Annotated in this window: 42 protein-coding genes; 22 read left to right on the forward strand and 20 right to left on the reverse strand. The window is 64.6% G+C overall.

Annotation, left to right across the window (positions count from 1 at the left end):
- Both ACREE8_RS11635 and ACREE8_RS11640 read left to right on the forward strand, forming a co-directional pair.
- Window positions 1-719: RHO alpha subunit C-terminal catalytic domain-containing protein (locus ACREE8_RS11635; protein WP_431573162.1), on the forward strand; the 719-nt coding region annotated here is incomplete at its 5' end.
- 123 nt (window positions 720-842) lie between these two features.
- Window positions 843-1,043 (forward strand): hypothetical protein, encoded by a 201-nt coding sequence (locus tag ACREE8_RS11640; protein WP_431573163.1) that lies wholly within the window; start codon window positions 843-845, stop codon window positions 1,041-1,043.
- Between the two features lie 33 nt (window positions 1,044-1,076).
- On the opposite strand, the gene ACREE8_RS11645 is transcribed toward ACREE8_RS11640, so the two are convergent.
- Window positions 1,077-2,846 (reverse strand): ATP-binding protein, encoded by a 1,770-nt coding sequence (locus ACREE8_RS11645; protein ID WP_431573164.1) that lies wholly within the window; start codon window positions 2,844-2,846, stop codon window positions 1,077-1,079.
- A gap of 419 nt (window positions 2,847-3,265) precedes the next feature.
- Between ACREE8_RS11645 and ACREE8_RS11650 the strand changes: the two genes are divergently transcribed.
- Complete coding sequence (locus ACREE8_RS11650; protein ID WP_431573165.1) at window positions 3,266-5,113, forward strand: chloride channel protein; 1,848 nt, start codon at window positions 3,266-3,268, stop codon at window positions 5,111-5,113.
- A 3-nt stretch (window positions 5,114-5,116) separates the two neighbouring features.
- Here ACREE8_RS11650 and ACREE8_RS11655 read toward each other — a convergent pair whose 3' ends face one another.
- A complete protein-coding gene (locus tag ACREE8_RS11655) occupies window positions 5,117-5,866 on the reverse strand; it encodes an SDR family oxidoreductase (protein ID WP_431573166.1) in 750 nt (249 codons plus the stop codon).
- A 137-nt stretch (window positions 5,867-6,003) separates the two neighbouring features.
- On the opposite strand from ACREE8_RS11655, the gene ACREE8_RS11660 reads away from it, so the two are divergent.
- The 3 genes from ACREE8_RS11660 (at window position 6,004) to ACREE8_RS11670 (ending at window position 8,894) form a co-directional block, all read left to right on the forward strand.
- Entirely contained in the window at window positions 6,004-6,762 is a 759-nt protein-coding gene (locus tag ACREE8_RS11660) for an SDR family NAD(P)-dependent oxidoreductase (RefSeq protein WP_431573167.1), read from the forward strand.
- Between the two features lie 55 nt (window positions 6,763-6,817).
- A complete protein-coding gene (locus ACREE8_RS11665; RefSeq protein WP_431573168.1) occupies window positions 6,818-7,984 on the forward strand; it encodes a mandelate racemase/muconate lactonizing enzyme family protein in 1,167 nt (388 codons plus the stop codon).
- 61 nt (window positions 7,985-8,045) lie between these two features.
- On the forward strand, window positions 8,046-8,894 hold the full coding sequence (locus ACREE8_RS11670) for a fumarylacetoacetate hydrolase family protein (RefSeq protein WP_431573169.1): 849 nt from the start codon (window positions 8,046-8,048) through the stop codon (window positions 8,892-8,894).
- 75 nt (window positions 8,895-8,969) lie between these two features.
- On the opposite strand, the gene ACREE8_RS11675 is transcribed toward ACREE8_RS11670, so the two are convergent.
- The gene (locus ACREE8_RS11675; RefSeq protein ID WP_431573170.1) at window positions 8,970-10,100 is read right to left on the reverse strand and encodes a mandelate racemase/muconate lactonizing enzyme family protein; all 1,131 of its coding nucleotides are present in this window, start codon (window positions 10,098-10,100) and stop codon (window positions 8,970-8,972) included.
- A 150-nt stretch (window positions 10,101-10,250) separates the two neighbouring features.
- On the opposite strand from ACREE8_RS11675, the gene ACREE8_RS11680 reads away from it, so the two are divergent.
- A complete protein-coding gene (locus tag ACREE8_RS11680; protein WP_431573171.1) occupies window positions 10,251-11,057 on the forward strand; it encodes an IclR family transcriptional regulator in 807 nt (268 codons plus the stop codon).
- A 10-nt stretch (window positions 11,058-11,067) separates the two neighbouring features.
- Here ACREE8_RS11680 and ACREE8_RS11685 read toward each other — a convergent pair whose 3' ends face one another.
- Both ACREE8_RS11685 and ACREE8_RS11690 read right to left on the reverse strand, forming a co-directional pair.
- Entirely contained in the window at window positions 11,068-12,222 is a 1,155-nt protein-coding gene (locus ACREE8_RS11685; RefSeq protein WP_431573172.1) for an ABC transporter substrate-binding protein, read from the reverse strand.
- A 112-nt stretch (window positions 12,223-12,334) separates the two neighbouring features.
- Complete coding sequence (locus tag ACREE8_RS11690) at window positions 12,335-13,120, reverse strand: IclR family transcriptional regulator (protein WP_431573173.1); 786 nt, start codon at window positions 13,118-13,120, stop codon at window positions 12,335-12,337.
- Between the two features lie 143 nt (window positions 13,121-13,263).
- Here ACREE8_RS11690 and ACREE8_RS11695 point away from each other — a divergent pair, with 143 nt between their 5' ends.
- The 6 genes from ACREE8_RS11695 (at window position 13,264) to ACREE8_RS11720 (ending at window position 21,059) form a co-directional block, all read left to right on the forward strand.
- Window positions 13,264-14,082 (forward strand): SDR family NAD(P)-dependent oxidoreductase, encoded by an 819-nt coding sequence (locus ACREE8_RS11695; RefSeq protein WP_431573174.1) that lies wholly within the window; start codon window positions 13,264-13,266, stop codon window positions 14,080-14,082.
- A gap of 250 nt (window positions 14,083-14,332) precedes the next feature.
- Window positions 14,333-15,859, forward strand: a complete 1,527-nt coding sequence (locus ACREE8_RS11700) for an ABC transporter substrate-binding protein (protein WP_431573175.1) — start codon at window positions 14,333-14,335, stop codon at window positions 15,857-15,859.
- 88 nt (window positions 15,860-15,947) lie between these two features.
- Window positions 15,948-16,898: an ABC transporter permease gene (locus tag ACREE8_RS11705; RefSeq protein WP_431573176.1), complete on the forward strand. Its 951-nt coding sequence runs from the start codon at window positions 15,948-15,950 to the stop codon at window positions 16,896-16,898.
- Window positions 16,899-16,902: 4 nt separating this feature from the next.
- Window positions 16,903-17,796, forward strand: a complete 894-nt coding sequence (locus ACREE8_RS11710) for an ABC transporter permease (protein WP_431573177.1) — start codon at window positions 16,903-16,905, stop codon at window positions 17,794-17,796.
- Window positions 17,793-19,880, forward strand: a complete 2,088-nt coding sequence (locus ACREE8_RS11715; protein ID WP_431573178.1) for a dipeptide ABC transporter ATP-binding protein — start codon at window positions 17,793-17,795, stop codon at window positions 19,878-19,880. Before ACREE8_RS11710 ends, ACREE8_RS11715 begins: the two co-directional genes overlap by 4 nt.
- A gap of 9 nt (window positions 19,881-19,889) precedes the next feature.
- A complete protein-coding gene (locus tag ACREE8_RS11720; protein WP_431573179.1) occupies window positions 19,890-21,059 on the forward strand; it encodes a mandelate racemase/muconate lactonizing enzyme family protein in 1,170 nt (389 codons plus the stop codon).
- A 118-nt stretch (window positions 21,060-21,177) separates the two neighbouring features.
- Here the strand turns inward: ACREE8_RS11720 and ACREE8_RS11725 are convergent, their stop codons facing one another.
- The 7 genes from ACREE8_RS11725 to ACREE8_RS11755 all read right to left on the reverse strand — a co-directional run bounded on the left by ACREE8_RS11725 (window position 21,178) and on the right by ACREE8_RS11755 (window position 30,082).
- Window positions 21,178-22,680, reverse strand: coding sequence for a sugar ABC transporter ATP-binding protein (locus ACREE8_RS11725; protein WP_431573180.1), 1,503 nt, complete (start codon window positions 22,678-22,680; stop codon window positions 21,178-21,180).
- Window positions 22,677-23,816, reverse strand: coding sequence for a hypothetical protein (locus tag ACREE8_RS11730; protein ID WP_431573181.1), 1,140 nt, complete (start codon window positions 23,814-23,816; stop codon window positions 22,677-22,679). The genes ACREE8_RS11725 and ACREE8_RS11730 overlap by 4 nt, the downstream gene beginning before the upstream one ends.
- Window positions 23,813-25,927, reverse strand: coding sequence for an ABC transporter permease (locus ACREE8_RS11735; RefSeq protein ID WP_431573182.1), 2,115 nt, complete (start codon window positions 25,925-25,927; stop codon window positions 23,813-23,815). The genes ACREE8_RS11730 and ACREE8_RS11735 overlap by 4 nt, the downstream gene beginning before the upstream one ends.
- Window positions 25,928-26,002: 75 nt before the next feature.
- The gene (locus ACREE8_RS11740) at window positions 26,003-27,007 is read right to left on the reverse strand and encodes a sugar ABC transporter substrate-binding protein (protein ID WP_431573183.1); all 1,005 of its coding nucleotides are present in this window, start codon (window positions 27,005-27,007) and stop codon (window positions 26,003-26,005) included.
- A 36-nt stretch (window positions 27,008-27,043) separates the two neighbouring features.
- A complete protein-coding gene (locus ACREE8_RS11745; protein ID WP_431573184.1) occupies window positions 27,044-28,069 on the reverse strand; it encodes an ABC transporter permease in 1,026 nt (341 codons plus the stop codon).
- The gene (locus tag ACREE8_RS11750) at window positions 28,066-28,839 is read right to left on the reverse strand and encodes an enoyl-CoA hydratase/isomerase family protein (protein WP_431573185.1); all 774 of its coding nucleotides are present in this window, start codon (window positions 28,837-28,839) and stop codon (window positions 28,066-28,068) included. Before ACREE8_RS11750 ends, ACREE8_RS11745 begins: the two co-directional genes overlap by 4 nt.
- 1 nt (window position 28,840) lies before the next feature.
- Complete coding sequence (locus tag ACREE8_RS11755) at window positions 28,841-30,082, reverse strand: CaiB/BaiF CoA transferase family protein (RefSeq protein ID WP_431573186.1); 1,242 nt, start codon at window positions 30,080-30,082, stop codon at window positions 28,841-28,843.
- A 706-nt stretch (window positions 30,083-30,788) separates the two neighbouring features.
- On the opposite strand from ACREE8_RS11755, the gene ACREE8_RS11760 reads away from it, so the two are divergent.
- Together ACREE8_RS11760 and ACREE8_RS11765 are read left to right on the forward strand one after the other, a co-directional pair.
- A complete protein-coding gene (locus ACREE8_RS11760) occupies window positions 30,789-32,741 on the forward strand; it encodes a helix-turn-helix domain-containing protein (RefSeq protein ID WP_431573187.1) in 1,953 nt (650 codons plus the stop codon).
- A 132-nt stretch (window positions 32,742-32,873) separates the two neighbouring features.
- The gene (locus tag ACREE8_RS11765) at window positions 32,874-34,148 is read left to right on the forward strand and encodes a hydroxymethylglutaryl-CoA reductase, degradative (RefSeq protein WP_431573188.1); all 1,275 of its coding nucleotides are present in this window, start codon (window positions 32,874-32,876) and stop codon (window positions 34,146-34,148) included.
- Window positions 34,149-34,296: 148 nt separating this feature from the next.
- On the opposite strand, the gene ACREE8_RS11770 is transcribed toward ACREE8_RS11765, so the two are convergent.
- On the reverse strand, window positions 34,297-34,725 hold the full coding sequence (locus ACREE8_RS11770) for a response regulator (protein WP_431573189.1): 429 nt from the start codon (window positions 34,723-34,725) through the stop codon (window positions 34,297-34,299).
- Between the two features lie 245 nt (window positions 34,726-34,970).
- Window positions 34,971-35,624, reverse strand: coding sequence for a response regulator (locus ACREE8_RS11775; protein ID WP_431573190.1), 654 nt, complete (start codon window positions 35,622-35,624; stop codon window positions 34,971-34,973).
- 126 nt (window positions 35,625-35,750) lie between these two features.
- Here ACREE8_RS11775 and ACREE8_RS11780 point away from each other — a divergent pair, with 126 nt between their 5' ends.
- Window positions 35,751-38,837, forward strand: a complete 3,087-nt coding sequence (locus ACREE8_RS11780; protein ID WP_431573191.1) for a PAS domain-containing hybrid sensor histidine kinase/response regulator — start codon at window positions 35,751-35,753, stop codon at window positions 38,835-38,837.
- 4 nt (window positions 38,838-38,841) lie between these two features.
- Here ACREE8_RS11780 and ACREE8_RS11785 read toward each other — a convergent pair whose 3' ends face one another.
- Window positions 38,842-40,011, reverse strand: coding sequence for an aminotransferase class V-fold PLP-dependent enzyme (locus ACREE8_RS11785; RefSeq protein WP_431573192.1), 1,170 nt, complete (start codon window positions 40,009-40,011; stop codon window positions 38,842-38,844).
- A gap of 221 nt (window positions 40,012-40,232) precedes the next feature.
- Between ACREE8_RS11785 and ACREE8_RS11790 the strand changes: the two genes are divergently transcribed.
- Both ACREE8_RS11790 and ACREE8_RS11795 read left to right on the forward strand, forming a co-directional pair.
- Window positions 40,233-41,222 carry a dihydrodipicolinate synthase family protein gene (locus ACREE8_RS11790; RefSeq protein WP_431573193.1) on the forward strand — a complete coding sequence of 330 codons (990 nt, stop codon included), beginning with the start codon at window positions 40,233-40,235 and terminating at the stop codon, window positions 41,220-41,222.
- Complete coding sequence (locus ACREE8_RS11795; RefSeq protein WP_431573194.1) at window positions 41,219-41,614, forward strand: RidA family protein; 396 nt, start codon at window positions 41,219-41,221, stop codon at window positions 41,612-41,614. The genes ACREE8_RS11790 and ACREE8_RS11795 overlap by 4 nt, the downstream gene beginning before the upstream one ends.
- Before the next feature lie 3 nt (window positions 41,615-41,617).
- Here the strand turns inward: ACREE8_RS11795 and ACREE8_RS11800 are convergent, their stop codons facing one another.
- Entirely contained in the window at window positions 41,618-42,547 is a 930-nt protein-coding gene (locus tag ACREE8_RS11800; protein WP_431573195.1) for a LysR family transcriptional regulator, read from the reverse strand.
- Between the two features lie 137 nt (window positions 42,548-42,684).
- Between ACREE8_RS11800 and ACREE8_RS11805 the strand changes: the two genes are divergently transcribed.
- The 4 genes from ACREE8_RS11805 (at window position 42,685) to ACREE8_RS11820 (ending at window position 46,268) form a co-directional block, all read left to right on the forward strand.
- Entirely contained in the window at window positions 42,685-43,719 is a 1,035-nt protein-coding gene (locus tag ACREE8_RS11805) for a hypothetical protein (protein WP_431573196.1), read from the forward strand.
- A gap of 166 nt (window positions 43,720-43,885) precedes the next feature.
- Window positions 43,886-44,680 carry a transporter substrate-binding domain-containing protein gene (locus tag ACREE8_RS11810; protein ID WP_431573197.1) on the forward strand — a complete coding sequence of 265 codons (795 nt, stop codon included), beginning with the start codon at window positions 43,886-43,888 and terminating at the stop codon, window positions 44,678-44,680.
- A 128-nt stretch (window positions 44,681-44,808) separates the two neighbouring features.
- Window positions 44,809-45,525, forward strand: coding sequence for an ABC transporter permease (locus ACREE8_RS11815; protein WP_431573198.1), 717 nt, complete (start codon window positions 44,809-44,811; stop codon window positions 45,523-45,525).
- Window positions 45,525-46,268 carry an ABC transporter permease gene (locus ACREE8_RS11820; protein WP_431573199.1) on the forward strand — a complete coding sequence of 248 codons (744 nt, stop codon included), beginning with the start codon at window positions 45,525-45,527 and terminating at the stop codon, window positions 46,266-46,268. Before ACREE8_RS11815 ends, ACREE8_RS11820 begins: the two co-directional genes overlap by 1 nt.
- A 19-nt stretch (window positions 46,269-46,287) precedes the next feature.
- On the opposite strand, the gene ACREE8_RS11825 is transcribed toward ACREE8_RS11820, so the two are convergent.
- The 4 genes from ACREE8_RS11825 to ACREE8_RS11840 all read right to left on the reverse strand — a co-directional run.
- A complete protein-coding gene (locus ACREE8_RS11825) occupies window positions 46,288-47,037 on the reverse strand; it encodes an amino acid ABC transporter ATP-binding protein (protein WP_431573200.1) in 750 nt (249 codons plus the stop codon).
- A 97-nt stretch (window positions 47,038-47,134) separates the two neighbouring features.
- On the reverse strand, window positions 47,135-48,580 hold the full coding sequence (locus ACREE8_RS11830; RefSeq protein WP_431573201.1) for an amidase: 1,446 nt from the start codon (window positions 48,578-48,580) through the stop codon (window positions 47,135-47,137).
- A 30-nt stretch (window positions 48,581-48,610) separates the two neighbouring features.
- Window positions 48,611-49,984 carry a malonyl-CoA decarboxylase gene (locus ACREE8_RS11835; RefSeq protein ID WP_431573202.1) on the reverse strand — a complete coding sequence of 458 codons (1,374 nt, stop codon included), beginning with the start codon at window positions 49,982-49,984 and terminating at the stop codon, window positions 48,611-48,613.
- A 117-nt stretch (window positions 49,985-50,101) separates the two neighbouring features.
- On the reverse strand, window positions 50,102-50,395 hold a 294-nt coding region (locus ACREE8_RS11840), incomplete at its 5' end, for an AMP-binding enzyme (RefSeq protein ID WP_431573203.1).

The following is a 50,395-nucleotide window of genomic DNA, read 5'->3' on the forward strand; positions in this document are numbered from 1 at the left end:
TCTGCCTCAAGGAAGTCCGGGTCGAGACCTTCCTCGGTTTCCTCTTCATCAATCTGGATTCCACGGCCGCACCGCTCGCGATCCAGTCGGGCGATCTCGCCAACGAGATTCGCCGCTATGTGCCCGAGGTCGAGAAGCTCACCTTCTCGCGCCGATTGACCTATGAGGTGAAGGCCAACTGGAAGAACGTGGTCGACAATTATCTCGAATGCTACCACTGCCCGCCGGCCCATCCGGCCTTCGTCGACCTGATCGAGATCAAGAAATATCACTCGGTCACGCACGGCATCTACTCGACCCATATCGCGCCCATGACCGGGGGCGACAACAAGGCCTACAAGTTCGATGCGACGCAGCCGGGCGCCAGCAAGCACTTCTCCGGCTGGTATCTCTGGCCCAACATCACGCTCAACACCTTCCCGGGTTGCCAGAATCTGAGCGTGCTGCAGATCATGCCGACCGGCCCCGAGACCTGCCGCGAATATTGGGATTTCTATTTCGCCGCCAAGGAACCGACCGCCGAGGAACAGTCCTCGGTCGATTATGTCGATGCGGTGCTGCAGCCGGAGGATATCGGCCTGGTCGAGAGCGTGCAGCGCGGCCTGCGCTCGCGCGGATATCATCAGGGCCGCTACATCGTCGATGCCGAGCGCAGCGACATCAGCGAGCATTCGGTGCATCATTTCCACAGCCTGGTCCTGAACGCGCTGGGAGACTGAGCGGGGCGGCCGGTAACAGCCCGCACCGCGGCCGAGCGCCTCACTGGCGATGGCGGGCGATAGGGGCTAGACTCCCCTCCGACGCGGGCGAAAGCCCCCGAACAGGAATGTGGAGGACGCCTTATGGCCTTCGAAGCCATCAAGTCGCAGATCGAGACGCTGCTCGAGCGGATGGAAAATCAGCCCGAGGACAAGCATGAGCTCTATCTGCAGCTCCATGAGAAGCTGAACGAATGGCGTGCCACCGGCCAGCCCGTGCCGGAGGATCTGCTGGAGCTCGAGCAGGCGCTGGAAGCCGAGTTCGCCGAGGAAGAGAAGGCCTGACGCGTTCGGAGCTGAGGCTTCGACGCTCCCGCTTCAGGCGCTGTTGCGCCGGGTGCGGTTGGCGATGTTGAGGCTGGTCCGGATCGCGTCGGCGAGCGCATTGGCCCGGTAGGGCTTCGCCAGGATCGAGAATCCCTCTTCCGACACTTCCGCCGCCGCATCGCTGTAGCCGGTCGCGAGCAGGACCGGTTGCGCCGGGAAATAGCGGCGGATGCGGCGCGCCAGATCGAGCCCCGTCATGCTGCCGGGCATGATGATATCCGAGAACACCAGGTCGAAGCGCTGGCCGCCGAGGAGCAGCGCCAGTGCCGTTCCCGCATCCTGCACCCAGTGCGAGCGATAGCCGATGAGATCGAGCATGCGCATCGCGGTCTCGGCCACGCCGTCATTGTCCTCCACCAGCAGCACGAGGCCGATGCCCCGCGACAGGCTCTGGCGGTCGTCGCCGGACTTGGCCGGGCTCGCGGCAAAGCTCCGTGGCAACAGCAGGGTCACGGTCGTGCCCTGGTCGACCTCGCTCTCGATCGTCGCCAGCCCGCCTGCCTGCTGCGCGAAGCCATGGACCTGGCTCAGCCCCAGCCCGCTGCCCTTGCCGACGACCTTGGTGGTGAAGAAGGGCTCGAACACATGGGCCAGCACATCGGGCTCGATGCCGGTCCCGTTGTCGGCCACGCTGAGCGCCACGAAGTCGCCGCTGAAGGCGGCCCCTGGATACTCGCCGCCGCGAAGCGTGACGTTGCGCCCGTCGATCCGCACCAGCCCGCCGCTCGGCATGGCATCGCGCGCATTGACGCAGAGATTGATCAGCGCCAGCTCCATCTCGCCTAGATCGCATTCGACCGGCCAGAGATCCTTGGGGAAGGTCACGACGATCCGGATATTGCCGCCGAGGGAGCGCGCCAAAAATTCGGTCATGCCTTCCGACCGGCTGGCGAGGTCGATGATTTCGGGGCGCAGGGCCTGGCGGCGGGTAAAGGTGAGGAGCTGCCGGGTCAGCCGCGTGCCCTGGAGCGCCGCATGCTCGATCGCCTCGACCAGACGGGCCGCCGCCGGCGGCATCTGATCGCGAACCAGATCGACGCTGCCCAGCACGATGGTCAGGAGATTGTTGAAATCATGGGCGACGCCGCCGGCGAGCCGTCCGACCGCCTCGAGCTTCTGCGCTTCCCGCAGGGCGGTCTCGGTCCGTTCCCGTTCCTCGATCTCATCCTCGAGCTGGAGGGTGCGCTCCGTCACGCGTTCCTCCAGCGTGTCGTTGAGCTGCTGCAGCCGGATCTCGCTCTCGCGCAGCGCCTTGTTGGCCTCCTGGAGCGCCTGGGCGCGGCGGAAGATCTCCGATTCCATGCGCTCGTTCTTTTCCAGCAGCACCTTCGCCACCTGGTCCTTCTCGCGCTCGAGCGACCGGCTGCGCATATAGTCGGTCACGTCCTCGACCCGATGGATCAGCAGCGTGACATTGCCGGCGGAATCGAGGACTGGCGAATTGACCGGGCTCCAATAACGCTCCTCGAAAGCGCCGCCTGCCGCGGCCGGACGGCGCACATCGTATTTCTGCACCGCCATCGCGTCGGGCGCCTTGTTGCGGAGCGCGCGCAGCAGCGAGGCGCGAAGATTGCTCACGCCGGTGGCGTTGGGCGTATCGGGGTTGTCGGGAAAGACGTCGAAAATGTTGCGGCCGAGGATCTCCTCCCGCCGCGTCATCGTTGCCGAAAGATAAGCGTCGGTGACGGCGACGATCGTCAAATCGGGTTGGAGAATCAGGTAAAGGCCGGGCAGGGCCTGGAACAGGGCTTTGTAATCCACGCCGGATGCCTGTAAATCCGCGCCGGCCATTACGCCCTCCGCAATCCAATCGGGGCCCCGCTCCCCGCCGGCATCGAGCCCATGACCTCAACGCCCTGTCATTCCTCAGATAAAAGTGACATGGCTGTTGTCCGGATTGCAATCTAACCGGGTGGCTAATTTTTTATGGCAGCGAGGTGTCACCGCGCTGCTGCTTGGGGATATTGATTGTGCAATCAATTATCCACCGAGTGGCCGGCGCCACGCCGATTATCGTAGGACATGACGAAAAGGTAATGGCTTCAGGCCCCTGAATGGCGTCGAGGTGAAAGCCGGGGACGCGCGCGCGACAGCGGACTAGGGTTCGGCAGGTAATCTGACCGGACTTGCGGCGGCGATCCTTCGATCGAGGCCACGAGCGAAGAGCGGATTCGATTTTTATGGCGCCGATCATCACGCGCAGCCGGCGCCTCCGCTGGCCCTTCAAATCGAGACTCCTGACCCGCATCAAGATCGCCTTGCTCCGCGGGTTGGCGCAGCGGGTGCGCGACAGCGCGGCCGCACCGGTGACCCTCGCGGTGATGATCGGTGTCGCCGTCGGTGCCGCGACCTGCCTGTTGCAGCGGCTTCTCAGCCTCATTCATTTTCTCCTCTTCGACACGCCGCTCACCGGGCATCTGAGCGCCGGCGATACCGATGGTCCGATCCGGGTGATCGCCGTGACTGTGCTGGGCTGCTTTTTCTATGGCGTGGTCGCCGCTGCGGAGCGGCGCTGGCGCGGCCGCGATGTGGTCGATCCGATCGAGGCCAATGCGCTCTATGGCGGCCGCATGTCGCTGCGGGACAGCCTGTCACTGACAGCGATGACGCTGTTCTCGACCGGCGTCGGGGCCTCGGTCGGCATGGAGGCGGCCTACACGCAAAGTGGCGGCGGATTCGCGTCCCAGCTCGGGCAACTGTTCCGCATGCGGCGCAGCGATCTGCGCATCCTGGTCGGCTGTGGTACCGCCGCGGCGATTGCCGCGGCCTTCAACGCGCCGCTCGCGGGCGCCTTCTATGCCTTCGAGCTGGTGATCGGGAACTACTCGCTGGCCGCCCTGGCGCCGGTGGGTCTTGCCAGCGTCTCGGCGGCCCTGGTTGGACGGTCGGTCTTCGGCAATTACTCGATCTTCCTGGTGCCGCTGCAACTGCCGCCGACCAATATCGGTTTCGTCTATTTCGTCATCATCGGTTTCGCTGGTGCCGGCGTGGGCATCGCCGCCATGCGTTCCGTCACCGGCATCGAACGCATCCTGCAGGACTTCAAGATCCCGCGCGGCCTGCGGCCGCTGCTGGCGGGATTGGGTCTGGCGGCGATGGCCCTGATCTATCCGCAGGTGCTCGGCGCCGGCCATGGCGCGATCCAGCTCACGGTCGACGGCGTCTTCACCACCAGCGCTCTCTTCGGGATCCTGCTGGCCAAGATCGCGGCCTCCGCCTTGTCGGTCGGCACCGGCATGCGTGGCGGCATGTTCAGCTCCTCCTTGTTTCTGGGCTGCCTCATGGGTGCGCTGATCGGGCAGGGCGCGGCCCTGCTGTCGCCCAGCCTGGCCAATTACGAGATCACCTTCACCCTTGCCGGCATGGGTGCGGTCGGTGCGTCCATCATCGGCGCGCCGGTGACGATGATCCTGCTCGTGCTCGAAACCACCGGCAGCTATGACATCACGATCGGCGTGATCGTCTCGGTCGTGCTGGCTTCCTTCGCCTCGCGCCATTGGTTCGGCTATTCCTTCTCGACCTGGCGCTTCCACCAGCGAGGCCTGCGGCTCAGCGGCGCCTATGACATCGGCTGGCTGGCCGACCTGACGGCGCGCCAGCTGATGCGGCGCGATCCCGTCTTCATCTCGGTCAACGAGACGCTGGAGACGGCGCGGCAGAGCTTTCCCGTCGGCGCGGTGAAGCGGCTCTTCGTGCTCGAGGAGACGGGCGCCTTTCGCGGCGTCGTCGATACCGCGGCGCTGCATCTGGCGCCCCCGCCCGCCGAAGGCGAAGTGAAGCGCGTGGGCGACCTCCTGCCGGCGCCCCAGGAGCCGATCCTGCCCTCGACGCCGATCCGTTCCATCCTGAAGCAGTTCGAGCAGCAGGAGGTCGAGACCCTGGCGGTGGTGAGCGACATGACCACGCGCCGGGTCGCGGGCTTCGTCACCGAAGCCTATATGCTCAAGCGCTATAACCAGGAATTGGAGCGCCGGCGCAGCGAGGAGCTGGGCGACAGCGAGCTGTTCGGCCCGTCGAGCGAGACCTGACGCTCAGGTCGTCATGCCGCCATCGATGATCTGGGTGGTGCCGGTCACGAAGGCGGATTCGTCCGAGGCCAGATAGACGCAGAGCGCCGCGATCTCCTCGGGCGTGCCGAGGCGGCCCATCGGCTGGCGCGCGATGAAGTCGCGCCGCGCCGCCGCCGGATCGGCATAGGCCTGCAGCCGGTCCTGGAGCGAGGGCGTCTCGACCGTGCCCGGACAGAGCGCGTTGCAGCGGATGCCCTTGGTCACATACTCGGCGGCGACGGATTTGGTGAGGCCGATGACCGCGGCCTTCGAGGCGCCATAGGCGGCGCGGTTGGGCACGCCCTTCAGCGACGAGACCACCGAGGCGGTGTTGATGATGACGCCATGGCCCTGTGCCAGCATGCCGGGCAGGAAGGCCTGGATGGTGCGGTACATGCTGTGGACATTGATGTCGAAGGCCCGCATCCAGTCGGCCTTCTTGGTATCGAGGATCGAGCCTGCCGGCACCCAGCCCGCGCAATTGAAGAGGATGTCGATATCGCCGACTTCCTTCGCGATCGCGGCCACGGCCGCGTCGTCGGTGACGTCGAGCTTGCGGGTGAGGATCGCGTCCTTGTGGTCGAACCCGGTGAGCTTGTCGGTCGCGATGTCGGTGGCCCAGACCCGGGCGCCTTCGGCAGCGAAGGCTTCCGCGGTCGCGCGGCCGATGCCTTGCGCGGCGGCGGTGATGAAGGCGGTCTTGCCGGCGAGGCGTCCCGGTGCGCTGCTCATGAGGAATGATCCCGCGAGGCTGAAGAAGGCGCCGGCCGACGCGGCGTCGTTTGCGGCCGGCATCCTAGTCGTATAAAGTTTGGGTCCGCAATTTCATAATCTTGTCCAGAATACCGGAAATCACGAAGGATGCGTCGATGAGTTATTTTCCCAGCCGCCCTTACAATGTGGCCGTGATCGGGGCGGCAAGCGGCATCGGCGAGGCGGCTGCGCGCTTCATGGCGGCCGAGGGCGCGCGCGTCGCCTGTCTCGATGCCAATGAGGCTGGAGCGGCCGCTGTCGCGAAGTCGCTGCCGGCCAAGGGCGGCGAGAGCGTCTCCGCCAAGGCCGACGTGACCGATGCCGCTTCGATCGAGAGCGCCATCGCCGGGACCGCAAAGGCCTTCGGCCAGATCCATGCGCTGGTCAATTGCGCCGGCATCACCGGCAAGACCAACATCAAGGCCCATGAGGTCGAGCTCGCCGATTTCGACCGCGTCCATGCGATCAATCTCCGTGGCGCCCTCATCGTGAGCCAGGCGATCCTGCGCCATATGCTACCCCACAATTACGGGCGGCTGCTGCATGTGGCCTCGATCGCCGGCAAGGACGGCAACGCCGGCATGACCGCCTATTCCGCGACCAAGGCCGGCCTGATCGGCATGGTGAAGTCGATGGGCAAGGACTATGCCGAGACCGGCGTCACCGTGAACGCGCTGGCGCCGGCCGTGATCCGCACGCCGCTGGTGGCGGCCCTGCCCGACGAGACCGTCAAATACATGACCGATAAGATCCCGATGCGCCGCTGCGGCGAACTCGAGGAATGTGCGGCGATGATCGCCTTCATCCTGTCGCCTGCCTGCAGCTTCACCACCGGCTTCACCTTCGATCTGACCGGCGGCCGCGCCACTTACTGAGCGCCCGCTTCCAGGCGGGATTTTCGCGTCTCGACGCCTTCAGGGGAATTGCGCCATGGCGAAGATCGCCAAGATCGAGGTGATCCCGGTCCGGGCACCAGGCCAGGCCGTCGACGATCTCGACGGCACCGTCGATACGGTGATCGTCCGCGTCACCGACGAGAACGGCATCTTCGGCATCGGCGAGACCGACGCGCCGCCCGAGGTGGTGAAATCCTTCCTGGAGATGCCGTCCGCCCACAATTGGAGCCGAAACCCGATCGATCTCCTGATCGGCGAGGATCCGCTCGGGATCCAGGGCCTCTGGCAGAAGATGTATGAAGGCACCTTCTGGCCGGGACGCCGCGGCCTCGGCATCCATGCGATCTCCGCCATCGACATCGCACTCTATGACCTGGTTGGCAAGCAGCTGGGCGTGCCGGCCTATCAGCTGATGGGCGGCGCGCGGCGCGAGAAGCTGACACCCTATTGCACGATCTATCCGGGCCTCGCCCATGGCCGCTCGATCCGCGACCTGATGGCCGAGATCCAGCGCCAGTTCCGCACCGCGCTCGATATCGGCTTTCGCGCCGTGAAGATGGAGGTGCTGTTCTACGACCTGGTGAGCGACCGCGAGCTGGTCGCTCTCATCCATGAGGGCCGCTCCATGCTGGGGCCCGACATCCTGATGGCGGTCGATTTCGGCTATCGCTGGCGGAATTGGTATGACGCCAAATGGGTGCTCGACCGGCTGGGAGATTGCGACATCTTCTTCGCCGAGGCGACGCTGCAGCATGACGATCTGGCCGGCCATGCCAAGCTCTCGGCCAACAGCCCGATCCGCATCGGCGGTGCCGAAGCCGCGGCCACGCGCTGGGAGATCCTGGAATGGCTGGAGCGCGGCAAGGTCGCGGTGGTCCAGCCCAATATCGCGCGCGGCGGCGGGCTCACCGAGATCAAGCGCATCGCCGAGCTGGCCGAGCTCCATGGCGCCCAGGTGGTGCCCCATGGCTGGAAGACCGGCATCACCTCCGCCGTCGGGCGTCATTTCCAGGCGGCCTGTCCCGCCGCCCCCGTCTTCGAATATATTTCGCCGCAGGTCTTCGACAGCGTGCTGCGCCGCGAGCTGGTCTCGCCCGAGCCCAAGGTCGTCGACGGCTTCATGGAGTTGCCAACGGCCCCCGGGCTGGGTATCGAGCTCAACGAGGATCTGGTCGCGCGCTGGCGCGTCGACCGGCGCTGATTTCAGGCGCCCAACAGCCCGGCGTCTCACGAGGCGCCCAACAGACAGAAGGTATCAAACGATGAAATTGGTTCGGTATGGCGAAACAGACCGCGAGAAGCCGGGTCTCGTGGACGCGGGCGGAAAGCTGCGCGACCTCAGCGCTGCGATCGACGATCTGGGCGGCAACGCCCTGCGCCCCGATGGGCTGGCGAAGCTGAAGGCGCTCGATCCGGCGAAGCTGCCGCTGGTCTCAGGCAGCCCGCGGCTCGGCGTGCCGGTCACCGGCATCGGCAAGATCGTCGCCATCGGACTCAATTATTCGGATCATGCGGCGGAATCGAACCTGCCGGTGCCGAAGGAGCCGATCATCTTCTTCAAGACGACCTCATCGCTGACGGGACCCAACGATGCGGTCACGATCCCGAAGGGTTCGGAGAAGTCCGACTGGGAGGTCGAGCTCGCGGTCGTGATCGGCAAGCCGGCCTCCTATGTCAGCGAGGCCGACGCGCTCTCGCATGTCGCGGGCTATCTCATCTGCAACGACGTCTCCGAGCGCGCCTATCAGATCGAGCGCGGCGGTACCTGGGACAAGGGCAAGGGTTGCGATACCTTCTGCCCGCTCGGGCCCTGGCTGGTGACCGGCGACGAGATCAAGGACCCGCAGGCGCTTGACATGTGGCTCGACGTCAATGGCGAGAAGGCGCAGCGCGGCAACACCCGCACCATGGTGTTCGGCGTCGCCCATATCGTCAGCTATGTGAGCCAGTTCATGTCGCTCCAGACCGGCGACGTCATCACCACCGGCACGCCCCCCGGCGTCGGCATGGGCATGAAGCCGCCGCGCTATTTGAAGCCCGGCGACGTGATGACGCTGGGCATCCAGGGATTGGGCGAGCAGCGCCAGGCATGCGTGGCTTGGAAGCGGTGAGGACGTTTGACGTAAGGGCGAGATGATAATTTTTCTCGCCCCCTCCCCTTGCGGGAGGGGGCTGAAAAAATCTCGTCACCGCGCCCTAAACCGCTCCACCACCTTGGGATCGAGGCTCACGCCCAGTCCCGGGCCGGTCGGCACGGCGACCTTGCCGTCCTTGTCGATCGGGAAGCGTTCCTTCGTCAGCTCCCAGCGCAGCGCGGATTCGCTGGTGGAATATTCCAGCACCTCGTCGGCCCAATGCTGCGCCAGGAAAGCGAGGTTGGCGGCGATGGTGATGTTGGATTTGTAGCCATGGGTGACGACGCGCTTGCCACGTTTCTTCGCGATGGCGCTCAAGCGCAACAGCTCGGTCAGGCCGCCCACCATGGTGACGTCGGGCTGGGCGATGTCGATCTTGCCGACATCGAACATCTGCTCGTATTCGTAATGGGTGGTGAGGCCGAGATCGCCGCCGCCGATCGGCACGCCGAAGCCCTGGAACTTCGCATGGCCTTCCATGTCGTCGAGCGGCAGGGGTGCCTCGACCCAGTAGAAATTGAAATCGCGGAAGATCGGCATCAGAGGCAGGCCTTCCTCGGCCTTGCTCCAGGCGGTGGCGGCATCGACCATCAGGCGGATATCCGGCCCGACATGCTCGCGCGCGGTGCGGATGAGCGAGGTCGTCTTGGCGAGGTCCTCGCGCCAGAAGGGATCGGCCACGATCTTGATGCAGCGCAGGCCCAGCTTCAGACCGCGATCGATCGTGCGGCGCACCTCGTCGGGCGTCTCGCCCAGGGGATAGACGGTGCCGTAAGCCAGGATCCGGTCGCGCTGCTTCTTGCCGAGAATCTCCGAGAGCGGCTTGTTCTGGACCTTGCCGCGCAGATCCCAGAGCGCGATATCGACCGCGCTGATCGCATGGATCACGGCGCCGCGCCGGCCGTAATAGCTGGTGAGGTCATACATCTCGTCCCACAGCGCTTCGACATGGCTGGGGTCTTTGCCGACCAGGATCGCCTTCAGCCCCATCGCATGGGTATGGGAACGCGGCGCATCGACGATGGCGCGGATCACCGACGGCACGGAATCGACCTCGGCAAGGCCGGAAATCCCCTGGTCGGTATGGACCAGCACCACGCAATTGTCGTAGGACCCGTCGAAGGTCATGCCGGTCCAGCCCGGCGTGCGCAGCTCGATCACCTCGATATCGGTAATCTTCATCGCTCTCTCCCTTGCGGCTCCGTTTCGTTTTCGGCGGTTCGCCCCGGCTTGCGGTGCCAGGTTCGTCGGCGGTTCGGCCCGGCAGCTTAATGGTGCAGAATACTGAACGATAGTGCAGAATGCCGGAATTCAGGCATTGAGGTGACGGCGATGGCGACCAGGGTCAGGGCAAGGGCAACGATCGGGGGCGAGGACGATGGCGCCTCGGGCTCGCGCAGCGTTCGGCGCGCGCTCGAGATCTTCGAGCTGATGCTGGCGCGGGGTGAGGCCTTGGCCGTGGTCGAGATCGTGTCGGCGCTGAAGATCCCGAAATCGACCGCCTATGAGCTGGTGCGCACCCTGACCGAGGCCGGCTATCTCGAGCGGATGGGCAAGGAGGGGCGTCTCTTCCTCGGCCGCAAGCTGTTCGAGCTCGGCATGATGTATCGCAGCCAGATCGATCTGCTCAAGGAAGGCAGCCAGGTGGTCGAGTCCTTACGCGACGCGACCGGCGAGACGGTGCAGTTCTCGGTGCTCGAGAACGAGATGATGCTGGTGCTGATCAAGGAAGAAGGCAGCCATCCGATCCGCATCATCAGCCGGGTCGGTTCGCGCGTGCCGATCAATTGGGCGGCCGCCGCGCGTCTCCTGGTCTCGGACCTCGACGACGCCACGCTGCAGGAGATGCTGAAGCGCACCATCGTGCAGTCGCCCTCAGGCAAGGCGGTCATGGAGGTCGACAAGCTGATCCAGCAGATCCGCAAGTTCCGCAAACAGGGCTATGCGGTCGAGATCAACGAGGCCAACGATCATGCGGGTTGCGTCGCCGCCCCCGTGATCGATGCCACGGGGCGCTGCATCGCCGCCATCAGCGTGGTGGCGCCCGAGCAGCGCCTCGGCAAGGCCAGCCGCGACAAGCTGATCGAGGCGGTGCGCGCCGCCGCCGAGGGTCTCTCGCATCGTCTGGGCGCGCCCTGACGACGGCCTTCTAAGCGCGCGGTTTCGCGCTGCTGCGGTGAAGTGCCGACAGCCGCTCGAACAGCGCGTCGAATCCCACCTCGCCGCGCAGATGCTGCTCGACGAGTGTTCCGCCCGCGGCCTGGAAAGCGAGATATCCCGCATAGCGCGGCCGGATCCAGCAGGCTTCCATGGTCGCGCGGGTGTCGGGATAGCAGCCGCCGAAGCGCGCCGCGATCGCCGGATCTTCCCAGCTGTCGATGCGCGCCGGCTGGCCGTGATGGGCGGCGAAGGCCTTCTGCGTGGCCGATTCCGTCAGATAGCGCGCATAGGCGAAGGCCGCGTCGCGGTCCTTGACATGGGCCGAGATGCCGAAGCCGGTCCCGCCGATGGTCGAGCCGCGCGGGTTGGAATCGATCAGCCCCGGCAGGTTCGAGAACCGCAAGGGCCTGGCGATATCGGCCTCGGCATAGGTCGCGTAGCAATAGACGGCGGGGCAGAAGACCAGATCCTCGCGCGCGACCATCGCGTCATGAAGCTCGATGCTGTTCCAGTCCAGTGCCTCCGGCGGGCAGAAGGCGAGGAGGGCCTTGATCGCGTCGATCGCCTGTTTCGCGGTGTCGCGGTCGATCAGCGGCTGCGTCGGATCGGTCGCGCAAGGACGGCCGAGATTGGCGCAAGCCGTGAAGAAGGTCATGAGGCTGTGGACGCCGCGCAATCCGATCGCGAGCTTCTGTCCCTGGCGCCGCGCGGCCTCGCCCACTTGCAGCATGTCGGGCCAGCTCGCGGGCGCGGGACGATCAAGTTTCGCCAGCAGATCGGGCCGCGCCACGGCGACCTGGCAGGCCGCATCGACCGGCAGCGCCCAGATCCGGTTCTCATAGCGATAGGTGGCGAGCGACGGCCCGACGAAGGCCTGCTCGAGGGAAGGCGTCACCAGCTCGTCGAGCGGCAGCAGCGCGCCGGTGCGGGCAATGTCGCCGCAGAAGGGATGATCCAGGATGATGAAGTCGTAGCGCTGCGCCAGCTCCTCGACCGGCGTGAATTCGAAGCCGTGCAAGGGCCGCGAGTCCCAGGTGACCGCGATGTCGGGATGGCGGCGCTGGAACGCCGGCAAGGTCGCGATCAGGGGATCGATCGCGCGCCGATGTCCCCAGGTCATGCCGCGCAATTGTCTCTCGCCCATCCCCGATCCTCCGAAGCACCCTTCAAGCGGGCGGGGACGCTAACACGGAGAAATCGCACAATTCAAACCCGCGCATCACGCTCCGACATTCCGGAATCGTTGCCCGCGCCGCTCAGCCGGCGCGCACCGCGCGGCGCATGATCTTCAGATAGCCGACGAGCTTGGCCTCGAACTGGGCCGCGGGCGCCGAGATGCCGATGGCGAAGGTCGCGGGGCCGCTGCCGACCGGCACCGCGAGGCAGCAGAGGCCGAGGGCGAATTCTTCGCGGTCCGTCGAATAGCCGCTCTCGAGAATGCGTTCGAACTCCCGTTCGAGTGCCTTGCGGCTGGTCAGCGTGTTGGCGGTGCGGCGGTCCAGGCGATGGGTCGCCAGATAGCGCTCGCGGATCTCCTTCGTCGTATGGGCCAGCAGGAGCTTGCCGGTCGCCCGCGCATGAGCATGACGGTGATAGCCCTGCGGCACGGTCATGGCATGGATGGCATTACTCCCGGCTGCCGCCACGAGATTGACGATCTCGCCCTCGCGCCAGGCGACCGCATAGGCGGTCTCACCCGTCTCCTGGGCGATGCGGCGGACCAGCGGCGCCAGATGCTCCGGTGCCGCCAGCTGGCGCACGAAGGCATCGGCCAATGTCGCCATCTGCAGACCCAGCACATGGAGCCCTTGCGGGTTGCGGGCGAGCATGCCGCAGCCGATCAGCGTGTGCAGCAGGTGATAGGTCGTCTGCCGGCCGAGCCCGAGCGCCTTGGCGATCTCCATCGCGCGCAGCCCATGCGGGCTCTCCGCGACGGCGACGAGAATCGCCATGGCACGCGCGGCCGATTGCACGCGCGGCGCCCGGTCGCTCGCCGCCGAGGCCTGCCGCGCGCCGCTTCGCGTCTTCAGTTTCTTCTCCATGCCCATCGCCGCTCCCGCATCCCGCGCTCCGCTCCGGAGCGCGTTCCCGGTGTATCAAATAGTGATACAGATATCAAATATTGACACAACCCACCGGCCTCTCCTAGCGTCGGCGAAAGGCCGTTCATCGCGGAGCATCGACCATGAGTGACGTTGCCACCCCTCCGTCATCGACCGTTCCCGCCGGCCAGCCGGTGCTGGAGCGCTTCGTCCTCACGGGCCGCGTGGCGCTGGTGACGGGAGCGGCGCAAGGTCTGGGGGCGGCCATGGCGGAGGCGCTGGCCGAGGCCGGCGCCCATGTGGTCCTCAACGACATCAATCCGGCCGCACTCGAGAAGCGCTGCGCCGAACTGACAGGGCTGGGCCATTCGGTCGAGGGGCTGCCCTTCGACGTGACCGATGCCGAGGCGGTGGCGGCGTCGCTGGGCCGGCTTGGCGATCGCCGCGGCCGGCTCGACATCCTGGTCAACAATGCCGGGATCGCCGTCTATCAGGGAATCGCGGATCACGATCTCGGCGACTGGCACCGGGTCATGAACGTCAATCTGAACGCGCTCTTCGTGGTCGGCCGCGAGGCCGCCAAGCTGATGGCCAAGGGCGGCTATGGGCGGATCATCAATATCAGCTCGGTGCTGGGCCTGGTCTCGCGGCCCGGCATTCCCTCCTATGTCGTCTCGAAGCATGGCGTGGTGGGCTTGACCCACGCGATGGCGTCGGATCTCGGCGGCCAGGGCATCACCTGCAACGCCCTCGCGCCCGGCTATTTCCAGACCGCGATGAGCGACACGCTCACGGCCAACACGGATTTCTATCGGATGATCGCCAACCGCACGCCGCTGAAGCGCTGGGCCGATCCGCATGAGCTCAAGGGCCCGGTCGTGTTTCTGGCGTCGCCGGCCTCCTCCTTCGTCAACGGTCTGGTCATGACCGTCGATGGCGGCATCACCGCGAGCCTGTTCTGACCGACCTTGTCGCCGGACAAGATTCAATTCCGGCATTTCGCACTGAGCCTTGTGCCACCGCACTTTCTTGACTTGAGAAAACCAACACCGTTACTGTGGCAGTCTAGATAACCGCACCTAATTCCGGTATTTCGGAATCGGGAAAGCGATAAAGCAATCGGGCGAGGCCGCCAGACCGGCCGACCCCGACCTTAGCTGCCGGCGGAAGATCGGCAGCGGGGCAACGCCTCATGGGGAGGAGGGTGGAACGATGACATTTCGCAATTGCCTGATCGTGGCCGCGATGGCCGGTGCTGGATTCGTCATGACCGGGGGCGGCGCATGGGCCGCGGCGGGCGACGAATGCGTGAAGGTGCTGGGTTATGAGTGGAGCGGCGAGAAGCAGTCCATGGATCCCGCGGACATGCATTCCGGCGACGACGCCTACCACACCTTCGCGGTCTATAACCGCCTCGTCGATGTCGATGACAATTTCAAGGTGCTCCCGGAGCTCGCGACCGAATGGTCGTCCTCGGCGGACGGGCTGACCTGGACCTTCAAGCTGCGCGAAGGCGTCAAGTTCCACAGCGGCAAGGATTTCACCTCGGCCGACGTGGTCTACAGCTTCAAGCGATTGCTGGATCCCGCCTTGGGCTCGGGCGCGCAAGCCGTGCTCGCCTTCCTCGACGCCAACGGCATCAAGGCGGTAGACAAATACACCGTCAGCTTCACCACGCCGGCCCCAGTCGCCGAGCTGCCGGTGCTGATCACCAACAAATTCACCAACATCGTGCCGGACGGCGCCAAGCATGACGATCTGCGTTTGCATGAGGACGGCACCGGCCCCTTCATGCAGGAGCAGTTCACACCGAACGCGCCCGTGCGCATCTTCAAGAAGAATCCGAATTACTGGCAGGCGGGCCTGCCCAAGGCCGATTGCATCCGCGTGACGGTGGCGCAGGAGCCGGTGGCGGCCGTCTCGGCGATCAAGGCCGGCCAGGTCGATCTCGTGCTGAACGTCGATCCATCGGTGATCCCGGCGCTGAAAGATGATCCTAGCGTCACGCTGCTCGAGACCGGCGCCTCCAACTCGATGACGATCTCGATGTGGATCGACACCAAGCCCTTCGACAATCCGAAGGTGCGCGAGGCGATGAAGATGGTGGTCGATCGCCAGGCGATGATCGACACCGTGCTGCTGGGCTATGGCGAGCCGGGTGCCGACAATCCGGTTCCGATTCCTAATCCGGCTTCCTACGTGAAGGAACCGCCGAAGCAGGATATCGCGGGCGCCAAGAAGCTTCTGGCAGAAGCCGGCTACCCGGACGGTCTCAGCTTCGATCTCTACACCGCCGAAGGCGTGCCCGGCATGGTGCGCATGGCCCAGGTCTATGCCGAGATGGCGAAGCCCGCGGGCTTCAACATCAACGTCATCGTGACCCCGGCCGAGAGCTTCTGGGACGATGTGTGGCTCAAGAAGTCGATCGTGACCTCGGCCTGGTCGATGCGTCCGCCCGGAGAGGGGCTGGCCGTGGCCTATACCCAGACCGCGAAATGGCCGGAAACCCATTGGGTCCGTCCGGACTATGACGCGCTGCTGCTCAAGGCCAACACCACGGTCGATCCGACCGAACGCCTGAAGCTCTATCAGGACGCCGGCAAGATGCTGGCGACGGAAGGCGGCCTGATCCTGCCGATGTTCGTCCATCAGGTGGTGGCGCTGCGCAAGGGTTGCGACGGTTACAAGCCGCTGGCGCAGAACTTCAACCTGAACTTCGAGAATCTCAGCTGCAAATAGGCTGAGGCCGGCCCCGGGCGCTCAGGCGCCCGGGGCCTTTTTCTTTTCGCGCGCGACCGACAGCCCGGGGAGAGGGGACGCGACGCCGATGGTCATGCTGCGCCTCGTGACCGGCCGCATCCTGTTGACGGTCGTCACGCTTCTGATCGTTTCCTTCATCGTCTTCGGCGTGCTCGAGATCCTGCCGGGCGACGTCGCCTCGCGCATTCTCGGCCGCGACGCCACGCCCGAGGCGCTGGCGGTGCTGCGCGCCAAGCTTTCCCTCGATCAGCCCGCGATCTGGCGCTACCTCCATTGGCTGGGTGGTGTCCTGACCGGCGATCTGGGGAAGTCCCTCGTCAGCGGCCGGCGCGTGATCGATATCCTGGGCCCGCGCATCTACAACACCGTCCTGCTCTCGATCTACGCCTTCATCCTCTATATCCCGCTGACGGTGATCCCGGCCCTGATCCAGGCGGTGAAGCGCGACCGGCTGGTCGATCATGGCTTTTCGGCGCTCACGCTGGTGCTGCTGTCGATGCCGGATTTCCTGCTGGCGACGATCCTCATGATCGTCTTCGTCATCACGATCCCGATCCTGCCGGCCATGTCGATCGTCGATCAAAGCTCGGGCTGGCATGAATATCTCGAGGCCACGACCCTGCCGGCCGTGACGCTCGCCATCGTCATGGCGGTCTATGCGGTGCGGATGCTGCGCGACAATCTCATCGAGGTGCTCGATTCCGATTATGTGCGCATGGCCGAGCTCAAGGGCCTGCCGCCGGCGCGCGTGCTGATCCGCCATGCGCTGCCCAACGCGCTGGTGCCGACGCTGAACGTGACTGCGATCAATCTGGGCTATCTGGTCGGCGGCGTGGTGGTGGTCGAGAAGGTGTTCGGTTATCCGGGCTTCGGCAGCCTGCTGGTGGACTCTCTCCAGCTGCGCGACCTGCCCGTGATCGAGGCGACGGTGATGCTGGCCTCGACCGTCTATATCGCCGCCAATCTCCTGGCCGATATCGGCGCCATCCTCCTCAACCCGCGGCTCAAGGGACGCTGATTCCATGGCCGCCGTTACCGTCGAGCCCGCTCCCCGCCGCCACACCCATCGCCTGCGCGCCTTCTGGCGCCGGACGCCGACGAGCTTCCGGATCGGCGCCTTCATCCTGTTCGTCCATCTGGTGGTGGCCGTGACAGGTCCGTTCTGGGCGCCTTATGGCTATTCGCAGATGGGCGCGGGCATTCCGCTCTCGGGCATGAGCTGGGCCCATCCCTTCGGCATCGACCAGCTGAGCCGCGATATCCTGAGCCGTGTCGTCTATGGCTCGCATATCGTGATCCTGCTGTCGCTGTCGGGCACGGCGCTGGGGCTCGTCGTCGGCGCCATCGTCGGCTTGCTCTCGGGCTATATCGGCGGCTGGTTCGACGACATCCTGCAGCGCTTCATCGAAGCGCTCATCAGCATCCCCTTCCTGGTGCTGGCCTTGCTTGCCATGGCGGCGGCAGGGCCCGAAGTCGCGGGCAATCCGGTCCTGGTGGTGCTGGTGGTGGCGCTGGTCTATGCGCCGCGCATCGCGCGCATGGCGCGCGCGGCCGCGATCGACATCGCCACCCGCGACTATGTCACGGTGGCACGGTTGCGCGGCGAGAGCCCCTGGTCGGTGATGCGCCGCGAGCTCCTGCCCAACGCCACCAGCGTGCTGCTGGTCGAGTTCGCGCTGCGCGCCGGCTATGCGCCGGTGCTGATCGGCTCGCTGGGCTTCCTGGGCTTCGGCCTGCGCCCGCCGATGCCGGAATGGGGTCTGATGATCAGCGAGAATCGCGCCCTGCTGATGGTCTCGCCGATCACGGTGCTGGGACCGGGCCTGACGCTGGCCTCGCTCGTGGTCGGGCTCAATCTCTTCACCGAGGGTCTGGCGCGCATCCTTGGGCGCAGCGTGCGGCTGGGCGACCGATGAGCGGTGCCGATATCCTGCTGCGCGCGGTCGATCTGCAGATTTCCTATCGGCAGCAGGAAGGCTGGCTGCCGGTGCTCCATCGCGTCAATTTCGCGATCGAGCGTGGCGAGACCTTCGGCCTTGTCGGCGAATCCGGCTGCGGCAAATCCACGGTCGCTCTTCAGCTTTTGGGTTACCGCCATCCCAGCAGCCGGGTCGATGGCGGCCGCATCGAGTTCGGCGGGCGCGATCTTCTCAAGTTGAAGCGCCATGAGCTCGACCAGGTTCGCGGCAACCGCATCAGCTTCGTGCCGCAGAACCCGACCACGGCGCTCAATCCCGGCATGCGGGTCGGCGACCAGGTCACCGAGATCCTGCTGCTGCATAAGCGGGCGGCCGACCGGACCCAGGCTTTCAAGCGCGTGGTCGAGCTGTTCGGCCTGGTCGGCCTGCCCACACCCAAGGCGCTGGTCGAGCGCTATCCGCATCAGCTTTCGGGCGGTCAGCAGCAGCGCGTCTGCATCGCCATGGCGCTGGCCTGCGACCCGGACCTGGTGGTGCTGGACGAGCCCACCACCGGGCTCGACGTCACCACGCAGGAGCAGATCGTCGAGCTGCTGATCGATCTGCGCCAGCGCATCAAGCTCTCGATGCTCTATGTGACGCATGATCTGGGGCTGCTGTCGCAGATCGCCGACCGCGTCGGTGTCATGTATGCGGGCCATATGGTCGAGATCGCGCCGGTGGCCGAGCTCTTCCATCAGCCGCGCCATCCCTATACGCGCGGCTTGATCGGCTCGATCCCACGCATCGATCGGCCCGACGAGCCGGTGGCGCGGCCCTTGCGCGGGCTCCTGCGGCGCAGCGAGCTGCCCGAGGGCTGCCCCTTCCAGCCGCGCTGCGATTTCGCGGAGGCGAGCTGCGCTGTCAATCACCAGACGCTCGATCGCGTGGCCCCCGGCCATGAGGTCGCTTGCCAGCGCTGGCGAAGCCTGCTCGCCCCCAGCGTCGCGGCTGCGGGCGAAGCGGCGCTGCCCCGGGCAGTCGCCGAGCCCGATCCGCCGCTGCTGGCGCTGGATCATCTCTCGATCGCCTACGGGACCGGCGGCGGCGCCCTCGCGCGCTTCCTGGGGGCCTTGCCCTTCGTCGCCGTGCGCGACGTCAACCTCACCATCGCGCGCGGCGAGACCCTGGCCCTGGTCGGCGAATCCGGCAGCGGCAAATCCACGGTCGCGCGCGCCGTCAGCGGCCTGCTGCGGCCCCATGAAGGTCAGGTGAAGCTGAACGGCCTGGCGCTGGCGGGGCTGGTGCGCGAGCGCTCAGGAGAGCAGCGCCGCGAGATCCAGTACATTTTCCAGAATCCGGACGCCTCGCTCAACCCGCGCGCCAGGATCGGCACGATCCTCGCGCGCCCGCTCGAGATGTTCTTCGATCTCGACCGCGCGGCCATGCGCGAACGCGTGCTCGAGGCGCTGGACGATGTGCGGCTCGATGCGGGTTATGCCGAGCGCTATGCCGATCAGCTCTCGGGCGGCGAGCGCCAGCGCGTCGCGATCGCGCGCGCCCTCATCGCGCGGCCGACCCTGCTGCTCTGCGACGAGGTGCTGTCGGCGCTCGACGTCTCGGTCCAGGCCAATGTTCTCGAGCTGCTGCGCCGCCTGCGCGAGGAACATCATGTGGCGATGCTCTTCATCTCCCATGATCTGGCTGTGGTGCGTTCGATCGCCGACAAGATCGGCGTGCTGTTCCAGGGCCAGCTCATGGAAGTGGGGCGCACGGCGGATATCTTCTCCCCGCCCTTCCACCCCTATACCCACAGCCTCTTGATGGCGGTGCCCGATCCCGACCGGCCGCGCCGGCAGACGCCGAACCTTCGCCGCGTGGCGGCGGGCCCTGCGCTGGCGACCGGGTGCCCGTATGCCGGGCGCTGCGCCTGGCAGCCGGGACCGGTCTGCGAGCAGAAGGCGCCACCCTGGCGCAAGACCGAGCGCGGCGTCTCGATCTATTGCCACTTGCCGCTCGACGAGTTGACCCAGCGCGCCCAATGGGTCCCGCCCGACGAGCCTTCCGCCACCCCGACGCCCTCCACCCGCACTCATGCGTGAGAATCCGACATGAAGATCACCAAGATCGAATGCTTCGTCCTGCTCGTGCCCGATTACCGGGCCGATGCCTGCAGCTCCGCCCAGGACAATCTGGTCGTGAAGATCCACACCGACGACGGGTTGGTCGGGATCGGCGAGACCGACACCAATCCCTGGGTGGCGAAGGCGATGATCGAGGCGCCGGGGACCCACATCATGGGGCTCGGCCTCAAGGAGATGCTGATCGGCGCCGATCCGACCGACGTCGAAGGCTTGTGGGAGCGCATGTATAAGGGCTCGGCCATGACCGGACGGCGGGGCCTTGGCATTTGCGCCATGGGCGCGCTCGACATGGCGCTCTGGGACCTCAAGGGCAAGGCCGAGAACAAGCCCTGCTGGCAGTTGCTGGGCGGTGCCCTCAACACCATCACGCCCTATGCCTCGCTGCTGCCCGACGGCAACACGCTCGACGAATATACCAAGGTGCTGGTGCATCGCGCGGTCGAGGCCAAGCGGCTGGGCTTCAAGGCCGCCAAGCTCGAGATCTGCATCAAGGGGCCCTATTCGCATAATTCGCTGCAGATTCCCGACGATCGCGAGATCGCGCGGATCGTGCGCGCCTGCCGCGAGGCGGTGGGCCCCGGGATGACCCTGATGGTCGATGTCGCCTATTGCTGGCAGGACTGGAAGGAAGCGCTGCGGGCGATGGAGATGTTCGCCGATGACGACATCTATTTCATCGAGACGCCGCTGCCGAGCGACGACTATGAGGGCTATGCCAAGCTGGTGAAAGCTTCGCCGATGCGGGTTGCCGCCGGCGAATGGCTCAATTCACGCTTCGAGTTCCTGGAACTCATGGACCGCGACGCGCTCGACGTGGTGCAGCCGGATGTCGGCCGCGTCGGCGGCCTGACCGAGGCTCGGCGCGTGGCGCTCCATGCGCGCGATCGCGGCATCGTGGTGGTGCCGCATTGCTGGAAATCGGCGATCGGGATCGCGGCCTCGGCCCATCTGGCCGCGATCGCCCCCACCTGCACCTATATCGAGTTCCTGCCGCACGGCCTGTCGGACTCGCGGCTGCGGCGCGAGCTGGTGCCGGACGAGCTACCGGTGGTCGATGGCGTGATCCCGCTGCCGACCAAGCCCGGCCTCGGCATCACCGTCAGCGACGAGGCCCTCAAGGCCTTTACGGTCGCCTGAAGCGGAGGGGCGAAAACGATCCGCCCTGATCGGCCTCGCTCGGTTCCCTAACGGCAGCAGGGCAAGCGAAACCGCCCGAGTCGAATGTACCTGCAGGATCGGAAAGCCTGAACCTGGCCTAATGTACGGCCGCATACATGATCGTCTCCTCGCTCGCGGTGCGTCGATCCATTTCCTCGACGATCTTCCCCTGACGCGAGACCAGAATCCGGTCCGACAAGGTCAGAATCTCCGGCAGATAGGAGGATATGACCACCACGGCGATGCCTTGGTCGGCCAGCTGATTGACAAAAGCGTGGATCTCCGCGATGGCGCCGACATCGACGCCGCGGGTGGGTTCATCGAAGATCGCCAGCTTGGGCCTCTGGACGAGAGCCTTGGCGATCACGACCTTTTGCTGGTTTCCACCGGAAAGCTCGACCACCTTGGCGTTTGGATTGATCGCGCGGATGTTGAGACGTCTGCGCCAATCCTCCGCCACGCTCCGTGCTGCGGTCATCGACATGAATTGGAAGCCGCCATAGGGCTCTCCAGACACCTTTCCCATATAGATGTTTTCGGCGATGCTCATGGTCTCAAAGAAACCCTCGGCCTTTCGATCTTCCGTGACGTAGACGATGCCGTCTCGGACGCCGGGCGCCGGCACTCGATAACGTATCGGCTTGCCGTCCAGCTTGATCTCGCCGCCGTGGAAGAAATCCCGCTTCAGAACGCCGGCCACGACTTTCATCGTTTCCGTCCTTCCGGAGCCGACGAGGCCGAAAATGCCCGTAATCTGGCCACGGTAGATCGAGAACGATGTGTTGCGTACCATGCTTCCCATGGAGAGATTCTCGACCGAGAGCAGCTTCTGGCCGCGAGCGCGGGTCGGTCGGGATCGCGCCGCTTGGCCATAGATCTCGTCGGTGAGGTTGCGGCCCACCATTGCCTGCACGATCTTCTGGCGATCAAATGCGGAGGCCTTGTCCGAGACGATGAGCTTTCCGTCTCGAAGCACCGTGATGCGATCCGCGATCTGAAGCGCTTCTTCCAGAGCGTGGGAAATGAAGATGATCGATACGCCTTCCACCTTCAGCTTCTTGATCAGCTTGAAGAAATAGCTCTTTTCCTCCGGTGTCAGCGTTGCGGTCGGTTCGTCGAAGATGATGACACGCGCCTTGTGATGCACGGCGCGTGCGATCTCTACCATCTGCTTCTGCGCCGCGCCGAGCGAGCCCACGACAGCGGATGGATCGACATGGAAGTTGAGCGATTGCAGAAACTGCTGCGCCGCGATGTAGATTCCACGCAGCCGGTTCAACGGCTTCTCGTTTCCCAGATAGATGTTCTGGGCGACCGTCATGGATGGCACCAGGCTGTTTTCCTGGTAGACCATGGCAATGCCCTTCTCCAATCCCTCTGCCGGCGTCTGCAGGACCTCCTCCTTGCCGTTGACCAGGAGGGTGCCGGAACTCAAGGGATAGACGCCGGCTATGATCTTGGTGAGTGTGGATTTTCCGGCGCCGTTTTCGCCAAGCAGGGCATGGATTTCCCCGGCATTCAGGGTGAAGTCGACGTCCGAGATGGCTGGAATGCCCCTGAAATCCTTCGTGGCGTTCTTCAACTCGATGATGGGCGTCATGCGGCATGTTCCGTGGAGGTGGCAAGATCCGCTGGCTCCGGAAGAGCCGTGTGGCCAATGGCGATCACCTCACCTTTGCCCTTGGATGTCGCGATCAGCATCCCGCGATGTTCGACGAGGGATGTAATGCCGTGGCGTTTCCCGTCGGCGCGGCTATGGGCGCTCCAAACGGGTTGAAAACCTTCATCGAGACGGAAGATGAGCCCTTGAGAGCGGGTCGGTGCCCAAGGCTTGTGGATACCGAGACGGATGACGCCGCCGGCCTGCAACGGTTCCTTGAAGCTCCGGCCGCTCGACAAGGCGGGCGCGATCCAGAACTCTGGATCGATTTCGGCGATCATCTGTCTCCGGTAGCGATCTTCCCGCAACACAAACTCTTGCAGTTGCGACCGCGCGGCAACACAGGAGAGCCAGTATCCGCCCAATTTGGCGGCGCAGATCCGGCCGGGATAGGCCGGTAGGTCGGAGAGCAGCGTACGCGGACAGGAAGGCCCATCGTTCGCAAGGGCGATCAAGCGGTGGCGCCACGCCTCGGAGGCCAGGATCTCACCGGCCTCGATACAGAGGCCTGCTGGGAACCGCAGCCTGGTCGCAAGATCGGTCGCTTTCCCGTCCCCCAGGTCGATGCGCGTTATCGTGCCCGACTGTCCACGATGAAGAAGGTCGTGGGCCCATTTCGCGGCTGGATATTCGGCGGACCCGTTGGCAACGACCAGCGTATCCTCATCGAGGAAGGCGGCTGCGGTCGGGCATTTCAGTGCCCCGCTGCCAAGACGGTCGAAACGCTTCCCGTCATGCCGGCCGCCGACGATCTTCACGCCCTGTCCGTCGAGCCCGATCGCCATCGAGCGATCCTTGGAGACCGCAAGGCAGCTTACCGGCGCTTCGTGCTCGGAGTGCAGACGTTGGCCGCCCTTGGCGTTCACCTCCAAGAGCCGATGTCCCGACGAGACCAGCAGCACGTCGCCCAAGGCCGCGGCGTTATCCGCGGCCATAACCATGGCAATGCTTTCCGCTCTCTCGAGATAGTCGTTCGGCTTCAACGGCCCATCCATCACCGGAACGGTGATCGAGAATTCACCCCGCCCGCCCATGAACCGGTCAATGGCTCTCCTGATGACGTCCGAAAGACTCATTGCTCTCGTCCCCAGTAGGACTCCTGCGAGGTCCAGCCGGTGTCGGCATTGTCGAGCTTCAACTTGCCGATCCGGTCGTTGTAGAGGCCCCCTAGATAGAGATGGCCCTTATGTTCGCGCATCGAGGTCACCATCGGGTGGTTCTCGCCGCCCAGATCCCACAGCGATTCCAATACTTCGCCGGTTATCGAGAATTTCAGCACGCAGCCCGTATTGATGTTGGGGAAGAGCCATTCGTCCTTCGCGACGCGCTTCGCCATCCGCTTGCGCAGGCCGGGCATGCGCAGCGCGAGATCCAGCGCCGGTGAACGCATGCCGACAAGCGCCACCCAGAAATTGCCGTCCGATGCACGATTGATATTGTCCGGGTAGCCGGGCAGGTCGGCGATCACGATGTCCCAGGTGCCCTTCTTGGAGCCATCGAACCAGTATCTCTTGATGCGGCAACCCCAGGTCTCGGCGAATACGAAGGATTGCCCGTCACCGGCCATGCAGATGCCGTTCGGAAACTGCAGATTGCGAAGCACGGTCCTCGTCGACCGGTCGCGCGGGTCGTAGCAGATAAGGCGGCCGTTCCCGCGACTTTCCAGCGCGTCGTTTGGCCAGTCGTGCATGTCATAGCGGATTGTCGCCTCGGAGAAGAAGATCCTGCCGTCCGGTGCAATGTCGAGGTCATCGGCGAGCTTCAGGCGGGAGTCGTCGATGACCGAAAAGAGCGTGCGGTTGGTTTCATCCGTCAGCTTGCGAACCTTCCGGTCCGGCGAGATCTGATAAAGCCCCATGCCGCCGACGCAGACGTTCAGATTACCTGCAGCGTCGAACGCCATGCCCAGAGGATGTCCCCCGATATGGGAGAAAATCTCCCATTCCGCATGGTCCGGCGCCAGGAAGCGGACGATGTCCCCGTGCCGGTTCGGACAATAGAGATTGTCGCCGCGGTCGAAGATGACGTCCTCGGGACCCTCGATCTCGCCCTTGCCGATCAGCGAAACGCCCTTGAGTCGATTGTTGATGGCATAGGGGCTGCCGCTATCAGAATCCGTGTCTGGTGCGGGCGGAAGGCGGAAGTATGCCGGGGACACATAGACCTTGTTGAGGATCTTGTGCCGATTCTTCAGCCAGCGAACGTCGATTGCAACGACGAGAAGCAGCACGCCCCCCAGGATCGTGGAGCTGATACCGCCGTTGATGCCGATCCGGACCATGCTGTCTGTCAGAATCAGTACCACGACCGCGCCGAGGACCGATTTCGCGACGGAGCCTCTGCCCCCGCCCAGGCTGTTGCCGCCGAGTACAGCCGCGGTAAGAGCCGCGATCTCCAGTCCGACGCCGGTATCCGAGCCCGCACTGCCGAGGCGTGCGGCGAAGAAGACGCCGGCGACGGCCGCCAGGGTGCTCGACCAGACATAAGTCATGAACACCGTCCGCTTCACCTTGAGGCCGGCGTTGAACGCCGAACGCCGGCTCCCTCCCACGGCGGTGATGTGCCATCCGGCTCGGGCACGCGTCAGGATCACATGCCAGGCCACGATGATGACGACAGCCACGACGAAGGAGAACGGCACGCCGAGCACGGTGCCCTCGCCAATGAAGTACCAGAGATCGGAATCAGGGAAACCAGCCGAGATCGGGACGGCATAGCGCAGAAGGATTATGTCCACGATCGAGCGGATAATGATCAGCGTGACAAGCGTCGTCAGGAAAGCCCGGATTCTGAGATAACCGATGAGGAAGCCGTTGACGGCCCCGCACAAGGCGCCGACCGCAAGCGTGGCCGCGACGCTCGCCCAGACCGGCCACCCGAGAAGGTTCATGCAGATCAGTGCGGTGATGTTGGCGAGCGCGAACACACTGCCGATAGAAAGATCCAGACCGCCCGCGAGCAGCACGATGCCCATCGCAACGACGATGATGGCGAACTCGGAAAGTTGGCGTGAGGTCTCCGTCAGGCTGGCGAGCGTGAAAAACCCGGGATCACGCAGGAGAAAGCATCCGATCACGAGCAGCGTCGCGAAGACCGGAACCATATTGTCGCTCCAGCGCTTCGTGAGCACCTCTCCCAGGAGCTTCTCCGGAAAGTAACGGAAATAGAGACGCTCGATCGCTTCCACTACCTGTACCGCCTGTCAAATCTGTCGCGTTCGGCCACCGCCCATAGCGGCGGTGGCCGCGTCTATCCGGACGGCCTACTTCTTCAGCACGTCAAGATCCCAGCAACTGTCTGTCACCATGGTTTCCTTGGTGATGATCTTGTTCGGTGTGTAAAGGGCAAATTTGAGCTGGCCGGCCGGCGCCGGCGACTGGAGCAGGATCTTGATCGTGTCGTTGAGGTCCCGCCCCTGACCGGGCACGTCGTAGGAGATGACCTCGTCGAATGTGCCGTTCTCGATGCCCTGGCAGGCGGTCTTGTTGCCTCCCCCCGAAGTGATCAAGTAGATGTCTTTTCCGGATTCGGCGATGGCCGCCCCGGTACCCGCATCCATCACATCCCAGAAGCCGATGATTCCGCACAGATCGGGATTCTGCTGGATCACCGTCTGGGCAATGCCGCGCGCCTTCGACTGATCCCAGTCGCCCGTCTGACTGGAAACAATATCGATGTCCTTGTTGCCCTTGAGCACGGTAGAGATCGCATTCAGCTGATAAACGCTCGCAGCCGCCGTTGCTGGACCTTGAATGATCGCGATCTTGCCGCTCTTGCCGGCAGACCTGCCGCATTTCTCGATCATGCGATTTGCGGCATACAGTCCGATGCCATACCAATCCGCGCCGACGAAGGCGTCGGTCTGGTAACTGGATTTCATGTTGACCTGGATGACCTTGATGCCCGCTTCCTCGGCGCGTTTCAGCGTGCGCGCATAGGATGCGACGTCGAAATTCTGGACGATGATGATGTCCGGCTTCTCGGTGATCGCCTGGGTGATGGCGCGTGTGCCGGTGTCCGTACTCCAGTTCGCATCGCGGATGTCGAGCTTGTAGCCGAGCCGGTCCGCTTCCTTCTTCATGACCGCCGCCCAGCCTTCCGGCAGGTCGAAGCTCATCGACATCGGCACGAACACGACGGTCTTTCCCGTCAAGGCATTGAGCGTCGGTTGACGGATCTCGTCCACCAGCCCTTCCTGGGCACTGGCAGCCGAAACTGTCAGCAGACCGGCAACGGCGGCCGCCATCGCATATTTCAGGATCGTCATTCTAGGGTCCCTTCCATGGTTGACGTTTGGATATGGTCAGATGTCACCCTGTTGCGATGTCTGTTCGTCGCGAGGGTTTAGGAGAGCGTCGACGATCAGGGCACCCAGCAGGACGGTGCTCTTGACCAGGTTCTGGACCGTGTAGGAGATGTCCATGATGGTCATGCCGTTGAGCAGAAGACCGATCAGGATCGTGCCCACAAGCACGTTTCGGACGCTGCCCCGGCCGCCGGAGAGGCCAACACCGCCAAGTATCACCACCAGGAGCACGTCATAGATCATCGTCGAATTGACGATGCGCATGTTCATGCTTGCAATCGAAGCGGCCGTCACGGTGCCGGCCAGGAAGGCCATCAGCCCGGAGAGAATGTATTGAAGCACGATCATCGGGCGAACCGGGATGCCGGCAATACGCGCGGTCGAGATGTTGTCCCCGATGGCGTAGATAAAGCGGCCAAGACCCGTGAGTCGCAGGAAAAGATAAATGAGGACCGAGGACATGGCGAAGAGCCAGATCGGCAGCGGTATTTTCAGGAAGCTCCCCCGGCCGAGAAAGACAAACCAATCGAGGCCATCGGGAAGGTTGTTGACGTCAAGGTCGGCAATCACGCCGCGACCCAGGCCGTAGACGATTGCCGACATGGCCAGCGTGGCGAAGATCGCCGGAATTTCGACATAGGCGATGAGGAAGCCCATGGCCACCGCCACGGCAATCACCAGCATCAGCCCGCAGAGAAGCGCCGTGACGAACGGATAGCCTTTGTTTGCCAGGACGACCGAGAGCGTGAGGGATACGGCCATGACCGCCACGAGGGACAGATCCACGCCACGGCCAATTACGACAATCGCCATGCCCAGGCTGAGCATACCGAGGACGGCCACATTGCGAACGAGTGTTACGATATTGCCGGGTGAAAGGAAGTTATCGAGTACAAGCGAGAAGAAGACGAACAAGAGGATCGCCGCCAACGCGACAATCATCTCCTGGGTGAGCCGCCGGTTACGCAGGCGCGTGATCAACGACTGTGGCGCCGCACGCATAGCTGCCTGAGGCTCGCTCATTTGGGCTTTTCTCCCCGGCGCGAGCCTCGGTTTGCGAAATCCGCAATGCTGCGCTTCGCGTCTTCGCTCGTGAAGGTCCGTTGACCGAGCTGGGCCTCGCGCGCAAAGGCCTCTTCCAGCGGCAAGTCCTGAAGCGTCAGAACGGCTTCCTTAATCGTCTGAATGGCTGTCGGGCTGAGTTCCGCGATCTGGGAAGCCGTCTTCTGGGCCAGTGCCTCCACCTCGTTCGATTCGACAACTTGATTGACGACTCCCTTCGCAACCATCTCGTCAGCCGAGAACCGCCGCGCGGAAAGGAGTATCTCCATCGCGTGTGCGTAACCGATCTGACGCACGAGCCGCACCAGCGTGCCTCCTGCCGGCACGAAGCCGTGTGTGGGCTCGGGAAGCTGGAAAACCGCATCGGTCGACGCGATGCGAATATCGGTCGCCAACATGATCTCGAATCCGCCCCCGATGCACATGCCGCGGATCGCGCACACGATCGGCTTGTAGAATGCGACACCCTTGAGATGAGCCGGATCCCAGGCGCTTATGTCGAACCGGTCATTGGCCAGCGCTGGAATGGATTCCGTCAGATCGGCACCGACGCAGAAGGCCCGGTCGCCGGCACCGGTGAGAACCACCGTCCGGATTTCGTCGTCATCCCGGACTTCCGCAAAGGCCCGCCCGAGATCGTCATACATCTCGAGCGACAGGGCGTTGAGCTTCTCGGGTCTCGAGAGCCGGATCGTTGCAACATGACCCGTGCGCTGCAGTTCGATCGCCACGTCAGATCGTTCCTTCTTGGGAGAGCTTTGCGAGTTCCTCCGAAGTCAGCCCAACCAAACGCGAATAGACCAAGGCGTTGTGTTCGCCTGGATTGGGCGCTTTCCTGCAGACGCTTCCGGGCGCCCCAGAGAGCTTGATCGGTAGGCCGAACATGCGGACAAGCTTGCCGGCGACCGGCACGTTGACGATCATTTCGCGCGCTGCGATATGAGGGTCCTCTACCACTTCCGCTATGGTCTTGATGGCGCTCAAGGGGATCCGATCACCGGCCATCTCCTCGAGCTCGGCCTTGGTATACTTGCTGAACCAGCGTTCCAGAATGGGCTTGACCTTCGTCTCGGCAATCGTCGGCGCGAAGCGCTTCTCCATGGTATCGATTTCGGGGTCGCTCGCTATCTCAGGCTCGCCGAAAATGTCGCAGGTGATCTTCCAGAACTTGTCCGTGTAGCCTCCGAAGAAGACGTGCCCGTCCTTGCAAGGGAACTGCCCATAGGGACGGACAAACGGATGATCGTTGCCGAGCGGCGATGCGATCTCGCCTTTCGTCGTGTATCTGACCACCGCGTTCTCAGTCAGGCTGAGCACGGAGTCCTGCTGTGATATGTCGACGACCTGCCCCTCGCCGGTTCGCTCGGCCTTGCGGAGCGCGGCCAGCGTTCCGATCGCCGCGTAAAGTGAAGCCGACAGGTCGCCGATGATCGTGCCAACCCGTACCGGCGGGCGATCGGGATAGCCGTTCATGGACCACAGCCCGCCCGCCGCCTGGCCGGTGTTGTCGAATGCGGGCCGCGAAGAGTTGGGTCCGGTACGGCCGAACCCGCTGATGGCCGTGTAGATGAGGCGAGGGTTCTCTTTCTTGAGGACTTCGTAGCCGAGCCCGAGCTTCTCCATCGTTCCGGGTCGGAAATTCTCGACCAGCACATCGGCTCGTCGCACGAGCTTCTTGAGAAGCGCCTTTCCATCCGGCGTCTTCATGTTGAGCGTGATGCCCAGCTTGTTGCGATTGAACTGGGCGAAGAACGCGCTGCATTCTTCGTCTTCGCCGGAAACGAAGGGGGGAAAGGTTCGCGCATAGTCGGGATCGTCGGGATGCTCAACCTTGATCACGGTGGCACCCAGGTCGGCCAGGAGCATCGAGCAGAACGGACCTGCGACGACGCGCGTAACATCGAGGACGGTGACGCCCTTGAGTGGCGACGACCCGACTGCGCTCGTTACGTCGATAGCGGACTCTTCCGACATCAACTCCTCCATGGGCGAATTGTTTTCGATCACGGTCCAGCCAACAATGTCGCATCTCCACATTGGCGAACTCTATTAGCGTGGATTCGTCACATGACGGGCTATGCCTCACCCGCTGCGAGCGCGGCCCCGTAGTGGCTTCAACCCTGCTGTTCAACGGAAATGAAAGGGTTGAAGAGGGCTGCCGCGACAGCGGGATTCTGGTTCACGCTCCCGTCATTCCCGTTCCTGTCGCCGAACGAGATCTGGCAACGGCAGCGGGCGTGCCTGTTTCCTGGAAACGGAAACGACCTTCGCAGATGCAGCATTGGCTCCGTCGAGCGGCGCAAGCGCGACGCGGGACCCAAGAACTCGAACGACTTGTGACCCCGAAAATTCGGCGACCAAAGGGAATCGCATGATGGCGTCTTCGAACGGGCAGTTAATGCTGCAGTGCAAAAGATTTCGGGGACTGGAGCAGATCGTGCGATCTCGCCGGGCCCCCGAGCGCCCCGATGCATGCAAGAGCTGCAGCGACCCTGTCCGAGCACCGCTCCAACCTACCGCGTAGTGAGGCAGAAGCTTGAGTACAATATCCACGTTCCACATGGATTGACTTGCGCTATGTGGTTTCCCCATATTTCCCGCGTGATCGAGGCTATCGACACTGTGTCAACTGTCCGCGACCGCGGTCGAAGAAGACAGACAATCCGAGTGGAGGATCTCCGTGCCTGATCGCGTTGTCGCGATGCCCATCGGCATTTCCGCGAAGAACCGGCCTGAACTTGCGTCGCCTTACAGGCGCTTGCTGCAGCTTCTTGATGACAATGCTCCCGTATCGAGTTTCGAGCGGCTGGCGCATGAAGCAAGGGAAACTGCGGGCAGCAGCGATCTTGCAGAGGCGATGATCGCCGACATCGCCACGGCAGTGCGGCTACGGGAAAATTTCGAGCATAAGCGTAAGCGCGAGGTGGAGCTCTCCGCCCTCTACGAAACCGCCCGCGATCTGTCGGCGTTGCGGGATACGGATCGAGTCCTGCAGGCCATAATCCAGCGCGCGAAGCAGCTGGTCGGTAGCGATATTGCCTACCTTTCGGCGGCAGATGAGGAGCGCGGCGACTTCTATGTGCGGGCGACCGAGGGCGTGGTTTCACAGGATTTCGCCAGAATCCGCGTGCCGAGAAATATCGGGGTGTGTGGAAGCGCCGCCAGGACGAGACACCCGTTCTATTCGAGCAACTATTCCACCGACAAGAATTTCGATCACGACAGCGACATCGATCGGGCGATCAGCAGCGAGGGGATCGTCTCCATATTAGGCATACCCCTGGAGCGCGAAGCTCAGGTCATCGGCGTGCTCTTCGTCGGCGATCGTTATGTGCGTTCCTATACGTTCCAGGAAATGGCGGTTCTGTCCTCGCTCGCGACGTTTGCCGCCTTGGCGATCGAGAACGCGCGCTTGCTGGAGGAAGCGCGGCGCGCCTTGCGAATGGCCAAGGAAGCCAACGCCGCTCTCAAGGCGAAGGCCGACGACATCGAGGAAGCGGCGATTGCGCACGAGCAACTGACCGAATTGATCGCACGGGGCGGCTCGCTCGAGGATCTGACAAAGCGGGTGTCAAATCTGTTGCGGGGGCAGGCTTGCGTGATAGACGAGCGCAGGAAGGTCATTTGCGGGAGTCTCCCCGATCGGGTCACCGACGAGGCTCTCGCCAAGGCGGTGCGTGAGAGCGACCGCCTTGGCCGGTCGGTGCAACTTACCAGCATCGATGACCCCGTAACCGTGATAGCGGCGGTGATGGGCGGGTCCGCGCGCCTTGGAGCCCTTCTGTTCACCCGAAGCAGGGATCTTTCGGCCTCCGAGACACGGACCCTCGAGCGAAGCGCGATCGTCACCGGTATCGTTCTGTTGTCGCTCGAGCGGGTCGCCCAGACGGCTTACCGAAATGTCACCGACATCGTCTCGGCGCTGCTGCGGGGGACAGCGGACCCATTTTCGATCGAAAGCTCGCGGCAACTGCCTCTCGGCGTCTCCCTGTCCTGGCCCATCACGATAATGCTGGTCGAATTGAACGACCTGTCGGCCAGTCAGGCTTCTTCGGCCGTACGTCCGGTTCTGGCCGGCCGCGACACGATTTTCGCGGAGTTCAATGGCGATCTGGTCGTTGTCACAAACGCGTCGAACCCCGATAGGCTCGCCAACAGAATCTCGGAAGCACTCAGCGAGGCGTTCCGTAAGCAGTTCAGCATCGTGATATCGAGTCCGATAGCCTCTCTCGGTCGCGTTCCGTTCGAGTATCAATCGTTGTGCCGATGCTTGGGCTTCCTGCACAACCTCAAGCAGAAAGGACGGGTCGTCTTCGAGAAGACCTTGTCGATCTATGCCCTCCTGTTCAACAAGAAGGACGATGATGCCGTCGATCTGTTCGTGACGTCGTCGATTGGTGCGATCATCGATCACGACGCCCGGCGTAAGAGCCAGCTGGCCTCAACGTTGCTTGCCTATCTCGATTGCGGGAGAAGCATGCAGAAGGCCGCGGATGGGCTTGGGATCCATGTCAACACGATGCGGCAGCGTCTGGAAACGATCGGCCAGATCATTCCGGACTGGTCCGATTCGTCGCGCGCATTGGACGTTCACATTGCGTTGCGGATGCATGCGCTTGTAAATGCATCTTGAGCCTCCGTGCCTGGTCGTTCCTGTGAAGATTCCACCTATAGCGCTTGATGGAGTGTGACCCGGCTACATTGTTCGGGCGATCATCGGTCAACTAGACTTCCCGGGAAAAATACAGATCGGGAGGCCGCCTTCATGTCCATCAACAGCCGTCTTCCGGGGTTCTACAAGCTTTCGCCCTCGGAGCGCTTCAGGAAGATTGTGGAAGTTTCCGGCTTGGCCGAAAGCGACTTGGCCAGCATCGTGCCGCTTGACGAGAAGATGCTGTCGATCGCCGATCGCATGATCGAAAATGCGATCGGCACGCTGTCGATTCCCTTCGGCGTGGCGGCAAACTTCACGATCAACGGCCGCGACTATCTGGTCCCGATGGCGACCGAGGAGCCGTCAGTCGTCGCGGCGGCCAGCAACATGGCGTCGGTTGCGCGGATCCACGGTGGATTTCACACGTCGAGCAACCAGCCGATCATGATCTCGCAAGTCCAAGTGGTGGGTGCGAAGGATCCGCAAGGCGCTCGCATGCGGCTTTACGAGCGGCGTCAGGAGCTGCTCGATCTCGCCAATGAGCACGATCCTTTCCTCGTAAAACTGGGCGGCGGCGCGAAGGATATCCAGGTCCGGATCGTCGAGGGCGCGTCGGGTACCTTTGTCGTGCTCCACCTGATCGTCGATGTCAGAGACGCCATGGGAGCCAATGCTGTGAACACGATGGCCGAGGCTCTGGCGCCGCTGGTTTCCGAAATCGCAGCGGGACGCGTCCGCCTTCGTATTCTTTCGAACAAGGCCGATATGAGACTCGCGCGCGTTCGCGCGGTCTATGACCGGGATGCGCTCGGCGGCCCTGACGTCGTCGACGGCATCATCGATGCCTACGCCTTTGCGGCCGCCGACCCGTATCGCGCCGCCACGCATAACAAAGGCATCATGAACGGCATCACCGCGGTCGTGCTGGCCACAGGCAACGATACCCGCGCGGTGGAAGCCGGCGCACATTCTCACGCCGTGGTCGATGGGCGATATACGTCGCTTTCGCATTACGAGAAGGACGGAGACGGCAATCTCGTGGGTACGATGGAACTACCCATGGCTGTTGGCCTGGTCGGCGGGGCGACCAAGACCCACCCGGTGGCACAAGCCGCGGTCAAAATTCTGGGCGTAAAGAGCGCGCAGGAGCTGGCCGAAATCATCGTGGCTGTGGGATTGTCGCAGAATACCGGGGCGCTGCGGGCGCTCGCTGCCGAGGGAATTCAGAAGGGCCACATGTCGCTGCATGCCCGCAACGTTGCAGTCGCGGCTGGCGCCGGTAATGAGGAGATCGAGGAGGTCGTTGCGCGTCTGAAGGATGGCGGTCACGTGCGGCTCGACAAGGCTCAGGACATCCTCGCCGAAATCCGCGCTTCACGCCGATAGCCGGCGCTTCAGGACGCGTCGATTGGCATCGCGGCCTCGGCGCATCTGGCCGCGATCGCCCCCACCTGCAGCTATATCGAGTTCCTGCTGCAGGGTACGGCCAAGCCCGGCCTCGGCATCACCGTCAGTGACGAGGCGCTGAAGGCCTTTACGGTCGCCTGAAGCGGAGAACCGACGCCTCTCCCTGCCGCGACGCCACCGCTTCCGGCTCGCGGCCCGCATGATAGGCCAGGCGCGCCAGGAACTTCTGCGGCTCGATCGGCTTCATCGTCACGAAGGCAGCGCCCATCGCGTCGAACAGGCGCGAGACGAGGTTGTTCATATCCAGGTCGCCGCCGGTGATGCCGATCACGGCGACGTCGAGGCCGCGCTGGCCGATCTCGCGCAGCAGCTCGATCCCGTCCATGTCGGGCATCAGCACGTCGGTGATGACGACGCGGCAGGGATGCGTCGACAGATGTTCGAGCGCCTTCTCTCCCGAATCGACACAAACCACGCGATAGCCGTCACGACGCAACAGTGTCGTGATGTAGTCGGCGAATGACGGATCGTCATCCACCACAAGAATATCCTGCACGGGCTCTTCCCCAGCCTTTGGCAGAAACCTGATCGTCCCCGCGAGCCCATCCGGCCCGAGACGCGTCCCAGTCTCCGCGGCGTTGATACGAAACAAGACGCGAATGGGCGCCGGCCTTGAGGGGCGGCAGCGCCCGGTCTTGCGTTGGGGCGGACCATAGCGGGGATTGCGGCGAAGTCGCGACGCGCGAGGCATATTATGCGTCGGTATGGGGAAGCGCCGGCGACCGAATTGTTTCAGTCGTTTCAGATTGTTGGATCGACCAACCGGTCGCGGACGGCCTTGGCGATGGCGGCCGCGCGGTTGCGCACGCCCAGCTTCTTCACGATGCGCTGGGCATGGAGCTTGATCGTGATCTCGGCCAGCTCGAGCGACCGGGCGATCTCCTTATGCGAGGCGCCGGTCACCATCATGGTCAGGATCTCGCGCTCCCGGTCGGTCAGGGTCGAGGGTTCGGCACCGCCGGCCGCGGAGGGCGAGGATGCCGGCTCGCTGGCCAGCGCCGCCAGCTCGTGAGGCACATAGATGGCGCCGGAAAGAATCAGTCTGATCGCGGCCAGGATGACGGGCGGATCGAACGATTTGGGCAGGAAGCCGACAATTCCGTTCTTGAGGCCGCCCGACACCGCCTCGCTGTCGAGATTGCCGGAGATCAGCGCCAGCTTGGTCTCCGGATGTTTCGTCCGGAGGGTCAAGAGCACGGAGAGGTCGGTCATGCCCGGCATCCGCAGGTCGAGGAGCGCCAGGTCGCAGGGGCGTTCCGCCAGCAACGACAGGGCGGGATCGAGAGCCTCGACCGCCCCCACCAGCTCGAATTCGGGGGTGCGGCGGATCAAATCCGCAAGCGCCGCGCGGAACAGCGGATGGTCGTCGGCAATCAGGACCGTTGCAGCGGACATCGCCAACCCAGGGGCCAACAGGAGCTCGACTATACGAAGGTATAGGGCGCTTGCGAATACCCCATACCTCAGCCCGCCGCGGTCCTTGTCCGGGGGGTGCTAAAAAAGGCCGGGCGAGGAACCCTGATGAATATCTACGAGGCCGGCAGTCTTTTCCTGATCTTGACCAGCCTCATCAGCGGCGCCTTGCTGCTGTTGATGTGGCGCCTCGACCATGCCGAGCCGGCACTGGGCACCTTTGGCCTGCTGCATATGCTGGGGCTGGTCTCCAACGTCCTTGGCGTCCCCTTCTTCAGTTTCGAGGGCGCCCCCTATGTCGTCGACGTTTTCACCGGCCTGACCACGGTCGGTTTCCTGCTGGGTGCACTGCAATATGCGCGCCGGCCGATCCCCTGGCGCCTGCTGGCAGCCTTCGCCACCGTCCTCGTCACCCTGCTGCCAAGCCTCCGCTCGTCCCTGCCGCCGACAGGCGTCCTGACGATGGTCGAGACCCTCCTCATCATCGTCGGGCTGCTCGCCACCACCTGGGCCTTTTCCCAGCGCTGGCGCGAGGCCGGCTACTGGTACTACGGCGCCCTCACCTGGCTCTGCCTGGGCTGGGCCATCTCCTACGGGCTTTTGCCCCTCATCGCCGGCACCGAAACGGGGTTCCTGGCCAGCAGTCTCATTCGCTCGGGCTTCCGCCTGACCTCGTCGATCCTGCTGGCGCTCGCCTCGCAGCGCTACCTCGTGGAGCGGATGCTGGGGCAGGTGGCCAGTCGTCAGCGCGCCGAAGCAACGGCGATCGCGAACCAGCGGCGTTTCGAAGATCTGGTCGATCTGGCGTCGGACTGGGTCTGGGAGATGGATCGGAATCTCCGCTTCACCTTCGTCTCGCCACAGATTTCCGCCAACACCGGGATTCCTGCCGATGACTATCTGGGGAAGACCCTGAGGAATGTGAGACCGGCGCGGCAGATGGACGGCGCCTGGCTCGACGTGCTCGAGCATTTCGAGCGTCACGAGCCGTTTCGCAACAAGGTTCTCCAGGCCCGGCATGACAAGACCGGCCGCATGGTCCACTTCATGGTCAGCGGCAAGCCGGTCCACGACGAATCCGGGCAATTGGTCGGCTTCCGGGGGGCCGGCAAGGATCTGACGAGCCAGGTCGAGACCGGATCGGCCTTGGACGCGATCGTGGGCGGCGTCGCCCATGCCGTCGGCGAGGGTTATTTCCAGGCGCTGGTCCGCCATCTGGTCGAGCGCCTGGAGGCCGATGTCGCCTTCGTGGCCGCTCCCGATCCGACCGGGCAGAACGCCATCTTCCTCGCCTGGCATGACCGGATGAATGTGCAGCCGGCATCTCATTACACGCTGGCCGGCACGCCTTCCGAGCGGGTCATGAAGGAGGGGTTCCTCATCCAGGCCGCCGGCATCACCGATCTCTATCCGGAGGATTCGGTGTTCTCGCAGCATCGCATGGAAGGCTATGCCGGCACGCCCTTGCGCGACAGCGCCGGAACGCCCATCGGCGTCCTCGTGCTCCTGTCGCGCCTGCCCATGACCAATCCGGATCTGGTGCGGGTGGTGTTGAGCGCGCTGGCACCGCGCGCGGCGGCGGAACTGGAACGCCAGCTGGGCGAGCGGCGTTTGCGCGAGCAGGAACAGCGCTTCCGCGCCGTGCTCGACAACATGCCGATCGGCGTGGTGCTCAAATCCGAAGGCCGGCTGCTGGTGGTGAACGAGACGGTGGCGCGCTGGTTCGGCGCGGCGCGGCAGGATCTCGAGGAGCTGCCCGAGGGCATCATGCTGTCGGAAGCCGGCTGGAGCGTGGAGAGCCAGCGCGCGCTGCGGCTGCTGCAGCAGGAGGCCGAGACCAAATCGGCCCTGGTCACGCGCGAGATCAATGCGCCGCTGGCCGACGGCAGGGCCCATGACATCCTGGTCTCGGCCTTCCCGGTGATCGACGGGGCGGGCAAGGCCATCGCCCATGGCATCGCCATGACCGACATCACCGAGCTGCGCCAGGTGCAGGCGCATCTGACCCAGGCGCAGAAGATGGATGCGCTGGGGCGCCTCGCGGGCGGCGTCGCGCATGACTTCAACAATATCGTCGGCGCCATCGCCGGCTTCGCGCGCTTCATCGTCGAAGACACGCCCGACAATTCCGACATCCACCTTTATGGCGAACGCATCCTGACCGCCTCGACGCGCGCCAAGCAGCTGATCCAGCAGATCCTGGCTTTCTCGCGACGCAAGGAGACCCAGGCGCAGCGGATTCCGCTGGCGCCGATCCTCGACGAAACGGTGGCGCTGCTGCGCGCGACCTTGCCCAACACCACGCGCGTCGAATCGCAGACCGCGGCTCCCGATCTCGCGATCGACGGCGACCCGGCGCAGCTGGGCCAGGTGCTGGTCAATGTCTGCGTCAATGCCAGCGACGCGCTGCTGGGCCGCACCGGCTCGGTGGCGATCGAGGCCAGCGGCCAGTCCGGCGCCGAGGTGGCGCTCGAGCTCGGGCAGGCCGGGCCGGTGGCCGAGACGCCGGCGGGTTGTCGACTGGTCGCCGGCACGATCGACCGGACGATCGACTATATCCGCATCGGTGTGCGCGACACCGGCATGGGCATGTCGCGCGCGGTGCTGGAGCGGATCTTCGATCCCTTCTTCACCACCAAGCCCGCGGGCCACGGCACCGGCCTCGGCCTGCCGGTGGTGCAGGGGATCGTCGCCGGGCTGGGGGGCGCCATCGCCGTGACCAGCCGGCCGGGCGAAGGCACCGATTTCCGTATCTGGCTGCCGGAGGCCTCGGCTGGGCGGCCGGCAATGGCGCGCGCGCGGCCCGCGCGCCTCGCGGGCGGGCGCCGGCGCATCCTGGTGGTCGACGATGACGACGATTTCGGCGACATGGTCGCCGCCTCGATGGAGCGGTTGGGCTATGAGGTCGCGGTCGCGACCCGGGCCCAGGACGCGATCGAGGCCTTCGAGGACGATCCTGCTTTGTGGGACCTCGTCATCACCGACCAGAACATGCCGGTCCTGTCGGGCCTCGAGATGATCGCGAAGCTGCGCGGCCGCCGGCCCGACCTCCCCTGCATTCTCTGCACCGGCTACGCCGACAGCACGGTCGAGACCGCGGCTGCGCGCGCCAAGGTCAGCGCCTTCCTGCCGAAGCCGGTCGATCCGGTCGTGCTCGGCCAGACGGTGTCGACGCTGCTGCGCGCGGCCGGCTAGCGGCTCACCCGCGCGCCAAGGCGCGGATCCGGTCGCCGATCAGCCCGACCTCGTCATCTTCGAGCACGTCCATGACGATGGCGAGCTTGTCGCCCTCCAGAACCGTCATGATGCTGGGCGTGCCGTTCTTGAGCGCCTCGGCGGCTTCTGCCGCCGACAGGCCGAAGCCAGCCTTGTCGAAACCCACCAGCAGGCAATTCACCGGCTCCGGAATGAGACGTTCGTCCATGGTGAAGTTCATCGGCGCCAGGGACAGGCTGCGCAGCCCCGTGAGCTTCGCTTTCAGCAGCCCGACCTGTCGGACATAATTCGCGAAGCGCGCCTCATGGTCCATGGCCAGCCATTCCTCCAGCGCCACCGCGACCGCGACCACGATTTGCCGGTCCATCTTCAAGGGGCGGCCATATTTGAGATATTGCCCGGACTCGTAGCGGGTGAAATGCACATTGGCGACGGCCGCCACCAGATCCTTGCGCCCCATGATGAAGCCCCCGGCATTGGGGCCGCCGAAATATTTGGCGCTGATCGCCACCAGATCGGCGCCCTGCCCGAGATAGGCGCCCATGATGTCGGTAGGGTAATTCATGTAAGCGGCATCGACCAGGATTGGGACGCCGTGCCGGCGTGCGATCGCGGCGACCTGCTCCAGGGAAAGCGTCCCGGGCTTCCCATCCAGATGGGCGGGATGGAGGATCATCGCGCTGCGCTCGGTGATCGCCGCTTCGTACTGATCGACCCGCGTGCCGTTGGCGCTGCCGATCTCGATCAGCCGCGCGCCGGTCATGATGGTCTGCCGGTCATATTTGTAGCGATGGCCGGCTTGGATCAGCACCTCCGACTTCATGCCGTGGGTGTCGGGAAGCTGCTGCGACCGGTTGCCGTCGGCGCCGGCCATGCAGGCGGCGGTGCCGAGCATGATGGCGGCGGCGGCCCCCGGCGTGACACGAGCTGCTTCGGCTCCCAGTAAATCGGCGATGCGCTCGCCGGTCCGGTCGAGCAGATCGGTCATCCTCACGAAATGGCGATTGGTCTCCGTCATCGCCGCCCAGACCCGCGGCGACAGTCGCGAGCCGCCGAGATCGGTATAGATGCCGCAGGCATTGATGACGGGGACAACGCCGAAATGGCGGAAGACCGCGCCGGTGCCGGCGGGATCCTGCGGGGTGGGGTTCATGGCAGGCTCTTCTCCAATGATCGAGGGTCGTTGCGGGCGATCATCGCCGCCGGCCACCAGAGAAAAATGGGCATGTCTCGATATGAACTTGGAAAGCGCGCCCGGTAAGCCGCTCGCGCCCGCTCCAATCCCCGAGCCCTGAAGTTCACTTGACGCATCTGCCATGTTCCAGGCGCCGCGCCCCGGTGAAAGTCGCGATCATATTGGACCTGAGGCGGTATTTGCCCTCGGGAGTCGAGGTGATCATGGTGGCGGGTGTGTTCGCGGCGATGCTGACGCCGCAGGAAGCGGAGGGCGCGATCCACCGCCAGGGTTTCGCGCGGCTGGCACATTGGTTGCTCGACCATGGCTGCCATGGCGTGGTGCCGTTCGGGACCACCGGCGAGTTTGCGTCCTTCGCAACCGAGGAACGGATCGCGGCGCTGGACCGGCTGATTGAGGATGGAGTCCCGGCGAACCGGATTCTGGTCGGGACGGGGGCCGCGGCGGTAGCCGACGCCGCCCGCCTGAGCCGCCATGCGACCGAGCGCGGCTGTCTCGGGGTTCTGGTCGTGCCGCCCTTCTATTTCAAGGAGGTTGGCGAGGATGGTCTCTTCGCCGCCTATGCGCGCATTGTCGAGGCCTCAGGCGAGGCCGTCCGACTCTATCTCTATCATTTCCCGGCCATGTCGGCGGTTCCCGTCCGGCCCGGCCTGATCGAGCGGCTTCTCGCCGCTTGGCCGCGCCAGATCGCGGGAATGAAGGACAGCTCGGGCGATTTCGAGAACACCAAAGCGATCGTCGCCCGGTTTCCCCAGCTCTCGGTCTTCACCGGCGACGACGATCTGCTGCTGCCCCTGCTGCGCGCCGGCGGTGCCGGCTCGATCACGGCCGGCGCCAATATCGCGGCGCGGCTGCTGGCCGAAATCCATGAAGGCTGGCAGGAAGGCGGCCCCGCCATCGAGGCGCATCAGCGCGCGCTGCAGGGCCTCTGGTCGGGGTTGCTGTTGAAATATCCGGTTACCGAGGCGCTCAAGGAGATCCTGGCGGCGGAGACCGGCGATGCCGGCTGGTTGCCGATGCGCCCACCCTTGAGCCGGTTGTCGGAAGCGGCCCGGCGCGACCTGCTGCGCGGCTTTCGCGCACTTCCACTCACGCTCGCCCAGTCGCAGCGCTTCATCCTGGGCGAAACCGTCACTGGTTCGCCCAACCCATCGCGAGGATATCCATGAGCCCGGCATCGAAACGCAAGCAGGTCATCGGCGGCGCCAATAGCGAAGGACTGCCGATTTCGCTCGCCGTCAGGTTCGGCGATCTGGTCTTCGTCTCCGGCACGGTCGCCTTCGATGACGAGGATCGCATCGTGTCCGGCGGCATCGCTGCCGAAACCCTCCAGACCTTCCGCAATATCGAGAAGGTCCTGGCGAGCGCGGGCTGCAGCCTGGCCGATATCCTGAAGGTGAACGTCGTCCTGTCCGATTCGGGCGATTTCGATCAGTTCAATGCCGTCTATAAGACGCTGTTCCCCAAGAACCCGCCGGCGCGTGTGACCATGGCGGCGCAGCTCACGATCGATGCCAGGATCGAGGTCGATGTCGTGGCCGGGATCGGTGCTGGCGCCTGACGCTCAGATATCGGCCAGGGCCTGGCGCATCTCGCGGATGAAGGTCGAGACCCTCTGGCTCGCATCGGCATCGCGTCGGGTGATGATGGTGAAGGGGGATCGGAACTCGATCGCATCCGGCTTGATCGGTCGCATGCGGCCCTCGGCGACCCACTCCGCCGCATAATGATCCGGCAGGAAGCCGATGAAGCGGCCGGTCAGGATCAAGAGCGCCGCCGCTTCGATCTGATGCACCACGGCGCGGTGCGTCGGCGTCGAGAAGAACTCCTCGTCGAACCGCTCCAGATAGCCGCGCGAAATACGATTGGCCGCATCGAGCCTGTCTGGACCGATCGCCTCGTCGGTGAGGTCGAAGAAGGGGTGGCCACGCCCGCAATAGAGATAATTATGCTCGATGAACAGAGGCACATATTCGAGGCCGCTGACCCGGCGATGTTCCGGGGCCACAGCCAGATGCAGGGAACCGTTGAGCACGCCATGCTCGAGTTCGCGCGGCGTCAGGATATGGATCTGCAGCGAGATCTCGGGCGCCCTTTCGCAATAACGCTGCAGGCACTCCACCAGACCGGCCTTGGCATTGGTGACGATGGCGTCGGGCAGGCCGAATTTGAGGGTGCCGCCCAGATCGGAGCGCAAGGTGGCGAGGCGGTCGCGAAACCGCGTCGCCCCTTCGAGCAGCTCGGTCGTGGCGCGATAGACCTCTTCGCCATCGTCGGTCAGGCGGAATCCGGCCCGGCCGCGCTCGCAAAGCCGCATGCCCAGCCGCTTCTCCAGGTCCGACATATGTGAGCTGATGGTCGATTCCGAGACATTGAGCCGGGCGGAGGCGAGCGAGAAGCCGCCGGATTCGACGACGGCGACGAAAATCCTGAGCAGCCTCAAATCGATGTCGCTGAGCCGGCCGATCATGTCGCGTCCACGTCCTGTCGCCATTCCGTCAAGCCGGATCGTCGCTTCGTCCGACCCGAAACAAGTTTCGATGAAAGATCATGGGCTGTTCGATCCGGCTATGCAAGAAAGCCCAGGCAGAAGATCGGCGAAGGCCGGTCGATGAAATCGAGGAAGCAGCCATGTCTGATCAGCCATGGTTCGATGCGACGCCGGAGCAGCTGGATTTCGAGAGCGACGGCCTGCGCCGCTACTGGGTCCAGCTCGATTATCGCCAAGGCGATCGACCGCAGCGTATGGTATGGCCGCTGGTGATCTGCCGTCATGGCAGCGGACCGTCGGTCCTCGTCACCGGCGGCACGCATGGCGACGAGTTCGAGGGACAGATCGCCGCCACCGAGCTGATCCATCGGCTGGAACCGACCCGGGTCTCAGGCCTGCTGATGATCGCACCGACGCTCAACCGGCCGGCCTGTCTCGCGGGGATGCGGCGATCGCCGATCGATGACGCCGATCTCAATCGCCGTTTTCCCGGCCTTGCGGGCGAGGGCCCGAGCGCTGCCATCGCGCGCTTCGTGACGGGTGCGCTCATTGCCCGCGCGGAGATCGCCATCGATATCCATTCGGGCGGCGAGGCTATGGAGTTCGTGCTGAGCTCCAACCTCCAGGGTCGTCCCGGCAGCCCGGAACTGAGGGCGGGATTGCCGGCCCTGATGGCGTTCGACGCGCCCTATGCGATCGTCTTCGACGAGGTGAAGGCCGAGGGCGCGATGCCGCATCGCGGGACCCTGGAAGGCGCCGCTCGCGAGCTGGGAAAATTTGCCATCTCCTCCGAGATCGGCGGCGCCGGCCGGGTGACGCCCGCCTCGATGCAGGTGGCGCGCGACGGGTTGCGTAACCTGTTGCACCATTTCGGTGTACTGAAAGACCCGGCGGCGCGGCTCGTGGCCCAGAGCCGTTCCCGGCTGCTGCTGCTGGCCCGCGCGGAACATTATCTGGCGGCCCCGGTGAAAGGGCATTTCTTGCCCCGCTGCTGGCTCGGCGACGAGGTCGAGCGGGGGCAACCGGTTGCCGATCTCTATCAATTGGAGTCCGGCAATCTGGCCCGACAGGAGGTCAAGGCGACGTCATCGGGCATCGTGGTTGCGGCCGCGCGTCGTGGGCCGGTTCTACCGGGCGAGGATCTGCTCTATATCGCGGAACCCTTCTCACCCTGACCGGTTCAGGAAGCCCCGAACTTGCCCATCGGTTTGCGGAACCACGAACTGGATTTAGACACATGGCAATGCAACCGCGCCCGGGATCGCGGTTCCATGGCAGGCGAAAGAAACAAGCGGCGGCGCTGTCGAACATGCGCACGCCACATCGGAACAGGAGGCGAACATGGCGGTTCGGGGTTTGATGGGCGTTGCGCTGGCAACGGTTCTGGCGGCGGTCATCGCCGCGCCAGGCCATGCGGCCGCGGAGACGATCAAGGTCGCGACGGAGGCTTCCTTCCCGCCCTTCAGCAAGACCGAGGCGGACGGAACCATCACCGGATTCGAGATCGATCTGGGCAATGCCGTCTGCGAGCGGGCGAAGCTGCAATGCGAATGGGTCAAGCAGGATTTCGACGGGCTGATCGCCGGGCTGCTGGCCGGCAAATACAATATGATCTTCTCCTCGATGTCGATCACGGAGGAGCGCAAGAAGGCGGTGGATTTCTCGCTGCCCTATTACGACACACCCTATCGCTTCATCGCGCATAAGGATTCGGGGATCGAGATTTCGAATGCGGGCCTTCAGGGCAAGAAGGTCGGTGTCTATGCCGGCGCCACGCAGGAGAAATATCTGAAGGCGAAATATGACGGCGTGGTCGAGATTCGCGGCTATGACAAGATCGATCAGATCAATGCCGATCTCGTCACCGGCCGCATCGACATGGCCTTCAACGAGCAGCTGGCCGGCGCCGAATTCCTGAAGACGCCCGAGGGCCAGGCGTTCGAATTCGTGGGCCCCGAGCTCAAGGACAAGGCGATCTTCGGCGTCGGGGCCGGCGCCGTGTTCCGCAAGAGCGACGGCGCCTTGCGCCAGAAGATCGACGACGCGATCCGTTCGCTCTATCAGGACGGCACGTTCGACAAGATCTCGCAGAAATATTTCGGCAGCATGAGCGTTCGCGCCGATCAGAACTGGTAAACTGATGGGGCGGGTGTGCCGGTCCTGATACGGGGCCGGCCACCCGTTCGATCAGCGGGCCGTTCGACCGGATCCCGAGGATCGCAAGCCTGACCTTCGCGCCAGCCGCGATTGCAAGATTGGGACCGATGGATCTGTCGTCACTGTTCGCCTATGGGCCCGGTTGGGGCGACGAGCTGCTGCGCGGCGGCGTCCTCACGCTGAAGCTTGCCGCGCTCTCCTTCATCTTCGGCTCCTTGTTTGGTCTCCTTTGCGCCATGGGCGAGCTCTATGGCGGTCGTTTGGTCCGATGGTTGCTCGGCGCTTACGGCGTCGTGCTGCGCAGCGTGCCCGAGCTGCTGGTGATCTTCCTCTTCTATTTCGGCGGCTCCTTCGCGCTGGGCGGCCTGCTCTCGCTCCTGGGCATTCAGGGCTATGTCGAGGTCAGCGCCTTCTGGGCGGGCGTGGCGGCGCTGGGCCTGATCCAGGGCGCCTATACCAGCGAGGTGTTCAAAGGCGCGATCCTCGCCGTACCGCGCGGCGCGGTCGAGGCGGCGCGGTCCCTGGGCATGAGCCGCTGGCATGTGTTCCGGCTGGTGATCCTGCCGATCGCCGTCCGCTATGCATTTCCCGGCCTTTGCAACATGTGGATGGTGGTGGTCAAGAACACGCCCTTCGTCTCCGCGATCGGACTCGAGGATCTTGTGCGGGCGGCCGGAACAGCCGGCGAGAACACCAAGCAGTTCTTCACTTTCTACCTCGCGGTGCTGGTCGCCTATCTGTTGCTGTCGGCGGTGACCATGGCGGTCCAGTACGCGATCGATCGCCGGCTGTTCCGACATCTGGCTGCGGCGCGAGGGGCCTGATGTTCTCCCTCGACACCTTCCTTGCCGGCCTGCCATTGCTGGCGCAGGGCACCATCGAGACCCTGAAGCTCTTCGCCATGTCGCTCCTCGGCGGCGGTCTCATCGCGCTGCCCGTGGCGTTCGCCCGCAACAGTCGCTTCGCCCCGGCCCGTTGGTTCGGCTATGGCTTCATCTTCGTCTTTCGCGGCGCGCCGCTGCTGGTGCTGCTCTATCTCATTTATTACGGCTTGCCGCAGTTCGATTTCCTGCGGTACTCGCCGCTCTGGATTTTGCTGAGCGAACCCTATGTCTGTGCGGTGCTGGCGCTGTCGCTCAACTCCGCCGGCTATGTCGCCGAGATCCTGGCCGGCGCCTTGCGTGCCGTGCCGCGTGGCGAGATCGAGGCGGGCGAGGTCGCCGGCCTCGGCCGGCTTCGCTTGTTCCGCTCGATCGTCATGCCGCATGCGGCACGCATTGCCCTCAGAGCCTATGGCAATGAGGTGGTGTTCGTGCTCAAGGGCACCTCGGCTGCCAGCATGGTCACGATTATCGACCTGATGGCCTCGGCCAATTCGGTTTATTTCAACACCTACGATCCTTTCACGCCGCTGATCTCGGCCGGAATCATCTATCTTTTGCTGATCTTCGTGCTGACGCGTGTGGTCGGCATGGCCGAGCGCTGGCTGTCGCCCGAGCTTAGGTTGCGGCCGCGCTCACCCTCGCGCCTGCGCCGGCCAGGGCCGCAGCCGAGACCTATCCTGTGATCGCTTCGGCCTGAGCGCGCTACGAGCCTAGCGCCGCCAGGAAAGATTTGAGCCGTTCGGAGCGTGGTCGGTCGAGCAGCTCGTCCGGATTTCCGGATTCCAGGATCCGGCCCTCGGCCATGAACAGAATCCGGTCGGCCAGCCGGCGCGCGAAATTGATCTCGTGCGTCACGCAGAGGATCGTCATGCCGTCGCCGGCCAGCGATTGGATCAACTCGAGCATGCTCTGCACCAACTCCGGATCCAGCGCCGAGGTCGGTTCGTCGAGCAGGAGGATCTTCGGCTGCATGGCGAGCGCCCGGGCGATAGCGACACGCTGCTGCTGGCCGCCGGAAATTTGGAAGGGATATTTGTCGGCTAGCATCGCCACATTGACGCGGCCGAGACAGGCGCGCGCCACGCGCTCGGCCTCCGCCTTCTTCAGGCCGCCGACCGCGATCGGCGCCAGAGTCACATTCTCCAGCACCGTCTTCATCGAGTAGAGATTGAAGTGCTGGAAGATCATGCCCATCCGCCGCCGGGCCTGGACCCGCGACCGCCCCTGGCGCGCCAGCAGCTCGCCGAAGATCAACACCTCGCCCTCGTCGGGCCGATCGAGCCCGTTGACGCAACGCAGCAGCGTCGTTTTCCCCGACCCCGAAGGGCCGATCAAAGCGAGGCGCTCTCCGGCCGCAACCGACAGGTCGATGTCCGACAGGATCGGATTCGCGCCGAAGGCCAGTTGGAGGCGGCGTAGCTCGATGGCGGGAGGATGGGTGGCGTCGGTCAAGGTCGATTCCAGGAACTTCGACGAAAGGGCGCCTCCATACTGGAGCGCCTTTCGTCTGCCATGGATGGCGATCTCTCGAACTGAGCTTGCGGCGGGATCAGTGCTGGAAGGCCGGCCCGACCCTTGGCTCGATCGGCGTCAGCTTGGCCAAGCCGGTCGCTTCCTCGAAAGCCGCCGCGGCCGAGAGCAGCGCGGCTTCGCCGCGTGGGCGCCCGACGATCTGGACACCCACCGGCCTGCCGTCGGCGGTGAAGCCGGCTGGCACCGCGATCGAGGGGCAGGAGGTCATGGTGACGACGCTCGCGATCTTCAGCCACTCGACATAGTTATCGAAGCTCTGCCCGTCCACCTCGCGCACCCAGCGGATCTTGACGTCGAGCGGCGGGGTGCAGGCGGCGGGCGCGATCAGGATATCGTAGGTCTGGAAGAACTCGGCGATCTGGCCATAGAGCCGGCCGCGCCGCAGCAGCGCCTTGCCGATCTCCTCGATCTCCAGCTTCATGCCGCGCTCGATGTTCCAGATCACGTCGGGCTTGAGCTTGTCGCGGTGGCGGTCATAGAGCGGCTTCATGGTCGCCGCATAATCGACCGCGCGCAGCGTCTGGAAGGCTTGCGGGACGCCATGGAAATCGGGGCAGGCTTCCTCGACCGTGGCGCCCATGGCCGCGAAGCGTTCGGCCGCCGCCTTGCAGATGGCGCGGGTCTCGGGCGCTACCGGCGTGATGCCGAGATCGGTCGAGAAGGCGACGCGCTTTGGAACTTTGAGCTGGCGCGCAGTCTCGCGGAACCCCACGGCCGGCGCTTCGAGCGAGAGCGGATCCTCGATATGCCACCCGGCCATGGCGTCGAGCATCAGGGCCGTGTCCTCGACATTGCGTCCCATCGGTCCATTGACCGAGAGCGTGTCGAAGCGGGTCTCGCCCGGCCCTGCCGCCACGCGGCCCGGGCTCGGCCGCAAGCCCACCACCGAGCAGAAGCTCGCCGGCGTGCGCAGCGAACCGCCCAGGTCGGAGCCGGTCGCGAGCCAGACCTGGCCGGTCGCGAGCGCCACCGCCGAGCCGCCCGAGGAGCCGCCGGCATTGAGGCTGGTGTTCCAGGGATTGAGCGTCTCGCCGAACACCTCGTTGAAGCTGTTGGCGCCGGCGCCGAACTCGGGCGTGTTGCTCATGCCGATGGGAATGCCGCCATTGGCCTCGAGCCGCTCCACCATGATGTCGGAGCGCTTGGGCACATTATCGGCGAAGATCGGCGAGCCGTAGGTGGTGCGCACGCCCGCCAGATCGTTCAGATCCTTGACCGCGAAGGGCAGGCCCGCCAGCCAGCCGCGCTCGTCGGCCGGCTTCTGCTTTTGCGCCATCATGCGCTTTGCCTGTTCGCGCGCGCGCTCCGGCGCCAGCGTCACCATGGCGTTGACCGCGGGATTGACGGCGGCGATCCGCGCCAATGAAGCCTCGACCAGGTCGAGCGGCGAGACCTCGCCGCGCTTGAGCAGATCGACCGCTGCGCAGGCGGTCAGCCGCACGAGTTCATCCGTGCTGGTCATGAAATGTCAGTCCCCCGTGAAATGTCTCGTTCAGCGTCCGGTGACGATCGCCGGCGTCTTGTCGTTGGGTCGCGCCTTCGGCCGCGGCTTGGCGGCGGCGAGGCGCGCCAGTTCCTTGGAGAGCGCCACCTTGCCCTCTTCGGCGAAGGCCTCGTGATTGAGCTCCAGATTATCGAGATCGTAGTAGTAATTCACCAGCATGCCGAAGGATTGCTGCATCCCCTTGGGCGAGACATCGCCCAGCCAGTTGATCCGCTCGAGCCGCGCGCCATTGCCGAGATGGAAACGGGCGACGGGATCGGCGGGTCGCGGACCGCCGAGGCTGCCGCCGAGATAGCGGGCGCAGAGGCCGGTCAGGGCGTCGCGCAAGGGCGCCAGATCCGTCGCGTCGACCGAACTCTTCTGCAGCAGCTCCACCAAAGCCTCCTGCTCGGCAGGGTCGAGATCCAGCGCCGGTTTGCCGGCGAGCACCGAGCCCAGCCAGCTGCGGAAGGAGGGGATCGGCGAGAGGGTGGCGAAGGTCTTGAGCTGCGGCAGCTCGCGCTGCAGCTCGACCACCACCTGCTTGATCAGGAAATTGCCGAAGGAGATGCCACGCAGGCCGTTCAGCGAATTGTTGATCGAGAAGAAGATCGCATGGGTCGCCGTCGCCGGATCGAGGGCCGAGGCGTTGGGATCGATGATCGGCTGGATCGAGGCCGCCAGTTCGCGGCCGAGCGCCACCTCGATGAAGATCAGCGGCTCGTCCTTCAGCGCCGGATGGAAGAAGGCGAAGCAGCGCCGATCGGGCGCCAGGCGCCGGCGCAGGTCCGACCAGTTGGCGATCTCATGCACGGACTCGTAGCGCTTGATCTTCTCCAGGAGCGAGGCCGGCGAGTTCCAATCGATGCGCTCGAGATAGAGGAAGCCGCGATTGAACCAGGAGCCCAGCAGATGCTGGAAATCGGCATCGACGGCGCGCAAGGCCGGATCTTCGGCAAGACGTCCCAGCAGCCGCTCGCGCAAATTCACGATGGCGCGGGTGCCGCCGGGCGCCATGTTGAGCCGGCGCAGCAGCTCCTGGCGCGGCGCCTCGACGGCCTCGCCCAGCCGGCGCAGATGGGCGGGGCTGGCCTCCTTGCGATAGGCCTCGGCGGCGGCCAGGATCTTCTCGCGGTCGGCGCCGAAGCGCGTCGCCAGGATCTGGAAGAAGCGCGTCTCCTCGGCCGGCGTCAGATGCCCGAGCCGGGCCGCGAGCTCGCTCGCCGATGCGAGCGCCGTCGCTTCGCCGCGCCGCGCCAGCACACGGGCGCAGAGCGCGTCGAGCTCGGCGCTCGCCGCGGCCGCGCTGCTCTGCTGCGACAACAACCGCCGGCCCGCTTCGATGATCTGGTCCAGGATGCCGCCGATCAGAGGCGCCGCCATGATGATCGCTCCGCTATGCCGGCCACTCCAGGGGCCCGCCGGCGGGGCCCTTCGCGCCACTCTAACGATGCGCGACCGGATTCTTACCCCGGTTTCCGGGGCAAATTGATGGCACCGTCACGGTACCGCTGCCGCTTGCGCGAAGGTGGTCTTGTAGGTGTCGCGCAACTTGGCCTTCTCGACCTTGCCCATGGTGTTGCGCGGCAGCTCCTTTACCAGGAACACCGCCTTGGGCGTCTTGTAAGCGGCCAGATGCTCGCGTGTCGCGTCGGCGATCTGGCGTTCGGCCAGCGCCGCATGAGGCTTGGCCACCACCACCGCCACGACGGCCTCGCCGAAATCGGCATGGGGCACGCCGATCACGGCCGATTCGGCCACACCCGGCAGCGCGTCGATCACCGTCTCCACTTC

Source organism: Hypericibacter sp., assembly GCF_050729195.1.
Lineage (GTDB): Bacteria > Pseudomonadota > Alphaproteobacteria > Dongiales > Dongiaceae > Hypericibacter.

What these genes read in the sequence shown, in the direction of transcription:
- ACREE8_RS11640 (WP_431573163.1), top strand. Translation starts at nt 843, where the DNA reads ATGGCCTTCGAAGCCATCAAGTCGCAGATCGAGACGCTGCTCGAGCGG.
- ACREE8_RS11650 (WP_431573165.1), top strand. Translation starts at nt 3,266, where the DNA reads ATGGCGCCGATCATCACGCGCAGCCGGCGCCTCCGCTGGCCCTTCAAA.
- ACREE8_RS11655 (WP_431573166.1), bottom strand. Translation starts at nt 5,866, where the DNA reads ATGAGCAGCGCACCGGGACGCCTCGCCGGCAAGACCGCCTTCATCACC.
- ACREE8_RS11660 (WP_431573167.1), top strand. Translation starts at nt 6,004, where the DNA reads ATGAGTTATTTTCCCAGCCGCCCTTACAATGTGGCCGTGATCGGGGCG.
- ACREE8_RS11665 (WP_431573168.1), top strand. Translation starts at nt 6,818, where the DNA reads ATGGCGAAGATCGCCAAGATCGAGGTGATCCCGGTCCGGGCACCAGGC.
- ACREE8_RS11670 (WP_431573169.1), top strand. Translation starts at nt 8,046, where the DNA reads ATGAAATTGGTTCGGTATGGCGAAACAGACCGCGAGAAGCCGGGTCTC.
- ACREE8_RS11675 (WP_431573170.1), bottom strand. Translation starts at nt 10,100, where the DNA reads ATGAAGATTACCGATATCGAGGTGATCGAGCTGCGCACGCCGGGCTGG.
- ACREE8_RS11680 (WP_431573171.1), top strand. Translation starts at nt 10,251, where the DNA reads ATGGCGACCAGGGTCAGGGCAAGGGCAACGATCGGGGGCGAGGACGAT.
- ACREE8_RS11685 (WP_431573172.1), bottom strand. Translation starts at nt 12,222, where the DNA reads ATGGGCGAGAGACAATTGCGCGGCATGACCTGGGGACATCGGCGCGCG.
- ACREE8_RS11690 (WP_431573173.1), bottom strand. Translation starts at nt 13,120, where the DNA reads ATGGAGAAGAAACTGAAGACGCGAAGCGGCGCGCGGCAGGCCTCGGCG.
- ACREE8_RS11695 (WP_431573174.1), top strand. Translation starts at nt 13,264, where the DNA reads ATGAGTGACGTTGCCACCCCTCCGTCATCGACCGTTCCCGCCGGCCAG.
- ACREE8_RS11700 (WP_431573175.1), top strand. Translation starts at nt 14,333, where the DNA reads ATGACATTTCGCAATTGCCTGATCGTGGCCGCGATGGCCGGTGCTGGA.
- ACREE8_RS11705 (WP_431573176.1), top strand. Translation starts at nt 15,948, where the DNA reads ATGGTCATGCTGCGCCTCGTGACCGGCCGCATCCTGTTGACGGTCGTC.
- ACREE8_RS11710 (WP_431573177.1), top strand. Translation starts at nt 16,903, where the DNA reads ATGGCCGCCGTTACCGTCGAGCCCGCTCCCCGCCGCCACACCCATCGC.
- ACREE8_RS11715 (WP_431573178.1), top strand. Translation starts at nt 17,793, where the DNA reads ATGAGCGGTGCCGATATCCTGCTGCGCGCGGTCGATCTGCAGATTTCC.
- ACREE8_RS11720 (WP_431573179.1), top strand. Translation starts at nt 19,890, where the DNA reads ATGAAGATCACCAAGATCGAATGCTTCGTCCTGCTCGTGCCCGATTAC.
- ACREE8_RS11725 (WP_431573180.1), bottom strand. Translation starts at nt 22,680, where the DNA reads ATGACGCCCATCATCGAGTTGAAGAACGCCACGAAGGATTTCAGGGGC.
- ACREE8_RS11730 (WP_431573181.1), bottom strand. Translation starts at nt 23,816, where the DNA reads ATGAGTCTTTCGGACGTCATCAGGAGAGCCATTGACCGGTTCATGGGC.
- ACREE8_RS11740 (WP_431573183.1), bottom strand. Translation starts at nt 27,007, where the DNA reads ATGACGATCCTGAAATATGCGATGGCGGCCGCCGTTGCCGGTCTGCTG.
- ACREE8_RS11745 (WP_431573184.1), bottom strand. Translation starts at nt 28,069, where the DNA reads ATGAGCGAGCCTCAGGCAGCTATGCGTGCGGCGCCACAGTCGTTGATC.
- ACREE8_RS11755 (WP_431573186.1), bottom strand. Translation starts at nt 30,082, where the DNA reads ATGTCGGAAGAGTCCGCTATCGACGTAACGAGCGCAGTCGGGTCGTCG.
- ACREE8_RS11765 (WP_431573188.1), top strand. Translation starts at nt 32,874, where the DNA reads ATGTCCATCAACAGCCGTCTTCCGGGGTTCTACAAGCTTTCGCCCTCG.
- ACREE8_RS11775 (WP_431573190.1), bottom strand. Translation starts at nt 35,624, where the DNA reads ATGTCCGCTGCAACGGTCCTGATTGCCGACGACCATCCGCTGTTCCGC.
- ACREE8_RS11780 (WP_431573191.1), top strand. Translation starts at nt 35,751, where the DNA reads ATGAATATCTACGAGGCCGGCAGTCTTTTCCTGATCTTGACCAGCCTC.
- ACREE8_RS11785 (WP_431573192.1), bottom strand. Translation starts at nt 40,011, where the DNA reads ATGAACCCCACCCCGCAGGATCCCGCCGGCACCGGCGCGGTCTTCCGC.
- ACREE8_RS11795 (WP_431573194.1), top strand. Translation starts at nt 41,219, where the DNA reads ATGAGCCCGGCATCGAAACGCAAGCAGGTCATCGGCGGCGCCAATAGC.
- ACREE8_RS11800 (WP_431573195.1), bottom strand. Translation starts at nt 42,547, where the DNA reads ATGGCGACAGGACGTGGACGCGACATGATCGGCCGGCTCAGCGACATC.
- ACREE8_RS11805 (WP_431573196.1), top strand. Translation starts at nt 42,685, where the DNA reads ATGTCTGATCAGCCATGGTTCGATGCGACGCCGGAGCAGCTGGATTTC.
- ACREE8_RS11810 (WP_431573197.1), top strand. Translation starts at nt 43,886, where the DNA reads ATGGCGGTTCGGGGTTTGATGGGCGTTGCGCTGGCAACGGTTCTGGCG.
- ACREE8_RS11815 (WP_431573198.1), top strand. Translation starts at nt 44,809, where the DNA reads ATGGATCTGTCGTCACTGTTCGCCTATGGGCCCGGTTGGGGCGACGAG.
- ACREE8_RS11820 (WP_431573199.1), top strand. Translation starts at nt 45,525, where the DNA reads ATGTTCTCCCTCGACACCTTCCTTGCCGGCCTGCCATTGCTGGCGCAG.
- ACREE8_RS11830 (WP_431573201.1), bottom strand. Translation starts at nt 48,580, where the DNA reads ATGACCAGCACGGATGAACTCGTGCGGCTGACCGCCTGCGCAGCGGTC.
- ACREE8_RS11835 (WP_431573202.1), bottom strand. Translation starts at nt 49,984, where the DNA reads ATGGCGGCGCCTCTGATCGGCGGCATCCTGGACCAGATCATCGAAGCG.